At 64.0% G+C, this 54,403-nt stretch carries 63 protein-coding genes and 1 tRNA gene (2 of these 64 running past the window's edge); 15 read left to right on the forward strand and 49 right to left on the reverse strand.

Annotated features, from left to right (window positions below):
- Together ARADN35_RS0122650 and ARADN35_RS0122655 are read left to right on the forward strand one after the other, a co-directional pair.
- Positions 1–368, forward strand: the 3' portion of a protein-coding gene (locus ARADN35_RS0122650) for a VOC family protein (RefSeq protein ID WP_010466288.1). It extends 46 nt beyond the left edge of the window; the window shows 368 of its 414 coding nt (coding positions 47–414); its start codon lies beyond the left edge, outside the window; the stop codon is at positions 366–368.
- On the forward strand, positions 365–958 hold the full coding sequence (locus ARADN35_RS0122655) for a MarC family protein (RefSeq protein WP_010466290.1): 594 nt from the start codon (positions 365–367) through the stop codon (positions 956–958). The genes ARADN35_RS0122650 and ARADN35_RS0122655 overlap by 4 nt, the downstream gene beginning before the upstream one ends.
- Before the next feature lie 106 nt (positions 959–1,064).
- On the opposite strand, the gene ARADN35_RS0122660 is transcribed toward ARADN35_RS0122655, so the two are convergent.
- The gene (locus ARADN35_RS0122660; protein WP_029414311.1) at positions 1,065–1,610 is read right to left on the reverse strand and encodes an Rrf2 family transcriptional regulator; all 546 of its coding nucleotides are present in this window, start codon (positions 1,608–1,610) and stop codon (positions 1,065–1,067) included.
- 151 nt (positions 1,611–1,761) lie between these two features.
- On the opposite strand from ARADN35_RS0122660, the gene nhaR reads away from it, so the two are divergent.
- Complete coding sequence (gene nhaR / locus ARADN35_RS0122665; RefSeq protein ID WP_029414312.1) at positions 1,762–2,658, forward strand: transcriptional activator NhaR; 897 nt, start codon at positions 1,762–1,764, stop codon at positions 2,656–2,658.
- A gap of 314 nt (positions 2,659–2,972) precedes the next feature.
- On the opposite strand, the gene ARADN35_RS0122670 is transcribed toward nhaR, so the two are convergent.
- From ARADN35_RS0122670 to ARADN35_RS0122790, 25 genes are all read right to left on the reverse strand, one after another.
- Positions 2,973–3,049 (reverse strand) — tRNA-Met (locus tag ARADN35_RS0122670).
- A 22-nt stretch (positions 3,050–3,071) separates the two neighbouring features.
- Entirely contained in the window at positions 3,072–3,464 is a 393-nt protein-coding gene (rplQ, locus tag ARADN35_RS0122675; RefSeq protein ID WP_029414313.1) for a 50S ribosomal protein L17, read from the reverse strand.
- Between the two features lie 120 nt (positions 3,465–3,584).
- Positions 3,585–4,577, reverse strand: coding sequence for a DNA-directed RNA polymerase subunit alpha (locus ARADN35_RS0122680; protein WP_008906514.1), 993 nt, complete (start codon positions 4,575–4,577; stop codon positions 3,585–3,587).
- A gap of 112 nt (positions 4,578–4,689) precedes the next feature.
- Positions 4,690–5,313 carry a 30S ribosomal protein S4 gene (rpsD, locus tag ARADN35_RS0122685; RefSeq protein WP_010466299.1) on the reverse strand — a complete coding sequence of 208 codons (624 nt, stop codon included), beginning with the start codon at positions 5,311–5,313 and terminating at the stop codon, positions 4,690–4,692.
- Positions 5,314–5,403: 90 nt separating this feature from the next.
- Positions 5,404–5,808, reverse strand: coding sequence for a 30S ribosomal protein S11 (gene rpsK / locus ARADN35_RS0122690; protein WP_005793662.1), 405 nt, complete (start codon positions 5,806–5,808; stop codon positions 5,404–5,406).
- A 16-nt stretch (positions 5,809–5,824) separates the two neighbouring features.
- Positions 5,825–6,190 (reverse strand): 30S ribosomal protein S13, encoded by a 366-nt coding sequence (rpsM, locus tag ARADN35_RS0122695; RefSeq protein WP_008906516.1) that lies wholly within the window; start codon positions 6,188–6,190, stop codon positions 5,825–5,827.
- A gap of 23 nt (positions 6,191–6,213) precedes the next feature.
- Entirely contained in the window at positions 6,214–6,327 is a 114-nt protein-coding gene (rpmJ, locus tag ARADN35_RS0122700; RefSeq protein WP_005793651.1) for a 50S ribosomal protein L36, read from the reverse strand.
- 144 nt (positions 6,328–6,471) lie between these two features.
- Complete coding sequence (gene secY / locus ARADN35_RS0122705; protein WP_029414314.1) at positions 6,472–7,794, reverse strand: preprotein translocase subunit SecY; 1,323 nt, start codon at positions 7,792–7,794, stop codon at positions 6,472–6,474.
- Positions 7,795–7,818: 24 nt separating this feature from the next.
- Positions 7,819–8,250: a 50S ribosomal protein L15 gene (rplO, locus tag ARADN35_RS0122710; RefSeq protein WP_010466313.1), complete on the reverse strand. Its 432-nt coding sequence runs from the start codon at positions 8,248–8,250 to the stop codon at positions 7,819–7,821.
- Between the two features lie 10 nt (positions 8,251–8,260).
- Entirely contained in the window at positions 8,261–8,443 is a 183-nt protein-coding gene (rpmD, locus tag ARADN35_RS0122715) for a 50S ribosomal protein L30 (RefSeq protein ID WP_007861725.1), read from the reverse strand.
- Positions 8,444–8,456: 13 nt separating this feature from the next.
- A complete protein-coding gene (gene rpsE / locus ARADN35_RS0122720; RefSeq protein ID WP_010466320.1) occupies positions 8,457–8,975 on the reverse strand; it encodes a 30S ribosomal protein S5 in 519 nt (172 codons plus the stop codon).
- 17 nt (positions 8,976–8,992) lie between these two features.
- Entirely contained in the window at positions 8,993–9,358 is a 366-nt protein-coding gene (rplR, locus tag ARADN35_RS0122725; RefSeq protein WP_010466322.1) for a 50S ribosomal protein L18, read from the reverse strand.
- 11 nt (positions 9,359–9,369) lie between these two features.
- Positions 9,370–9,903, reverse strand: a complete 534-nt coding sequence (gene rplF / locus ARADN35_RS0122730) for a 50S ribosomal protein L6 (RefSeq protein ID WP_029414315.1) — start codon at positions 9,901–9,903, stop codon at positions 9,370–9,372.
- 25 nt (positions 9,904–9,928) lie between these two features.
- Positions 9,929–10,324 carry a 30S ribosomal protein S8 gene (gene rpsH / locus ARADN35_RS0122735; protein ID WP_008906523.1) on the reverse strand — a complete coding sequence of 132 codons (396 nt, stop codon included), beginning with the start codon at positions 10,322–10,324 and terminating at the stop codon, positions 9,929–9,931.
- 20 nt (positions 10,325–10,344) lie between these two features.
- A complete protein-coding gene (gene rpsN, locus ARADN35_RS0122740) occupies positions 10,345–10,650 on the reverse strand; it encodes a 30S ribosomal protein S14 (RefSeq protein ID WP_007861712.1) in 306 nt (101 codons plus the stop codon).
- A gap of 8 nt (positions 10,651–10,658) precedes the next feature.
- Positions 10,659–11,198: a 50S ribosomal protein L5 gene (gene rplE / locus ARADN35_RS0122745; RefSeq protein WP_010466330.1), complete on the reverse strand. Its 540-nt coding sequence runs from the start codon at positions 11,196–11,198 to the stop codon at positions 10,659–10,661.
- Between the two features lie 9 nt (positions 11,199–11,207).
- The gene (gene rplX, locus ARADN35_RS0122750) at positions 11,208–11,528 is read right to left on the reverse strand and encodes a 50S ribosomal protein L24 (protein WP_010466332.1); all 321 of its coding nucleotides are present in this window, start codon (positions 11,526–11,528) and stop codon (positions 11,208–11,210) included.
- A gap of 9 nt (positions 11,529–11,537) precedes the next feature.
- Positions 11,538–11,906, reverse strand: a complete 369-nt coding sequence (rplN, locus tag ARADN35_RS0122755) for a 50S ribosomal protein L14 (RefSeq protein ID WP_007861702.1) — start codon at positions 11,904–11,906, stop codon at positions 11,538–11,540.
- A gap of 195 nt (positions 11,907–12,101) precedes the next feature.
- On the reverse strand, positions 12,102–13,694 hold the full coding sequence (locus tag ARADN35_RS0122760; protein WP_010466335.1) for a glycerol-3-phosphate dehydrogenase/oxidase: 1,593 nt from the start codon (positions 13,692–13,694) through the stop codon (positions 12,102–12,104).
- 186 nt (positions 13,695–13,880) lie between these two features.
- A complete protein-coding gene (locus tag ARADN35_RS0122765) occupies positions 13,881–15,611 on the reverse strand; it encodes an ABC transporter substrate-binding protein (RefSeq protein ID WP_010466338.1) in 1,731 nt (576 codons plus the stop codon).
- A gap of 97 nt (positions 15,612–15,708) precedes the next feature.
- Entirely contained in the window at positions 15,709–16,017 is a 309-nt protein-coding gene (locus ARADN35_RS0122770; protein ID WP_010466340.1) for a DUF2160 domain-containing protein, read from the reverse strand.
- Positions 16,018–16,166: 149 nt separating this feature from the next.
- Positions 16,167–16,979: a carbohydrate ABC transporter permease gene (locus ARADN35_RS0122775; RefSeq protein ID WP_010466341.1), complete on the reverse strand. Its 813-nt coding sequence runs from the start codon at positions 16,977–16,979 to the stop codon at positions 16,167–16,169.
- A 63-nt stretch (positions 16,980–17,042) separates the two neighbouring features.
- Positions 17,043–17,933: a carbohydrate ABC transporter permease gene (locus tag ARADN35_RS0122780; RefSeq protein WP_010466344.1), complete on the reverse strand. Its 891-nt coding sequence runs from the start codon at positions 17,931–17,933 to the stop codon at positions 17,043–17,045.
- Positions 17,934–17,991: 58 nt separating this feature from the next.
- Positions 17,992–19,083 carry an ABC transporter ATP-binding protein gene (locus tag ARADN35_RS0122785; protein ID WP_029414316.1) on the reverse strand — a complete coding sequence of 364 codons (1,092 nt, stop codon included), beginning with the start codon at positions 19,081–19,083 and terminating at the stop codon, positions 17,992–17,994.
- 1 nt (position 19,084) lies between these two features.
- A complete protein-coding gene (locus ARADN35_RS0122790; protein WP_010466348.1) occupies positions 19,085–20,173 on the reverse strand; it encodes an ABC transporter ATP-binding protein in 1,089 nt (362 codons plus the stop codon).
- 191 nt (positions 20,174–20,364) lie between these two features.
- Between ARADN35_RS0122790 and ARADN35_RS0122795 the strand changes: the two genes are divergently transcribed.
- The 3 genes from ARADN35_RS0122795 (at position 20,365) to proC (ending at position 23,787) form a co-directional block, all read left to right on the forward strand.
- Positions 20,365–21,129 carry a DeoR/GlpR family DNA-binding transcription regulator gene (locus tag ARADN35_RS0122795; protein WP_010466350.1) on the forward strand — a complete coding sequence of 255 codons (765 nt, stop codon included), beginning with the start codon at positions 20,365–20,367 and terminating at the stop codon, positions 21,127–21,129.
- Between the two features lie 152 nt (positions 21,130–21,281).
- Positions 21,282–22,775, forward strand: a complete 1,494-nt coding sequence (gene glpK, locus ARADN35_RS0122800; protein ID WP_010466352.1) for a glycerol kinase GlpK — start codon at positions 21,282–21,284, stop codon at positions 22,773–22,775.
- Positions 22,776–22,941: 166 nt separating this feature from the next.
- Positions 22,942–23,787, forward strand: a complete 846-nt coding sequence (gene proC, locus ARADN35_RS0122805) for a pyrroline-5-carboxylate reductase (protein WP_029414317.1) — start codon at positions 22,942–22,944, stop codon at positions 23,785–23,787.
- Between the two features lie 100 nt (positions 23,788–23,887).
- On the opposite strand, the gene ARADN35_RS0122810 is transcribed toward proC, so the two are convergent.
- A complete protein-coding gene (locus ARADN35_RS0122810) occupies positions 23,888–24,838 on the reverse strand; it encodes a hypothetical protein (protein WP_010466355.1) in 951 nt (316 codons plus the stop codon).
- A gap of 166 nt (positions 24,839–25,004) precedes the next feature.
- Between ARADN35_RS0122810 and ARADN35_RS26750 the strand changes: the two genes are divergently transcribed.
- Positions 25,005–25,652, forward strand: coding sequence for an AraC family transcriptional regulator (locus ARADN35_RS26750; protein WP_139019232.1), 648 nt, complete (start codon positions 25,005–25,007; stop codon positions 25,650–25,652).
- On the opposite strand, the gene ARADN35_RS0122820 is transcribed toward ARADN35_RS26750, so the two are convergent.
- The 7 genes from ARADN35_RS0122820 to recG form a co-directional block, all read right to left on the reverse strand.
- A complete protein-coding gene (locus tag ARADN35_RS0122820; RefSeq protein ID WP_010466359.1) occupies positions 25,627–25,995 on the reverse strand; it encodes a DUF1801 domain-containing protein in 369 nt (122 codons plus the stop codon). The genes ARADN35_RS26750 and ARADN35_RS0122820 overlap by 26 nt on opposite strands.
- Before the next feature lie 140 nt (positions 25,996–26,135).
- On the reverse strand, positions 26,136–27,026 hold the full coding sequence (ubiA, locus tag ARADN35_RS0122825) for a 4-hydroxybenzoate octaprenyltransferase (RefSeq protein WP_010466361.1): 891 nt from the start codon (positions 27,024–27,026) through the stop codon (positions 26,136–26,138).
- Positions 27,027–27,136: 110 nt separating this feature from the next.
- A complete protein-coding gene (locus tag ARADN35_RS0122830) occupies positions 27,137–27,772 on the reverse strand; it encodes an SGNH/GDSL hydrolase family protein (RefSeq protein WP_010466364.1) in 636 nt (211 codons plus the stop codon).
- A 9-nt stretch (positions 27,773–27,781) separates the two neighbouring features.
- The gene (locus tag ARADN35_RS0122835) at positions 27,782–28,282 is read right to left on the reverse strand and encodes a Dps family protein (protein WP_010466365.1); all 501 of its coding nucleotides are present in this window, start codon (positions 28,280–28,282) and stop codon (positions 27,782–27,784) included.
- A gap of 121 nt (positions 28,283–28,403) precedes the next feature.
- On the reverse strand, positions 28,404–30,152 hold the full coding sequence (locus ARADN35_RS0122840; RefSeq protein WP_010466367.1) for a dipeptidase: 1,749 nt from the start codon (positions 30,150–30,152) through the stop codon (positions 28,404–28,406).
- 177 nt (positions 30,153–30,329) lie between these two features.
- Entirely contained in the window at positions 30,330–31,295 is a 966-nt protein-coding gene (locus ARADN35_RS0122845; protein WP_010466369.1) for a LysR substrate-binding domain-containing protein, read from the reverse strand.
- Positions 31,296–31,316: 21 nt separating this feature from the next.
- Entirely contained in the window at positions 31,317–33,473 is a 2,157-nt protein-coding gene (gene recG, locus ARADN35_RS0122850) for an ATP-dependent DNA helicase RecG (protein WP_010466371.1), read from the reverse strand.
- A 103-nt stretch (positions 33,474–33,576) separates the two neighbouring features.
- On the opposite strand from recG, the gene ARADN35_RS0122855 reads away from it, so the two are divergent.
- The 3 genes from ARADN35_RS0122855 (at position 33,577) to queA (ending at position 37,080) form a co-directional block, all read left to right on the forward strand.
- A complete protein-coding gene (locus ARADN35_RS0122855; RefSeq protein ID WP_010466372.1) occupies positions 33,577–34,857 on the forward strand; it encodes a cyclic di-GMP phosphodiesterase in 1,281 nt (426 codons plus the stop codon).
- A gap of 4 nt (positions 34,858–34,861) precedes the next feature.
- Complete coding sequence (locus ARADN35_RS0122860; protein ID WP_010466373.1) at positions 34,862–35,818, forward strand: 1-phosphofructokinase family hexose kinase; 957 nt, start codon at positions 34,862–34,864, stop codon at positions 35,816–35,818.
- Between the two features lie 101 nt (positions 35,819–35,919).
- Complete coding sequence (gene queA, locus ARADN35_RS0122865) at positions 35,920–37,080, forward strand: tRNA preQ1(34) S-adenosylmethionine ribosyltransferase-isomerase QueA (protein ID WP_010466374.1); 1,161 nt, start codon at positions 35,920–35,922, stop codon at positions 37,078–37,080.
- Between the two features lie 18 nt (positions 37,081–37,098).
- Here queA and ARADN35_RS0122870 read toward each other — a convergent pair whose 3' ends face one another.
- From ARADN35_RS0122870 to ARADN35_RS0122880, 3 genes are read right to left on the reverse strand one after another with little or no spacing between them, the layout of a single operon-like run.
- Entirely contained in the window at positions 37,099–37,815 is a 717-nt protein-coding gene (locus tag ARADN35_RS0122870; protein WP_139019233.1) for a hypothetical protein, read from the reverse strand.
- A 28-nt stretch (positions 37,816–37,843) separates the two neighbouring features.
- A complete protein-coding gene (locus ARADN35_RS0122875; protein WP_010466376.1) occupies positions 37,844–38,083 on the reverse strand; it encodes a helix-turn-helix domain-containing protein in 240 nt (79 codons plus the stop codon).
- 12 nt (positions 38,084–38,095) lie between these two features.
- A complete protein-coding gene (locus tag ARADN35_RS0122880) occupies positions 38,096–38,695 on the reverse strand; it encodes a DUF2975 domain-containing protein (RefSeq protein WP_081474698.1) in 600 nt (199 codons plus the stop codon).
- A gap of 114 nt (positions 38,696–38,809) precedes the next feature.
- Between ARADN35_RS0122880 and ARADN35_RS0122885 the strand changes: the two genes are divergently transcribed.
- Positions 38,810–39,400 carry a hypothetical protein gene (locus tag ARADN35_RS0122885; RefSeq protein WP_139019234.1) on the forward strand — a complete coding sequence of 197 codons (591 nt, stop codon included), beginning with the start codon at positions 38,810–38,812 and terminating at the stop codon, positions 39,398–39,400.
- A 13-nt stretch (positions 39,401–39,413) separates the two neighbouring features.
- On the opposite strand, the gene ARADN35_RS0122890 is transcribed toward ARADN35_RS0122885, so the two are convergent.
- The 9 genes from ARADN35_RS0122890 to trpE form a co-directional block, all read right to left on the reverse strand.
- Positions 39,414–40,130: a uracil-DNA glycosylase gene (locus ARADN35_RS0122890; RefSeq protein WP_029414320.1), complete on the reverse strand. Its 717-nt coding sequence runs from the start codon at positions 40,128–40,130 to the stop codon at positions 39,414–39,416.
- Between the two features lie 69 nt (positions 40,131–40,199).
- On the reverse strand, positions 40,200–41,000 hold the full coding sequence (gene trpC / locus ARADN35_RS0122895; protein WP_010466380.1) for an indole-3-glycerol phosphate synthase TrpC: 801 nt from the start codon (positions 40,998–41,000) through the stop codon (positions 40,200–40,202).
- Between the two features lie 68 nt (positions 41,001–41,068).
- Positions 41,069–41,695 carry a hypothetical protein gene (locus ARADN35_RS28110; RefSeq protein ID WP_010466381.1) on the reverse strand — a complete coding sequence of 209 codons (627 nt, stop codon included), beginning with the start codon at positions 41,693–41,695 and terminating at the stop codon, positions 41,069–41,071.
- Between the two features lie 115 nt (positions 41,696–41,810).
- A complete protein-coding gene (trpD, locus tag ARADN35_RS0122900) occupies positions 41,811–42,842 on the reverse strand; it encodes an anthranilate phosphoribosyltransferase (RefSeq protein WP_010466382.1) in 1,032 nt (343 codons plus the stop codon).
- A 17-nt stretch (positions 42,843–42,859) separates the two neighbouring features.
- The gene (locus ARADN35_RS0122905) at positions 42,860–43,525 is read right to left on the reverse strand and encodes a LysE family translocator (protein WP_029414321.1); all 666 of its coding nucleotides are present in this window, start codon (positions 43,523–43,525) and stop codon (positions 42,860–42,862) included.
- A gap of 8 nt (positions 43,526–43,533) precedes the next feature.
- A complete protein-coding gene (locus ARADN35_RS0122910; protein ID WP_010466384.1) occupies positions 43,534–44,040 on the reverse strand; it encodes a DinB family protein in 507 nt (168 codons plus the stop codon).
- A complete protein-coding gene (locus ARADN35_RS0122915) occupies positions 44,037–44,621 on the reverse strand; it encodes an anthranilate synthase component II (protein WP_010466385.1) in 585 nt (194 codons plus the stop codon). Before ARADN35_RS0122915 ends, ARADN35_RS0122910 begins: the two co-directional genes overlap by 4 nt.
- Positions 44,618–44,953, reverse strand: a complete 336-nt coding sequence (locus ARADN35_RS0122920; protein WP_010466386.1) for a chorismate mutase — start codon at positions 44,951–44,953, stop codon at positions 44,618–44,620. The genes ARADN35_RS0122915 and ARADN35_RS0122920 overlap by 4 nt, the downstream gene beginning before the upstream one ends.
- Positions 44,950–46,449, reverse strand: coding sequence for an anthranilate synthase component I (trpE, locus tag ARADN35_RS0122925; protein ID WP_010466387.1), 1,500 nt, complete (start codon positions 46,447–46,449; stop codon positions 44,950–44,952). The genes ARADN35_RS0122920 and trpE overlap by 4 nt, the downstream gene beginning before the upstream one ends.
- Before the next feature lie 366 nt (positions 46,450–46,815).
- On the opposite strand from trpE, the gene ARADN35_RS0122930 reads away from it, so the two are divergent.
- Both ARADN35_RS0122930 and ARADN35_RS0122935 read left to right on the forward strand, forming a co-directional pair.
- Positions 46,816–47,403, forward strand: a complete 588-nt coding sequence (locus ARADN35_RS0122930; RefSeq protein ID WP_010466388.1) for a chalcone isomerase family protein — start codon at positions 46,816–46,818, stop codon at positions 47,401–47,403.
- Between the two features lie 263 nt (positions 47,404–47,666).
- A complete protein-coding gene (locus ARADN35_RS0122935) occupies positions 47,667–49,316 on the forward strand; it encodes a methyl-accepting chemotaxis protein (protein WP_010466389.1) in 1,650 nt (549 codons plus the stop codon).
- A gap of 25 nt (positions 49,317–49,341) precedes the next feature.
- Here the strand turns inward: ARADN35_RS0122935 and gph are convergent, their stop codons facing one another.
- The 3 genes from gph to ARADN35_RS0122950 all read right to left on the reverse strand — a co-directional run bounded on the left by gph (position 49,342) and on the right by ARADN35_RS0122950 (position 53,060).
- On the reverse strand, positions 49,342–50,046 hold the full coding sequence (gph, locus tag ARADN35_RS0122940; protein ID WP_010466390.1) for a phosphoglycolate phosphatase: 705 nt from the start codon (positions 50,044–50,046) through the stop codon (positions 49,342–49,344).
- Positions 50,047–50,184: 138 nt separating this feature from the next.
- Positions 50,185–51,708 (reverse strand): hypothetical protein, encoded by a 1,524-nt coding sequence (locus ARADN35_RS0122945; RefSeq protein ID WP_010466391.1) that lies wholly within the window; start codon positions 51,706–51,708, stop codon positions 50,185–50,187.
- Between the two features lie 2 nt (positions 51,709–51,710).
- Complete coding sequence (locus ARADN35_RS0122950; RefSeq protein WP_010466392.1) at positions 51,711–53,060, reverse strand: SPFH domain-containing protein; 1,350 nt, start codon at positions 53,058–53,060, stop codon at positions 51,711–51,713.
- 228 nt (positions 53,061–53,288) lie between these two features.
- On the opposite strand from ARADN35_RS0122950, the gene ARADN35_RS0122955 reads away from it, so the two are divergent.
- Together ARADN35_RS0122955 and ARADN35_RS0122960 are read left to right on the forward strand one after the other, a co-directional pair.
- Positions 53,289–53,987 carry a response regulator transcription factor gene (locus ARADN35_RS0122955; RefSeq protein WP_010466393.1) on the forward strand — a complete coding sequence of 233 codons (699 nt, stop codon included), beginning with the start codon at positions 53,289–53,291 and terminating at the stop codon, positions 53,985–53,987.
- A 151-nt stretch (positions 53,988–54,138) separates the two neighbouring features.
- Positions 54,139–54,403 carry the 5' portion of a sensor histidine kinase gene (locus tag ARADN35_RS0122960; protein WP_029414323.1) on the forward strand. Its footprint extends 1,922 nt past the window's final position, so only the first 265 of its 2,187 coding nucleotides appear in the window; it begins with the start codon at positions 54,139–54,141; the stop codon falls past the right edge of the window.

Genomic DNA, 54,403 nt, shown 5'->3' on the forward strand with positions numbered 1-54,403 from the left:
CCGCCCGCCGCTTCTACGGCGGTGTGCTGGGCTGCCAGGAAGGCCGAAGCACCGACACCTGGGTGGATTTTGATTTCTTTGGCCACCAGATCTCGCTGCACCTGGGCACACCCTTTTCCAGCGCCCGCACGGGCCACGTCGGCAATCACCTGGTGCCCATGCCGCACTTCGGCGCCATCCTGGAATTGCCCGACTGGCATGCGCTGGCCGCACGCCTGAAAGCAGCTGGCACCGCCTTTGTCCTGGAGCCACAGGTGCGTTTTGAAGGCCAGCCCGGGGAACAGTGGACGATGTTCTTTCACGACCCGAGCGGTAATCCCATCGAGATCAAGGGCTTTCGCTCGCTGGACGCGGTGTACGCACCGTGAGCTACACCTTCGCATCGGCCACCATCCTGCTGTTGCTGATCACCGATCCGCTGGGCAACATCCCCATTTTTGCCAACGCACTGCGCGGCGTGGCGCCCGAACGGCGGGCGCGGGTGATCCTGCGGGAAGTGCTGATCGCGTTTGCGCTGCTGATGGTGTTCCTGTTCTTCGGCGCGGAGTTTCTGCGCGTGATGAACCTGAGCGATCTTTCGCTGCAGATAGCAGGCGCCGTCGTGCTATTTCTGATCGCACTGCGCATGATCTTTCCGCCCGAATCCGGGCCACAGGCCGAATTGCCTGGAGAGCCGCTGATCGTGCCACTGGCCATTCCGGCCTTGGCGGGCCCCTCGGCCCTGGCCACGGTGATGTTGCTGGTGGCCCAGGCCCCCGAGCGCCGTTGGGAATGGGTGGGCGCGCTGTGCGTGACCATGGCCGTGTGCGCCGTGGTGCTGTTGATGGCCGAACGCATCCAGCGCCTGGTGGGAGAACGCGTGGTGATGGCGTTTGAACGCCTGATGGGCTTGATCCTGGTCGCCATCTCGGTGGAGATGCTGATCCGGGGGATCAAGCAGCTCGCACAGCAGCTGTAGTCGCCGCTCGCCCCCAACAGCGAGGGAGGGGAACCGGGGATTCCACCTCCGCTCCGCCCTGAGGGCTGGCATGCCAGCAACTACAGTGCGCCGCCGGCGCGCAAGCTCAACGGCGTTGCAGCAACGGGATGGTGCCCAGTGCGAACACCGAGTTGGGCACCCCCACCCGCGCCATCAAAGGGCGTGGCTTGGCGTTCAGCTTGGGTCGGGGTGCGACAGGCGCCATCTCCTCAGCAACCACCCCCTTGGCATGCTGCTCGGCCACAAGGTCCTGCAAAGTCACTGACTGCAGGTACTCCATGACCCGCGCGTTGAAGGTGGACCAAAGTTCACCCGTCATCGACTTCACCTGGGCAGCCTGGCCGACATCCAGGCTTTGCAGATCGTCAGTCTTGAGGTTTTCGACGGCCAGGATGATCTCGGCAACCGAGATCTGGTCGGTGTTCCGGGCCAGGGTGTAGCCGCCGCCAGGGCCGCGTGTGCTGTCCACGAGCCCGGCACGCCGCAGGGCACTGAACAGCTGCTCCAGGTACGACAGCGAGGTGCCCTGCCGTGCGCTGATCGTCGACAGTGCTACCGGCCGCATCTTCTGGCGCAGTGCCAAATCCGTCATTGCCGATACCGCAAGTTGTCCTCGGGTGGTGATCCGCATCGTTGCTACTCCTTGTGAACGTTGACAGTTCCAGACCGCAGCGCGAACCGCTGCGGAAAGGGGCCAAGGGTTCAATGTAGGACGTTTGATACTTCGCGTATATTCGTTTTATTGGAGCAAATAATTCGCTTTTTCCGCAGTATCTACCCCCATGAACTTTAAACACCTCCGATATTTCTGGACAGTTGCCAAAGCCGGCGGCGTCATGCGGGCTGGTGAACAACTGCACACCACGCCCCAGACGCTGTCCGGCCAGATCAAGCAACTGGAGGAATGGCTGGGCCACGACCTGTTTCGCAAGCGCGGGCGCGGGCTTGAACTCACCAGCGAAGGCCGTGTCGCCCTGGGATACGCCGAACAGATCTTTGCGCTGGGTGACGAGTTGGAGAAATCCATCCGCCTCTCGCGTGGCCAGGCCAAGCCGCTGGAATTTCGTGTGGGGGTGGCCGACTCCATTGCCAAATCCGTGGCGTATCACCTTCTGGAGCCGGCGCTTGGAATGCCTGAGCAGGTGCACATGACCTGCCAGGAGGGGAAATTTCCAGAACTGATTGCACAACTGAGCCTGCACAAGCTCGATCTGGTGCTCGCGGACGAGCCGGTCTCCAAGAAGATCGGTGTCAAGGCGTTCAACCACCCTTTGGGAACCAGCGGCATGAGTTTTTTCAGCGCGCCTGGCCTGAGGGCGCAGCTGGACGGAACATTCCCCCAATGCCTCCAAGGAGCCCCCATGCTCATCCAGGGGCCCATGTCCTCTGTGCGCCAGCAGCTCGACCACTGGCTCAATAAACACCATCTTCAGCCCCGGATCGTGGGAGAGTTCGATGACAGCGCCCTCATGAACGCCTTCGGCCGCGAAGGCCGGGGAGTTTTTACCTCACCCACGGTTCTGGACGCGGAAACCACCACCCAGTTCGGTGTCGAGGTGATCGGTCGCACTACAGAGCTGGTCGAGGAGTTTTTTGCAATCTCCGTGGAGCGGCGCATCACGCACCCTTGCGTGGTGGCAATTACCAAGGCGGCAAAGGCCGATCTTTTTGGGAGATGAGAGACCTCCCAATGCGGGCAGGGAATTCCTCCCCTGTCACAGCCAAAGCGGCTTTGCTCTGGCTACAGAAAACCGGTGCTCAGCAATGGGGTCAGTTGGCGCAATAGCTGAACACAGCCACCACCTCCCTGAGCCACCAGGGTATTTGCCCCGTTGAGTACGCGCGACGGGCTAACGGAGGGCTGCCGCATCACTTGCCCCAGCAGGACACAGCAATTGCCTGACACGTGTGGACGCAGCGCCAGCCAAGGCCCACAAACGAAAACGCCCACTATAGAGTGGGCGTTTTGCTTAGCAGATGCCTGCTATTTTTTTGGTTGCGCGAGAAGGATTTGAACCTCCGACCTTTGGGTTATGAGCCCAACGAGCTACCAGACTGCTCCATCGCGCGGTAAGAAATAAATTATACCCTATTATTCAGCTGCTGCCGAATTATTTTCAGTTTCAGCTGCACGATCCACCAGTTCAACCAGGGCCATAGGGGCGTTGTCGCCCACGCGGAAGCCCATCTTCAGAATACGGGTGTAACCACCGGGACGCGCATTGAAGCGGGGACCCAGGTCGTTGAACAGCTTGGTGACGCTGTCACGATCACGCAGGCGGTTAAAAGCCAGGCGGCGATTGGCAACGGTGTCCACCTTGGCGAGGGTGATCATGGGTTCGATCACACGGCGCAGTTCCTTGGCCTTGGGGACGGTGGTCTTGATGACTTCGTGCTCGATGATCGAGTTCATCATGTTCTGCAGCATCGCAAGGCGGTGCGAGCTAGTGCGATTGAGTTTGCGGAGGCCGTGACCGTGACGCATGGTGCTTTTTCCTTATTTAAAATTAAATCAGGCAGCCGTATAAGGTACTGCCCGAGGCACTGTCCCCTTCAAGGGAACCAAAAACCGAGCCCTCCTATTCGGAGAGCCCAGAATTATAACTTAACGCTTGTCCAGACCGGCTGGTGGCCAGTTCTCCAATTTCATGCCCAGCGTGAGACCACGCGATGCGAGCACTTCCTTGATCTCGTTCAGCGACTTACGGCCCAGGTTAGGCGTCTTGAGCAACTCGTTCTCGGTGCGCTGGATCAGGTCACCGATGTAGTAGATGTTCTCAGCCTTCAGGCAGTTGGCCGAACGCACGGTCAGTTCAAGCTCGTCCACAGGACGCAGCAGGATCGGATCGAACGTGGCGTTGCCGCGTGGACCTGCAGGTGCATCGAACGCGGCCAGCTCGCCGCCTTCCAGCTGTGCAAACACAGCCAGTTGTTCCACCAGGATCTTGGCCGATGCACGCACTGCGTCTTCGGCAGTGATAGCACCATTGGTCTCGATCTCGACGACCAGCTTGTCCAGGTCGGTACGCTGCTCCACGCGGGCGCTTTCCACCGTGTAGCTCACGCGCTTCACAGGGGAGAACGATGCGTCCAGCACAATACGCCCAATCGACTTGGTCGATTCGTCTGCATAGCGGCGCAGGCTGCCAGGCACGTAGCCACGGCCCTTCTCAACCTTGATCTGCATGTCCAGCTTGCCGCCAGCCGACAGGTTGGCAATCACATGGTCAGGGTTGACGATTTCCACGTCATGAGGGGTCTGGATATCACGCGCCGTGACCACACCTTCACCATCCTTGCGCAGGCTCAACGTGACTTCGTCACGGTTGTGCAGCTTGAACACCACGCCCTTGAGGTTCAGCAGGATGTTGACCACATCTTCTTGAACGCCGTCAATGGACGAGTACTCATGCAGAACGCCTGCAATGGTGACTTCCGTCGCTGCGTAACCCACCATGGACGAGAGCAGGACGCGCCGAATGGCGTTGCCCAGCGTGTGGCCGTACCCACGCTCGAACGGCTCCAGTGCGACCTTGGCACGATTGTGGCCAAGCTGCTCGACATTGATCGCCTTGGGTTTCAGCAAATTGGTTTGCATTCAGACTTCCTCTCAATACCCCCAGCTCGTTACACCGGTAAGGCTGGTGAAGCGCCTAAACCGCGATGCCTCGCGGTTTAGGGACGGTTTTCTCGAAATACGTACCGAGCGATTAGCGCGAGTACAACTCAACGATCAGGGATTCGTTGATGTCGGCGCCAAACTCATCACGGTCTGGCACCTTCTTGAAGATGCCTTCAGCCTTTTCAGCATTCACTTCCACCCAAGCCGGCATGCCTACTTGAGCGGCGAGTTGCAGAGCTTCCACAACGCGGTTTTGTTTCTTCGACTTTTCACGCACTGCAACCACGTCACCCGTCTTCACGAGGTACGAAGCGATGTTCACGGACTTGCCGTTCACGGTGATCGCCTTGTGGGACACCAGCTGACGCGCTTCAGCGCGGGTCGAGCCGAAACCCATGCGGTACACCACATTGTCCAGACGCGATTCCAGCAGGAACAGCAGGTTGGCGCCGGTGTTGCCCTTTTTGCCGTCAGCGGCTTCGAAGTAGCGACGGAATTGCTTCTCCAGCACGCCGTACATGCGCTTGACCTTCTGCTTTTCACGCAGTTGCAGACCATAGTCAGAGGTACGGGCACCAGAGGTGCGGCCGTGCTGACCAGGCTTGGAGTCGAATTTGGACTTGTCGGCGATCGAGCGACGGGCGCTCTTCAGGAACAGGTCCGTGCCTTCACGGCGGGAGAGTTTGGCCTTGGGGCCGAGGTAACGTGCCACTTGAGCTTCCTTTGTGTCATCTACCGCAAACCATTGCGGGAGCCGCCTGAGGCGCTTGCGCGTTCACAGGCGGCGGTGGGCTTAGAGAGATTAGATACGACGACGCTTTTGAGGGCGGCAGCCGTTGTGGGGCACCGGGGTCACGTCAGAAATCGACGTGATGCGGATGCCCAGTGCGCCCAGTGCGCGCACCGAAGATTCACGGCCAGGACCAGGGCCCTTGATTTCAACGTCAAGGTTCTTGATACCTTGGTCGATGGCAGCGCGGCCAGCCACTTCCGAAGCCACTTGAGCTGCGAAAGGAGTGGACTTGCGTGAGCCCTTGAAACCTTGGCCACCGGACGAAGCCCACGACAAGGCATTGCCTTGGCGATCGGTGATCGTGATGATGGTGTTGTTGAACGAGGCGTGCACGTGTGCAATACCGTCCGAAACGTTCTTCCGGACCTTCTTGCGAACGCGCTGAGCTGCGTTATTGGCAGGAGACTTAGCCATGATGATCTTTCAATCTTTATTTCTTCAGTGCAGCTGCACCCTTGCGCGGACCCTTGCGAGTGCGTGCATTGGTACGGGTGCGCTGACCACGCATTGGCAGACCGCGGCGATGGCGGAAGCCACGATAGCAGCCGATGTCCATCAATCGCTTGATGTTCATGGTGGTTTCGCGGCGCAGGTCACCTTCAATGGTGAACTGCTCGATTTGCTCGCGAATTTTTTCCAGATCACCGTCCGTCAGATCCTTGATCTTCTTGGAGTAAGCGATACCAGTTGCTTCGCAAATCTTGCGAGCGCGGGTGCGACCAATGCCAAAAATGGCGGTCAAACCGATTTCCGCGTGCTTGTGCGGCGGAATGTTAATGCCAGCGATACGTGCCATATGCGTCCTCTAATACTTTCCAATCAACCTTGGCGCTGCTTGTGACGCAGATCCGTGCAGATCACGCGCACCACACCCTTGCGGCGGATGATCTTGCAGTTGCGGCAGATTTTTTTGACCGAAGCCGAAACTCTCATTGCATTCTCCTAAAACTTGTCCATCCGTCCCGGCTGTTTCGCACGGAACACAATTTGTGCCCGCGAAAAATCGTGGGGCGCCAACTCAACCGATATCCAGTTCTTGCAGGCGGTGTCGCGATGCGAACACTACCTTCCTCATCATCAACCGCCACCTGCATTGCCTTTGAAGTTGGCCTTCTTGAGCAGCGATTCGTACTGTTGCGACATCATGTAGTTTTGAACCTGGGCCATGAAGTCCATGGTCACAACCACAATGATCAGCAGCGAGGTTCCACCAAAGTAGAACGGAACGTTGTACTTCAAGATCAGGAACTCTGGCAACAAACACACAAAGGTGATGTAGACAGCGCCCGCCAGAGTCAGGCGAACCAGAATCTTGTCGATATAACGTGCCGTTTGCTCACCCGGGCGGATGCCTGGAATGAACGCACCGCTCTTCTTCAGGTTGTCTGCAGTTTCCCGGCTGTTGAAAACCAGGGCCGTGTAGAAAAAGCAGAAGAAGATGATTGCAGCGGCATAGAACATCACGTAGATCGGCTGACCTGGGGTCAGTGCGCCCGAAATGTCCTTCAACCAGCGCATCGATTCACCCGCGCTGAACCAATTCACTACGGTTGCCGGCAACAGGATGATCGACGAAGCAAAGATCGGGGGAATCACGCCTGCCATGTTGAGCTTCAAGGGCAAATGCGACGACTGACCGCCATAGACCTTGTTACCCACCTGCCGACGAGCGTAATTCACCAATATCTTGCGTTGGCCACGTTCCACGAACACCACGAAGTAGGTCACCAGACCAACCACGAGGACGATGAAGATAGCAGCCAGAATGCTCATGGCACCTGTACGAACCAATTCCAGAAGACCACCGATGGAACTTGGCAGGCCAGCAGCGATACCTGCAAAGATCAGGATCGAGATTCCGTTGCCCAAACCCCGCTCTGTGATCTGCTCACCCAGCCACATCAGAAACATCGTGCCAGCTGTCAGGCTGACAACAGCCGTCATGCGGAACCCGAAACCAGGACTGAGCACAAGACCTGCAGAACTTTCCAGCGCCACCGCAATACCCAACGACTGGAACAGAGCAAGACCCAAGGTGCCATACCGCGTGTACTGCGTGATTTTCCTGCGACCGGCTTCGCCTTCCTTCTTCAACTGCTCGAATGTGGGAACCACATAAGTCATCAGCTGCATGATGATCGATGCCGAGATGTACGGCATGATCCCCAGCGCGAAAACCGTGAAACGCGAAAGCGCGCCACCCGAGAACATGTTGAACAGATTCAGTATCCCGCCTTGCTGGCCACTGAAGAGCTGCTGGAGTTGGGCTGGATCGATACCGGGCACAGGGATATGAGCCCCGATGCGATACACGACCAGCGCAAGCAACAGAAAAACCAGACGACGGCGCAGGTCGCCGAACTTACCGGTCTTTGCAATTTGAGCTGCGCTAGTAGCCACAGATGCCTTCCTTCAGAGTCACACTCAGGCGACGCTGCCGCCAGCAGCTTCAATCGCTGCCTTGGCACCAGCCGTAGCGCCCACGCCATTCAGCTTGACAGCCTTGGTCAGGGAACCGCTCTTGATGACCTTCACCACCTTAGCCAGTTCACCGATCAGACCAGCTTGCTTCAGAGCCAGCACATCCACTTCGGCCAGGCCGAGTTGATCCAATGCCGTCAACGTCACTTCTGCGTTGAACTTGAGCAAGTGCGACTTGAAGCCACGCTTGGGCAAGCGGCGTTGCAAAGGCATTTGACCGCCTTCAAAACCAACCTTATGGTAACCACCGGCGCGAGACTTCTGACCCTTGTGACCACGGCCAGCGGTCTTGCCCAGGCCGGAGCCGATACCACGGCCTACGCGGCGCTTGGCATGCTTGGCGCCGTCTGCGGGCTTGATGCTATTGAGTTCCATGATCTATCTCTCAGAGGACTTTGACCAGATAGCTGATCTTGTTAATCATGCCGCGCACTTCGGGCGAGTCCTGCAGTTCGCTCACGCTATTGAGCTTGCGCAGACCCAGGCCACGAACGGTAGCGCGGTGCGATTCCTTGGTGCCAATCGGGCTGCGCACCAGTTGAATCTTGACGGTTTGTTGCGTAGTCATTTCCAGCTTCCTATCAGGCGAAGATGTCTTCGACCGTCTTGCCGCGCTTGGCTGCCACATTCGACGGGGTGGTCGAATTGACGAGCGCATCAAAGGTGGCACGGACCATGTTGTAGGGGTTCGACGAACCATGGCTCTTGGCCACGATGTCGGTGATGCCCACCACTTCGAAAACAGCGCGCATGGGGCCGCCAGCGATGATGCCGGTACCCTTGGGAGCTGGGTGGAGTTCCACCGAAGCCGCACCGTGGTGACCCTTCACCGAGTGGTGAATGGTGCCGCTCTTGAGCGAAACCTTGACCAGGTTGCGACGGCATTCTTCCATCGCTTTTTGCACAGCTGCAGGCACTTCCTTGGACTTGCCCTTGCCCATGCCGACGCGGCCGTCACCGTCGCCAACCACAGTCAGTGCAGCGAAACCGAGAATACGGCCGCCCTTCACGACTTTGGTCACGCGGTTGACCGCGATCATTTTTTCGCGCAGACCGTCGTCTTGACCTTCGGTCTGCACTTTGGGTTGAAATTTAGCCATTTTTTATTCCGCTCCGCTTAGAACTGCAGGCCGGCTTCACGGGCTGCGTCGGCCAGGGCCTTGACGCGACCGTGGTAGGCAAAGCCTGCGCGATCAAATGCAACCTTCTCGACGCCTGCAGCCTTTGCCTTTTCAGCAATGCGCTTGCCAATGGCCGTGGCGGCGGCGGCGTTGCCACCCTTGCCCGAACCACCGAGTTCCTTGCGCACGTCGGCTTCTGCAGTGGAGGCACTGGCCAACACCTTGCTGCCGTCGCCAGAAATCACGCTGGCATAGATATGGAGGTTCGTGCGGTTCACGGTGAGACGCGCCACGCCTTGCTGTGCAATGCGGATGCGTGTCTGGCGCGAACGACGAAGACGCTGCTCTTTCTTGGTCAACATGTTGCAGCTCCTTATTTCTTCTTGGTCTCTTTGATCGTGATCTTTTCGTCCGCGTAGCGGATACCCTTGCCCTTGTAAGGCTCGGGAGGACGAACAGCACGAATCTCAGCAGCGATTTGACCGACGCGTTGACGATCGGCACCCTTGACCACCACTTCAGTGGGGGTTGGGGTAGCCACCGTAATACCAGCGGGCATTTCGATATTGACCGGATGCGAATAACCAACAGCCAGGTTCAGCTTGGAACCCGAAGCAGCGGCCTTGTAACCCACGCCAACCAAGCTCAGTTTCTTTTCGAAACCTTTGCTGACGCCGACCACCATGTTGTTGACCAACTGACGAATCGTGCCGCTCATGGCATTGGCTTCGCGGGAGTCATTGACAGGCTCAAAGCTGAGCTTGCCTTCATTGCTCGACACCTTCACCAGCACATTTTGTGCAAGCGACAGGGCGCCGCCAGAACCCTTGACAGAGATCTGGTCATCTTTCACGGACACATCCACGCCAGCGGGGATGGTCACGGGCATTTTTCCTACTCGGGACATTTCAGTTTCTCCTCAATGCCGCGGGTTAGGCCACGTAGCAGAGCACTTCGCCACCGACACCGGTAGCACGCGCTTTGCGATCAGTCATCACGCCCTTGGGCGTCGTGACAATTGCCACACCCAGACCGTTCATGACTTGTGGAATGGAATCACGGCCTTTGTAGACACGCAGTCCGGGGCGGCTGACACGCTCGATGCGCTCAATCACGGGACGACCTGCGTAGTACTTCAGGGCAATTTCGAGTTCCGACTTGCCAGCTTCGGTTTTCACCTGGAAGCCGTCGATATAACCTTCGTCCTTCAGCACCTGGGCGATGGCAATCTTCACTTTGGAAGAAGGCACCAGAACCGTGGCCTTGGCGACCATCTGTGCATTACGGATGCGGGTCAGCAAGTCAGCGATGGGATCACTCATGCTCATGTTTAATCTCTCCTGCCTGCTTACCAGCTGGCCTTGGTGACACCGGGGATGTCGCCTGCAAAAGCCAGTTCGCGGATCTTGGCGCGAGCCAGACCGAATTGACGGAAGGTGCCACGTGGACGACCGGTGATTTCGCAACGGTTGCGCTGACGCGTGGGATTTGCATTGCGTGGGAGCTTTTGCAGACCCAAACGGGCTGCATCACGCTCTTCGTCGCTGCGCTTGGCATCGCCAGCAATTGCCTTCAGTTCCGCATACTTGGTTGCGTACTTGGCCGCCAGTTTTTCGCGCTTCAGTTCGCGCTGGATCAAAGCTACTTTAGCCATGCTTCGCCTCAGTTCTTGAACGGGAAACGGAAGCCAGCGAGAAGCGCCTTGGCTTCTTCATCGGTCTGGGCCGTCGTGGTGATGCTGATATTGAGACCGCGCAGGGCGTCGACCTTGTCGTACTCAATTTCAGGGAAAATGATCTGCTCTTTCACGCCGATGTTGTAGTTACCGCGGCCGTCAAAAGCACGACCGGAGATACCACGGAAGTCACGGACACGGGGCAGAGCCACGGTCACGAAACGGTCCAGGAACTCATACATCTGCACGCCACGCAGCGTGACCATGCAACCGATGGCCTGACCTTCGCGGATCTTGAAACCAGCGATAGCCTTCTTGGCCTTGGTCACCACAGGCTTTTGACCAGCAATCTTGGTCAGATCAGCCACAGCGTTGTCCATCACCTTCTTGTCCGAGACTGCCTCGCTCACGCCCATGTTCAGGGTGATCTTGGTCAGACGGGGAACCTGCATCGGCGAGGTGTAGCCGAACTGCTTGATCAGTTCGGGAGCGACTTTGTCGCGGTAAATTTCTTGCAGTCGTGCCATGTTTACCCCTTAGGCCGCCTTGATTTCAGCGCCGCTGGACTTGAACACGCGAATGCGCGAACCGTCGGCCTGCACCTTGATGCCCACGCGATCAGCCTTGCCAGTAGCGGCATTGAAGATGGCAATGTTGGACTGATGAATTGGCATGGACTTTTCAACGATGCCGCCCGTCGTACCCTTCATGGGGTTTGGCTTGGCGTGCTTCTTGACCATGTTGATGCCGTCGATGACCACGTAGGAGTCATCCTTGCGCAGCGACACTGTGCCGCGCTTGCCCTTATCGCGCCCTGTCAGCACGATGACTTCGTCGCCCTTGCGAATCTTGTTCATGGCGCGTCCTTAGAGAACTTCAGGAGCCAGGGACACGATCTTCATGAACTTCTCGGTACGCAGTTCACGCGTCACGGGTCCAAAGATGCGGGTGCCGATAGGCTCCAACTTTGCATTCAGCAACACTGCTGCGTTGCCGTCGAATTTGACGAGCGAGCCATCACCGCGGCGGATGCCCTTTGCGGTACGAACGACCACTGCGCTATAAACCTCGCCTTTTTTGACGCGGCCACGCGGAGCGGCTTCTTTGATACTCACCTTGATGATGTCGCCAACGCTTGCATAGCGACGCTTCGAGCCACCCAGCACCTTGATGCAAAGGACGGACTTGGCGCCGGTATTGTCGGCAACCTCTAACCGAGATTCTGTCTGGATCATTTCAATATTCCCAACTTGCACCAGAAGACCACGGCCCCAGAGAACTTCTCAAGGGCTGCAAATCAGCCAGTCAGTCTTGGGCCCGTCGTCCGCACCGCAAACCATTTGCAGCACTTCCCGCTGGGCAGAAACTTCACGTAGGAAACGCGAAGCCCTCGATTATTGCCAAAAGCTTTGGAGAAGTCAAGCGCCCTATCACACCGGCACGTGCAAATACTGTTGCGCCAGTGCCAGAAAGGCTTCGAGCTGCGGATCTGCCCCCAGTTCTTCGCGCAACAGCTCTGCGACAGAAGGCGCCAAAGCCATCGCCTTGCGGGCGTCCAAGAACAGCAACCGGGAACGGCGGGCAAGAACGTCTTCCACCGTACGGGCGTACTCAAAACGCGCGGCAAATCGCACCATGGCGACGGTCAATCCGCCTCCAAGCGCAGTCTGCGCACCGGGGAGCCCCAAAACGGCAGCCGCCTCCCCGCCATAGGAATGCAACCCCTGGGCATCGCTGATGCGGTGCTTGACAGCTTCTTTGGGCGTTCCGACCAAGGGCAAATGGTTCGTGACACCGGCTGGCTTTTCCGGAAGCAGTCCCGTGCTGAAGCATTTTTGCAACACATCTTCAGCCATCGCACGGTAAGTGGTCCATTTGCCGCCCGTCACGGTGATCAGGCCGCTGCGACTGGCCAGCACCGTGTGCTCCCGGCTGATCTTCTTGGTGTTGTCGCCATCATCGTCCTGCGGCTTGACCAGAGGGCGCAGACCGACCCAGATACTCCGGATGTCCTCCACCTTGGGGGCCCGGGTGAGATAGCGGGCCGACTCTTCCAGAATGAAACGGACCTCCTCCCCAAATGGCTCGGGCTCGCGCACGATGTCCTGGCGCGGACTGTCCGTAGTTCCCAGAATGAGCTTGCCCAGCCATGGCACCGCAAACAGGACCCGACCGTCGGCGGTCTTGGGCACCATCAAGGCGTGGTCGGACGGGAGAAACTCCCGGTCCACCACGATATGAACCCCCTGGCTTGGCGCCACGATGGGCTTGACGGGCCGCCCGATGGCCTCGCCATCCATCTGGCGCAAGGTGTCCACCCAAACTCCGGTGGCATTGACCACGGTGCGTGCGCGCACCGTGAATTGCTGCCCGCTGTCGGAGTCTTCACAAGTAAATCCAACCACCTTGCCAGCCTCATGCACCAAGGCACGCGCGGGACAGTAATTGACCAGCAAGGCACCCAGACTCGCCGCAGTCCGCGCCAGCGCCAGGGCAAGACGGGCATCGTCGAACTGGCCATCCCAGTACTTGACGCCACCCTTGAGCCCCTCGGCACGGGCTGTGGGCAGGCATTCAAGGGTGCGGGCACGGCCCAGAAATTGGGTCGCGCCAAGCCCGGCTTTTCCAGCCAGTGCGTCATACATCATGAGTCCGATGCCGTAGAAAGGCGTCTCCCAGAATCGGTACGACGGCATGACGAACGGAAGAGGCTGCGCCAGATGCGGCGCATTGTTTAGCAGCGTTGTGCGCTCGTGCAACGCTTCACGGACCAGAGCAATGTTTCCCTGCGCCAGATAACGAACCCCCCCGTGCACCAGCTTGGTGGCGCGGGAAGAGGTCCCCTTGGCAAAGTCGTGGGAATCCACCAAAACCACGCTGAAACCACGCGCCGCCGCATCCAGTGCGACACCAAGCCCTGTCGCCCCGCCGCCAATCACAGCGAGGTCGTATTGGTGCGGCTCGGCCAGACGGGCCAGCAGGTCGGCGCGTCGTGTGGGAAGGAGGGCTGTGGCAATGGTCATGGGGTGATTGTCCATGGGTGGAAGCAAAATTTAAGGGTTTACCCTTAAATTCTTGGCACTTCCAAAAGAGAAAATGCGCCTTCGGGCCAGAGACACCGAGGGCGATATGGAGCGAAAAAGGCAGCCAGAGACCTTGTGAGCCCTGGCTGCCGTCGGCGGGGTCGTCAGGAACGCGACCTCAGGAGATCAACGTGCCTTGCCGTCTTTCCATGCCTGCAACAGGGTGCCGTACGCAATCGTCTGACCCTTTGGCTTCTCATTGGCCAACTTGGCCCATGGCGCTTGCTTGTCGCTCAGCCACTTGGCGTTGTCGCTCTTTGGATTGAGCTTGGGAGCGCAATGCGCCATGCCAGCGCGCTCCAGGCGGGCCATCACCTGGTCCATTTCGTCGGCGAGCGTGTCCATGGCGCCCTGGGGCGTCTTCTCACCCGTCACAGCCTGGGCCACGTTCTTCCACCACAGCTGGGCCAGCTTGGGGTAGTCAGGCACGTTGGTACCGGTGGGCGACCATGCCACGCGGGCGGGGCTGCGGTAAAACTCCACCAGACCACCCAGTTTGGGTGCCAGGTCGGTCATGGCCTTGGACTGGATATCGCTTTCACGGATCGGGGTCAGGCCGACGATGGTCTTCTTGAGCGACGTGGTCTTGGCCGTCACGAACTGGGCATAGAGCCAGGCGGCGGCGGTCTTGTTCGCGTCGTGGTCCTTGAAGAAGGTCCAGCTGCCCACGTCCTGGTAGCCGTTCTGCATGCCCTGCTTCCAGTAGGGGCCGTTCGGGCCAGGGGCCATGCGCCACTTGGGCGTGCCATCGGCATTCACCACGGGCAGGCCGGGCTTGGTCATGTCGGCCGTGAAGGCGGTGTACCAGAAGATCTGCTGCGCGATCTGGCCCTGGGCGGGCACGGGGCCGGCTTCGCCGAAGGTCATGCCCGTGGCTTCCTTGGGCGCGTACTTCTTCATCCAGTCCACGTACTTGGTCAGCGCATAGACGGCTGCAGGCGAGTTGGTAGCACCACCACGGGCCACCGAGGCCCCCACAGGCGTGCACTTGTCGTCGGCCACGCGGATGCCCCATTCGTCGATCGGCAGGCCATTAGGCGCGCCGATGTCGGCCGTGCCGGCCATCGACAGCCAGGCATCGGTGAAGCGCCAGCCCAGCGACGGGTCCTTCTTGCCGTAATCCATGTGGCCATAGATGGGCTTGCCATCAATGTTCTTCACGTCGTTGGTGAAGAACTCGGCAATGTCCTCGTAGGCGCTCCAGTTGAGCGGCACGCCCAGGTCGTAGCCGTACTTGGCCTTGAACTTGTCCTTGATGTCCTTGCGGTCGAACAGGTCGGCGCGGAACCAGTACAGGTTGGCGAACTGCTGGTCAGGCAGCTGGTACATCTTTCCATCGGGGCCGGTCGTGAACTTGGTGCCGATGTAGTCCTTGAGGTCGATGCCGGGGTTCGTGAACTCCTTGCCCGCGCCGCCCATGTAGTCGGTCAGGCTCATGATCTTGCCGTAGCGGTAGTGCGTACCGATCAGGTCCGAGTCCGAGATCCAGCCGTCATAGATCGACTTGCCCGACTGCATCGAGGTCTGCAGCTTCTCGACCACGTCGCCTTCCTGGATCAGGTCGTGCTTGACCTTGATGCCAGTGATTTCCTCAAACGCCTTGGCCAGCGTCTTGGATTCGTATTCGTGGGTGGTGATGGTTTCAGACACCACCGAGATTTCCTTCACGCCCTTGGCTTGCAGCTTCTTGGCTGCTTCGATGAACCACTTCATCTCGGCCATCTGCTGGTCCTTGCTCAGCGTCGACGGCTGAAACTCGCTGTCGACCCACTTCTTGGCTTCCGCCTCGCCCGCCATGGCGGCCTGGCCCGTCATGACCGCAACTGCCAGTGCCAGCGCTGTGTACCGCGTCTTCATAGTGCCTGTCTCCTCATAGTCATCTCCCCTTTTGGATGCAAGGGCCGCGTGGCTCCGGGGAAGGATCGAGCCGCGCGACGGGAACCTTGGTGGCCGCTCAGCCTTTGCGCATGATCAGCGCGAGCAGCAGCATGGACAGCACGAAGCTGAACCAGATCGATGGGTCTTCGCCGAGGCTGAACCACTGCGCCAGCTTGCCGCTGATGCCCACAAAAATCAGATTCACATACGCGGCTGAGAGCAGGCCGATGAACAGGCGATCGCCGCGCGTGGTTTCCAGCGGCAGGAACCCCTTGCGCATCGCCGTGGGGGACTTGAGCTCCCACACCGTCATGCCCACCAGCATCAGCACGATGCATGTGAAGAACACTGCCACCGGCAGGGTCCAGGCCATCCACTCAAACATTTGTACCCCCCTGAGCGCCTGCGGCGCTTCCCCCCAGGGGGGCGCCGCTAGTGGTCGGGCGAAGCCCGTTCCACGGCTGCCGCTGGCGTCGGAAGGCCTGCGCACTCTGCAGCGAACTGGTGTAGTTCATGGTTCTGTCTCCCTTCACGCTAGACGCGGCCCATCGCGAAACCCTTCGCGATGTAGTGCCGCACAAACCAGATCACGATGGCGCCCGGCACGATGGTCAGCACGCCAGCGGCGGCCAGCGTCGCCCAGTCCATGCCACTGGCGCTCACCGTGCGCGTCATGGTGGCCACGATGGGCTTGGCGTTCACGCTGGTCAGCGTGCGGGCCAGCAGCAGCTCAACCCAGCTGAACATGAAGCAGAAGAACGCTGCCACGCCCACGCCCGCCTTGATCAGCGGCAGGAACACCGTCATGAAAAACCGCGGAAAGCTGTAGCCGTCGATGTACGCCGTCTCGTCGATCTCGCGCGGGATGCCGCTCATGAAGCCTTCCAGGATCCACACCGCCAGCGGCACGTTGAACAGCAAGTGCGCCAGCGCCACGGCAATGTGCGTGTCCATCAGCCCCACGGTGGTGTAGAGCTGAAAGAACGGCAGCAGGAACACGGCCGGTGGCGTCATGCGGTTGGTCAGCAGCCAGAAGAACACATGCTTGTCACCCAGGAACTGGTAGCGGCTGAACGCATACGCCGCCGGCAGCGCCACGGTGAGCGAGATCACCGTGTTGATGCCCACGTAGATCAGGCTGTTGATATAGCCCGAGTACCAGGACTCATCGGTGAAGATGGTCTTGTAGTTGTCCCAGGTGAAGTTCTGCGGGAAGAACGAGAACGTCGACAAGATCTCGGCGTTCGTCTTGAAGCTCATGTTGACCATCCAGTAGATGGGCAGCACCGCAAACACCAGGTACGCCAGCAGAAAGATCGTCCGCTTGCGGAATCTGCGCTCAGGCATGATTGATCCTATTTTTATAGCTATCAGCGCTTATCCAATAAGCGCTAACGGCATTTTTAATGCTCATTCCTGCACCTCGGGCTGCTGGGTGCCCACGCGCTGCATCCAGTTGTAGAGGATGAAGCACAGCAGCAGGATGATGAAGAAGTAGATCAGCGAAAACGCCGCCGCCGGCCCCAGGTCGAACTGGCCCACGGCCTTGGTCGTGAGGTACTGGCTGAGGAAGGTGGTCGCATTGCCCGGCCCGCCGCCCGTCAGCACAAACGGCTCGGTATAGATCATGAAACTGTCCATGAAGCGCAGCAGCACCGCGATCATCAGCACGCCGCGCATCTTGGGCAGCTGGATGTAGCGGAACACCGCAAACTTGCTGGCGCCGTCGATGCGCGCGGCCTGGTAGTAAGCGTCGGGGATCGAGCGCAGCCCGGCAAATGCCAGCAGCGCCACCAGCGGGGTCCAGTGCCATACGTCCATCAGCAGCACCGTCAGCCAGGCCTGTGTGGCGTTGCCGGTGTAGCTGTATTCAATGCCGATCTCTTGCAGCATGCGGCCCATGAGCCCGATGTCGGCCCGGCCATAGATCTGCCAGATGGTGCCCACGACGTTCCACGGGATCAGCAGCGACAGGGCCACCACCACCAGCACGGCGGACGACTTCCAACCCTGGGCGGGCATGGACAGGGCCAGCGCGATACCGAGCGGGATCTCCACCGCCAGCACCGACAGCGAGAACGTGATCTGCCGCCACAGCGCGGCATGCAGCTCCTCGTCACGCATCACGGCGGCAAACCATTCGGTGCCGACAAACACGCGCCGCTCGGGCGAGATGATGTCCTGCACCGAGTAGTTCACCACCGTCATCAACGGCAGGATGGCCGAGAAGGCCACGCAGATGATGACCGGCAGGATCAGGAACCAGGCCTTCTGGTTCACGGGCTTGGTCGTCGTGCTCATTGGAAACCTCCGTGCTGCGCACTGCGGTGCTGAGCGCCTTCGGGCGGCCGGGCGGCGCTCATGGGGTGACCTCCGCAGCCAGCAATTGTTCGTTTTGATAAAAGCAGGTGTGCTCGCCAAGTACCTGCAGCCACACCGCATCGCCCGCCGAGGGCAAGCGCGTCTCTGGCGTGAAGCGCGCCTTGAGCGTGTGCTCACCCACCTTGGCGGTCAGCATCAGGTAGGTGCCGATGTCCTGCACCTGCACCACGGTGCAGGGCAATGCGCCGGCCTGCTGCGGCTGGGCCAGGGCCAGGTACTCGGGCCGTATGCCCACTTGCAGCGCACCGCCCGGCAGCGCGCGGCCCCCAGGGCTGGCGAGGCGCTGCCCGGCCACTGTAAGTTGAGCACCCTCGCTGTGCGCCGGCAGAAAGTTCATGCCCGGCGAGCCAATGAAATGGCCCACGAAGGTGTGTGCAGGCCGCTCGAACAATGCATCGGCCGAGCCCACCTGCACCGCCTTGCCACGCGTCATCACCACCACCTGGTCGGCAAAGGTCAGTGCCTCGACCTGGTCATGCGTCACATAGATCAGCGTGAGCTTGAGCTCGTGGTGAATCTGCTTGAGCTTGCGGCGCAGCTGCCACTTGAGGTGCGGGTCGATCACCGTGAGCGGCTCGTCGAACAGCACCGCCGCCACGTCCGCGCGCACCAGGCCGCGGCCGAGCGAAATCTTCTGCTTGGCGTCGGCCGCCAGGCCCGCCGCGCGCTGGTTGAGCTGGCCGCTCATTTCCAGCATCTCGGCGATCACGCCCACGCGCTGCTTGATCTGGTCCTCGGGCACCTTGCGGTTGCGCAATGGGAACGCCAGGTTCTCGGCCACGGTCATGGTGTCGTAGATCACCGGGAACTGGAACACCTGGGCGATGTTGCGCTCCTGCGGGCTGGCACGGGTCACGTCACGCCCGTCGAACAGCACCTTGCCATGCGACGGCACGAGCAGGCCCGACATGATGTTGAGCATGGTGGTCTTGCCGCAGCCCGAGGGGCCGAGCAGCGCGTAGGCGCCGCCGTCCTCGAACTCCATTGTCAAAGGCATCAAAGCGTAGTCGCTGTCCTGCTGCGGATTCGGCTTGTACGAATGCGCGAGATCCAAACTGATGCGGGCCATCTCAACGCCCTCCTTGTACGGCGCGGTGTCGCGCGGGCGCCCAAACCAGGCGGCCGTCGGCGCCAAACACGTAGGCCTGCGACGGGTCCAGATGCAGCGTGATGGCCGCCCCCAATTCAAAGTAATGCACGCCGGTCAGCTGCGCGACCAGGTCACCCCACGGCGTGGATGCGTGCACGAAGGTGTCGGAACCCGAAATCTCGGCCAGTTCAACCGTGCCGTTCACGCCTGCGTCGCCGGGACGGGCGTGAACGCGCAGCGCACTGGCGCGCACGCCCACGGTGACGCCACCCGCCGTCGCACCCTGGGGCAGCGGGATCGACAGCACCGTGCCGCCTGGAAGCTGCACCCCCCGCGCGGCCACCGTGGCGGGCAGCAGATTCATCGGCGGATCGCTAAAGGCGCGCGCCACGCGCAGCGAGTTGGGCGCGTGGAAGACCTCGGCCGTGGGGCCGTACTGCAGCAGCTGCCCTTCGTCGAGCACCGCGGTGTAGCCGCCCAGCAGCAGGGCCTCGCCCGGCTCGGTCGTGGCATAGACCACCGTGGACTGCCCTGCGGCAAACAGTTGCGTGAGTTCTTCGCGCAGTTCTTCGCGCAGCTTGTAGTCCAGGTTCACCAGGGGCTCATCGAGCAGCATCAGCGGCGCGCCCTTGGCCAACGCACGGGCCAGCGCCACGCGCTGCTGCTGCCCGCCCGACAGCTCGGCCGGATAGCGGTCCAGGAACATGTCGATGTGCAGGCGGCTGGCGATCTCGCGCACCCGGGCATCGATGTTCTTTTCGCCGCGCAGCTTGAGCGGCGACGCAATGTTGGCCGCCACCTTCATCGAGGGGTAGTTGATGAACTGCTGGTACACCATGGCCACGTTGCGGTCGCGCACCGGCATGCCGGTCACATCCACGCCGTCGACTGTCACGCGGCCTGCCGTGGGGGTGTCCAGCCCGGCCATGATGCGCATCAGGCTGGTCTTGCCCGCCTGCGTGGCACCCAGCAGCACCGTAACGGCGCCGCTGTGCAGCGCCAGGCTCATGTCATGAAGCCAGGTCTGCGGTCCTACCTTTTTGCTGATGCTGTCCAGTGCCAGCTGCATCACGCAACCTTTCTAGTAGGCCCCTCCCGGGGCCGTAGGGATCTGGCGCCGACTGCGCACGCAGTCCAGCACCTCGTTTTCGATTGCGTTCATTTTTGTTCTTTTCTGATCGTATTGAATCAAGGTTTACCCTTAATTGGTTCCTTTTTGTTCGATTTAAAGTATCCGCACCCCATAGCCAATTAATACGCGTGAATACGAATCCTCGACAACTGCTGCTGCTGGAAGAAGTCCGCGCGCGCAAATCTGCCACGGTCGAGCAACTGGCCGATACCCTCGGCGTGACGCTGCAGACCGTGCGCCGCGACGTGCAGCGCCTGGCCGAATCCGGGCTGCTCACGCGTTTTCATGGCGGCGTGCGCGTGCCCAGCTCCACCGTGGAGAACCTGGCCCACACCCAGCGCGAAACGCTGCATGCCGAGGGCAAAGCGCGCATTGCCCGCGCCGTGGCGAGCCAGGTGCCCAATGACTGTTCGCTGATCCTGAACATCGGCACCACCACCGAAGCCATTGCCAAGGCCTTGCTGCACCACCGCGGCCTGCGCGTGATCACCAACAACCTCAATGTGGCCGCCATCCTGAGCGGCAACCCCGAGTGCGAAGTCATCGTGGCCGGCGGCGTGGTGCGCACCCGCGATCGCGGCATCGTGGGCGAGGCGGCGGTGGACTTCATCCGCCAGTTCAAGGTCGACATCGCGCTCATCGGCATCTCAGGCGTGGAGCCCGACGGCTCGCTGCGCGACTTCGACTACCGAGAGGTGAAGGTCGCACAAACCATCATCGAACAGTCGCGCGAGGTCTGGCTGGCGGCCGACCACAGCAAGTTCAACCGCCCGGCAATGGTGCAGCTGGCCACGCTGGCGCAGATCGACCGCCTGTTCACCGACGCGCCGCCACCGGAGCCCTTCCCCGCCCTTTTGCAGGACGCCGAAGTCATCTGTACCGTCGCCGCATAGGATGAGAAGCCCCCCTGAAGCGCTGCGCGCTTTCCCCCGAGGGGGGACGCCACCCCTGGCCCGGCAAAGCTGGTTCCACGGTAGCACTGGCATGTACGCGCCCGCCGCAGCGCAAGTGCACAACACATCAAACCCCTGATACCTTTCGCACCATGACCTACCTGCTCGCACTCGACCAAGGCACTTCCAGCTCCCGCAGCATCGTCTTTGACGAGCAGGGCCACATCGTGGCGCAGGCGCAGCTGGAGCTGCCGCAGATCTACCCCCAGCCCGGCTGGGTGGAACATGACCCGCTGGAGATCTGGCGCACCCAGCTGGCTACGGCGCGCGATGCGTTGGCCAAGGCCGGCATTGCCGCCAGTGCCGTGCGCGCCGTGGGCATCACCAACCAGCGCGAGACCACCGTGCTGTGGAACCGCAAGACTGGCCAACCCGTGCACCACGCCATCGTCTGGCAGGACCGGCGCGCGGAGCCCGCCTGCGCCCAGCTGCGCGAACAAGGCCACGCAGCCAACATCCAGGCCAAGACCGGGCTGCTGGTGGATGCGTATTTCTCGGGCACCAAGCTGCAGTGGCTGCTGGACCACGTGCCCGGCGCGCGCGATGCGGCCGAACGCGGCGAGCTGGCCTTTGGCACGGTGGACAGCTGGCTGATGTGGAAGCTCACCCACGGACAGGTGCATGTGACGGACGTGAGCAACGCCTCGCGCACCATGCTGTTCAACGTGCACACCAACCAGTGGGACGATGAGCTGCTGGCGCTGCTGCGCATCCCCAGATCGCTGATGCCCGAGGTACAGCCATCAAGCTCGCACTTTTGCGACATCGCCGCCGACCTGCTGGGCCACGCCGCGCCCGTGGGCGGTGTGGCAGGCGACCAGCAAAGCGCGCTGTTCGGCCAGGCCTGTTTTACCGCCGGCATGGCCAAGAACACCTATGGCACGGGCTGCTTCATGCTGATGCACACGGGCGGCAAGTTCCAGACATCGCACAACGGCCTGCTCACCACCAGTGCAGCGCAGACGGGCCGCCAGCCCGAGTTTGCGATGGAGGGCAGCGTCTTCGTCGGCGGCGCCGTGGTGCAGTGGCTGCGCGACGGTCTGCGCGCCATCTCGACCAGCAACGAGGTCGAATCGCTGGCGCAAAGCGTGCCGGATTCGGGCGGCGTGATGATGGTGCCGGCCTTCACCGGCCTGGGCGCCCCGTACTGGAAGCCCGACTCGCGCGGCACCATCACGGGCCTCACGCGCGGCACCACGCTGGGCCACATTGCCCGCGCCGCCCTGGAGAGCATTGCCTACCAAAGCGCCGCCCTGCTTTTGGCCATGAGCCGCGATGCCGTGGCCGCTGGCGGCGCACCGGTCAGCGAGCTGCGCGTGGACGGCGGTGCCTGCATCAACGACCTGCTCATGCAGTTCCAGGCCGACCTGCTGGGCATCCCTGTGGTGCGCCCTGCGGTCATCGAGACCACTGCGCTGGGCGCCGCCTACCTGGCAGGGCTTTCGAGCGGCGTGTACCGCAGCACCGACGAACTCTCGCAACTGTGGCGCGCCGATCGCCGCTTTGTGCCGACCCTGAGCAACGCGCGTGCCCAGGAGCTGATGGCGAACTGGGAGCATGCGGTGCGGCAAACGACAGCGGCGTGAGATAGGAACACGCCCCTGAGTCGCCTTCGGCGCCCCGGCACAGCCGCCAGGGGCGGCGGTTCTTCGGGCACGTCAATGGCACATGCCGGGCCCCGCCCCCAACGAGGGCGGCTTCGCACGGTTCGGCGCTACCATCGTGGCCCGTTCACATTCGCGCGACCGCCCCATGACCGCCCCCACTTCCGCAACCGCCAGCCCGCAACTCCCTACCATCGCCTTCATCGGCGGCGGCAACATGGCCAGCGCCATCATTGGCGGGCTGATCCACCAAGGCCACCCAGCCAGCCAGATCGAGGTGGTCGAACCCTGGGCCGAGGCGCGCGACGCGCTGCGCAAGAACTACGGCATTGAAGCCCAGCCTGAAGCCGGGCCCGCCTTGCAGCGCGCGCGCATCGTGGTCTGGGCCGTCAAGCCCCAGACCTTCAAGGACGCCGCTGCCCAGGCGAAGGCCCACACAACAAACGCCCTGCACCTCAGCGTGGCCGCCGGCATCCGCTCGGGCAGCATTGCCCAATGGCTGGGCACCGAGCGCATCGTGCGCACCATGCCCAATACACCGGCCCTGGTGGGCAAGGGCATGAGCGCGCTGTATGCCCGCCCTGCGGTGGACGCGACCGAGCGCGAGAGCGTGGAGGCCATCATGGCGTCCACCGGCGAGTTCCTGTGGGTGGACAGCGAACCCCAGCTCGACGCCGTCACCGCCCTGTCGGGCTCGGGCCCCGCCTATGTGTTCTATTTCCTCGAAGCCATGACACGCGCCGGCATGGGCATGGGCCTCTCCAACGCACAGGCACACCAGCTGGCCGTGGGGACCTTTGTGGGGGCGTCAGAACTGGCCCGCCGCTCCGAGGAGCCGCCGGCCGTGCTGCGCCAGCGCGTCACGTCCAAGGGCGGCACGACTTACGCAGCCTTGCAGTCCATGGAAGCGGATGGCGTGGGGGCCGCTTTCGAGCGCGCCATGGAAGCCGCGCGCAAGCGGGCCGATGAACTGGGGGATGAATTTGGGGCGTGAACGTTGGGGGGCGGAGAGGTTCGTTGCAGCCCCCTAGTCCCGGCACGCGGAGGGCCCTGGCCGCCAGGCGACGCAGCCTAGCGCCCGTTATCCGCGTGACTCAATAGCCAGCCCGTGCCTGCGGGCACTTCGCCTTGCTGGCAGGTTTGATCTCCACCACCTGCCAACTGGCATCCAGCATCCAGGCACTGGTCCGTTTGCGCGTGACCTGCTGGCCTTTGCCCAGGCTGCTGACATTGACCGCGATGGCCTTGTCAGATTTTCCGTAGCGGCATTCCACCTCAAACTCCAGGCCTTCCCTGGCGCTGACCGTTGGCAAGGGAACCTCCACCAGCTTCAACGGCGGTTTGGCCAATTCGGCGGGGGGCATGCTGTCGTAGGCGCTGCTGGCGTCCACCACAAACCCTGCGCGCGAAAAATGCTCCAGGCCACCGGCAGGCGCAGCGCCGCCGGATGAGCGCGCCCAGAACCCCGCGCTCTTGCCCGCCACGGTGTCCGACGACAGTGGCGCCCACTGCTGGCGCAATTCTCTGCGCGACGGCAGCGCTGCGCTGGCAGGTGCCAATGCCATTGCAGGGACAGCCGCCGGGGAAGGCGCCGCCGCAGCCATGGCTTTTGGGGCCGGTGCTGCCTTCGCTGCAGGCGCGGCGGCTTCCTCGCCCTGGAACTTGTACTTGCCGTCAAACGGCACATCCCCCCAGGCACTGGCACAGGCCTCGACATGCAACTGCATGCCCCCCGCTGCGCGCTTCAAGGTCATCGTGCAACGGCCTTCGCGAAAATCCCAGCCGCCAGGCGCATCGGCCAACTTGCCTTCGCCAGCGCCACTGCGCAATTGGCCCGGCTTGCCCATCTCGGACACCTCCAGCGTGAACTTGCCGTTGGATTTGACGGTGAGCAACCGCTCAAAACGGCTGTCGCTGGCCTCATAGACACCCGCTTTGGGGTAAGGGCTGTAGTCGGCCGCCAACACGGGCGCCGTCAGACACGACAGCACCACGCCCACGGACAAGAAACGCAGGGCACGCGCAGTGTTTGTTTTGTTTTTCATGCTGCCAGGGAGAAGGAGTTTTTATGATCAGGGACACACGCCGCACGCCCAACGCTGCGGCAGGCAGTGTCGCCCTGCGGCGGGCTTGCATTGCGCTGCCGTGCGGCGGCGCGATCTTACCGACCGGGGTGGGATCTTTGGGGCTCCTTGGCACAATCGCTCGGCCATGTCACAACTCTTACATCCCTTTGAAGCCTGGCACCACACTTCATGCGCTGCCGACAGCACCGTGGTGGTTCCGGATGGTTGCCGTGACCTGATCCTGCATGCCCTCCCCCACCAGCCGCCCACCTGGTTTGTGACCGACCTGGCGGACAGCACCTACACCGTGCCCGGCACGGTGGGCGAGTGCTACTGGGGGTTTCGCATGCAGCCGGGCACGCAGGTAGATGCAGAGCGCCTGCTGGCCCTGCTGCAGAGCCAAACCATGAACGAACCCCACAATGCCCTGCCGTTGCTGCACGACTGCATGGCGCTGGATACGCGGGTGGCCGATGCCCTGCAAAGCCTGGCGCGCCACAGCCAGGTGGCCCAGGCAGCGCGGCAACTGGGCGTGTCGGAACGCACCCTGCAACGGCTGGTGCAGGCCGCCACCGGCCGTGCGCCGGCCTATTGGAAGTGCCTGGCCCGCGTGCGCCGTGCTGCGCAGGCGTTGCCGGGGGCACCGTCGCTCGCGGAGTGCGCAGCGGACCATGGCTACACCGACCAGGCCCACATGACGCGCGAATTTGGTCGCTGGCTGGGCCGCACGCCCGCAGCGGTGGTGGCTTCGCCGCAGTGGCTGGCGGCTATTGGCGCTTCTGGCTATTGCTGATGGAGCACGCCAATCCCAGGTAGTGGGACACCTGCTTGGCAGCCAGGTCTTCTGGCGTGTGCAGTTTGATGTGCCTGCGCTGTTTGCCAGCGCCCTCCAGCACCTTGAATTCGTCCGCCAGCTGGGCGCCATCGCCGAACTCCAGCGACACATGCTGGGTGTACGCAAACAGGCCACAAAAAGGCGCTGGTGCCGAAAAGAGGATGCCGCCGTATTTGACCTCCTCGCGCACATCCGGCCCCAGGGCAAGAACAAGGGCACGCGCGCCCTGCAGCAAGCCGTGTTGCTCTGGATGATGCTGCTTAATGTCCAGCAGCAGTTGATGGACGCGGTCTTCGGCCATGGATGGAGAGGTGCGATAAGGGGTTTGAATGAAAGATGCCGACTGGCTGGAGGCTCTGAGGCAATGTAGCGAAGGGCGTGGAAACCGGCTTGTAAAAACCCGCCACCAAATCGCTGACCAGCACGGCCCGCACGCCGCAGTCAGCCCGTCACACCCAGCCACCGCAGCAGATAGCTGCCCGCAATGCCCGCAAACACCGTGGCACCCAGCCAGTGGTTCACGCGGAATGCCTTGAAACACCCTTCGCGCGAGCGCGTGCGGATCAGCGTGAAATGCCACAGCACCTGCGCCAAGGCTACGGTTAACGCTACATAAAAAATAGCGCCCAACGTATACCCATCAAGCGCCAGAACCCAAATTGACAAGAAAAGCAGGTAGAACACCACAATGGCGGCCACATCCAGACGGCCCAGGGTGATGGCCGAGGTCTTGATGCTGATCCGGAGGTCATCGTCGCGGTCCACCATCGCGTATTCGGTGTCATAGGCCAGCACCCAGAACAGGTTGCCCAGCCACATCCACCAAGCTACGGCTGGCACGCTGCCCTGCACGGCGGCAAACGCGATCACGATGCCGAAGTTGAACGCGATGCCCAGCACCGCCTGCGGCATGGCGATGATGCGTTTGGTAAAGGGATAGGCAATGGCCACCAGCACGGCGGGCACCGACCAGGCAATGGCGGCGGTGTTGGTGGTGAGCACCAGGCCAAACGCCAGCAGCGCCAGCACGGCCCCCAGGGCCAGCGCCTCCTTCACGCCCACTGCACCCGTGGTCACCGGGCGTTGTGCGGTGCGCTTGACGTGTTTGTCGAAGTCGCGGTCGGCCACGTCGTTCACGCAGCAGCCGGCGCTGCGCATGAGGATGGTGCCCAACACGAACACCACCAGCAAATGCCAGCCCGGGAATCCGTCGGCCGCGATCCACAGGGCGGAGAGCGTGGGCCACAGGCACACCAGCCAGCCGGCGGGACGGTCCCAGCGGATGAGATCAAGGTACAGGGCGAAGCGGCTGCGCGGGGTGACGGACGGCATGCGTTGGCGAGTGCGGAAGGGTTATAAAACCCGCCAAACGTGCGGGCGCACCGAATGTAGCAGCAGAGTCTCGCATGCCCACCCACCGGGCGGGCATGGCTTGGAAGCGGCTAAAGAAGGCGCGCGACCACCGGCGTCAACGCCTGCGCCAGCCGCGCATGCTGGTCTGCATCCAGGTGCACGCCGTCCACCGGGCTGGCCGTGACCACCTGGCCCGCATCCAGGAAATGGCAGTCCATCGTGCGGGCAACCTGTTCCAGGGCGGCTGCCGTGCCGACGCACCGCAGGTCGCCTCCCTCGAACTTGGGCGTGACCGGACCGTGCGCCACCGTGATGGGCGGCGGCGCCACCACCAGGATGGGCGGCACCGGCATGCCGGGCTCAATGGGCGCCTGCCGGATGGCCGCCACGATCGCGGCCAGCCCCTGCGACGAATGCCAGGCACTGTTCTGGTGGCTGGACTGGAAGTCGTTGGTGCCCAGCATGAGGACCACCAGCGCCAGCGGGGAGTGGATTTCGATGCGCTGCGCCAGGCCCTGAAGGCCATTGCGGCCGGGCTTGAACGGGTCGTCCCACACGGTGCGCCGACCGTTGAGGCAGTCTTCGATCACCCGCACCTCACGCCCCTGCTCAAGCAGGGCCAGCTCCATGGCACCGGGCCAGCGCTGCCCAAACGGCAGGCGCTGGCGGGTGCCCGGCACGATGCCCCACGACAGGGAGTCGGCGTACACCAATACGTGCTGCACCCCGGTGCCTCACTCTTCCAGCAGCGAGCGCAACATCCAGGCCGTCTGCTCGTGCACCGTGAGGCGCTGGGTCAGCAGGTCGGCGGTAGGCTCGTCGCTGGCCTTGTCGGCCAGCGGGAACAGGCTGCGGGCGGTGCGGGCCACGGCCTCATGGCCTTCGACCAGCACCCGCACCATGTCCAGCGCCTTCGGAGGCTTGGCCGGCGCGTCGGGCACCGTGGCCAGCTTGCCGAACTCGGCGTACGAGCCGGGGGCCACATGGCCCAGCGAGCGGATGCGCTCGGCGATCGGGTCCACCGCGTTCCATAGCTCGGTGTACTGCGCCATGAACATGGTGTGCAGCGTGTTGAACATCGGGCCCGTCACGTTCCAGTGGAAGTTGTGCGTGGTCAGGTACAGCGTGTACGTGTCGGCCAGCAGGCGCGACAGGCCCTGGGCGATGGCGGCGCGGTCTTTTTCGCTGATGCCGATGTTGATGGTGGGGGCGGTGGTCTTGGAGGCCTTGGCCATGGAAAGCTCCTTCGTTGGAATGGCGGTCAATCGATGGAATCCGCCGTGCGCTGCGGTCCGGAGGGCTCCGGACCGCAGCGCACGGCGGCTGGTGGTCACTGTAGCGCAGGCGCCAAAGCCATCACTGCATCTGGCTCAAATTCCCGATGCGCACCAGCATCTCGGTGAACATCTGCATGTCCGCGTCCAGGTCCACCACCTCCTTGAACTCCTTGGCGTTGTGGGCCGTGTACTTCTTGCCCGGCATGGCGGGGCCGAAGTTGATGGCGTTGGGCATGAGCTTGGCCGTGGTGCTGCCGGCCGTGGGCACGGGCTTGGCTTCCAGGCCCGTGGTGTCGCCAAAGGTGTTGAGCAGCGTGGAGAGCCAGGCGCCCTTGGGGTCGCGGGCCATCCAGTTGCCCTGTTGGTGGTCCACCTCCACCGCCACGCCGGCCTGGGTGCCCCAGGCCTTGATCTTGGCCGACGTGGCCTGCGCGAGCGCCTCGGGCGTGCTGCCGCGGGGCATGCGCACGTTCACCAGCACATCGACCTTGCCATCCTTCTCGCGCACGAGGTTGGGGGACATCGTCAGCGGGCCCATGAAGTCGTCGGCATACGCCAGGCCCAGCGTGCGGCCCAGGTAGTCGGTGCCGTACAGGTCGGTGAGGTAACGCACGGCCTGCGCGTAGCCGTTGGGGGCCAGCGCCACGCCCGACTCCTTGAGGAACAGCGCCAGGCGCGGCAGCGGGTTCACGCCTTCTTCAGGGCGTGAGCCGTGGGCCGATGCGCCAGTGACCTTGACCTGCACGGCGGCGCCGTCCTGCGTGACGTCGATGCTGAAGACCCCGCCCTGTGGCTTGTATTTCTCGACGAACGCAGCCTTGGCGGCGTTCAAGCGCGCAGCCACGTCGGCAGTGTTGCCGCCCTGCAGGCGGGCCGTGGCGGTCTGCGGCACGGCGTTGGTCGATGCGGCGCCGGCCATGGCGGTGATGGTGATGGCGGTGGCGCTGACGCTGGCCACCGATCCCAGCGCGAACGAGGCGCGCAGCGCGCCGGAGCCCTTCTCGGCCACCACGGCGGGGTACTTGCTGTCGAGCACGATGTTGTACTCAGGCAGCGTGGTCTTGGCGCGGTAGTACTTCATCGCGTCGCCGCCGGTTTCTTCCGTCGTCTCGATCATGAGGCGGATCGTGCGCGACAGCGGCAGGCCACTTTCCTTCACCGCCTTCATCGCGTAGAGCACGGTGGCGATCGATCCCTTGTCGTCGATCGAGCCCCGGCCGTACAGGTTGCCACCCACGCGCGTGAGCTTGAAGGGGTCCAGGCGCGTGCCATCGTCCAGCACCCATTCGTCGGCCACCACGGGCACCACGTCGGCGTGCGTGAGGATGCCGAACTCCTCGGTGCCGCTGCCGGGCAGCTTCACTTCAAAGACACGGTTGTCCACGTTGCGGAACTGCAGGCCAAAATCGCGGGCCATGCCCTCCACCAGCGCACCGAAGGCAATGATGGACTTGTCTTCGTGTGGCGGCACCTTCTCGGACCGGAACGTGGGGAGCGCCACCATCTTGGCGGTGGTGTCGATCACTGCCGCCTGGTTGTGCAGGCGGTTGTACAGACCGAGCAGACGGCTGATGTTGACCAGGTCGTCCCCCGCCAGCGGCTGCTTGGCCGCATAGGCCGAGACGCTGGCGCGCAGCATCGGGTTCTCGCGGGCGGCCTGGGCCAGGAACTCGCCGAAGCTGCCTTGTGCCGCAGCGGGCAGCGAAGCCACCAGGCGGTCCATGTCGGCCTTCTTGACCGTGCCCGCCACGGGGGCGTGCGAGGAGGGAATGCTGGAACACGCGGCCAGGCCCACGGCCAAGCCAGCGGCCATCAGGATCTTCTTCATTGATTGCTTTCCTTGGGTTGTGGAGTGCGCATGGCGCCCGCGGGTTGCATGTGGCGCAACCCCGCAGTGCGGGCGGCAGGTTGGTGCCACCCGTGGCGTTTTGTCCTCAGCGAGCTTCTACCGCGCCACACGCCATGCGGGCGAAAGTGTAGTCCCGCCAGGCAGACCCAGGACGGCTCAGGACAGACGTTTCACGCCCGGCAGTTCGCATGCGTACACCGCGTTGCGCAACGCCGCGATGGCCTCGTAGCGCGTGAAGCTGCGCCGCCATGCCAGCACCACGCGGCGCACTGGTGGCGGGCCGCCATCTTCCTCGCGGATGGGCAGATACCGGATGTAGGTCTCGTCGCTCTTGCGGCGGCGCGACACGGTGAGCAGCGCATCGCGCGGCACCGACAGGCGCGGCACCAGTGTCACGCCCATGCCCGCCGCCACCATGTGCTTGATGGTCTCCAGCGAAGAGCCTTCGAACGACTTGCGGATGCCCTCGGCATTGCTCGCAAAACGTGCGAATTCGGGGCAGACCTCGAGCACATGGTCGCGAAAGCAGTGGCCCGCGCCAAGCAGCAGCATGGTTTCGCTCTTGAGTTCAGCCGCCGTCACGGACTTCTTGGTCGCCAGCGGATGCGAGCTGGGCACCGCTGCCATGAAAGGCTCGTCATACAGCGGCGCCATGGCCAGCCCCGTGTCCGGGAAGGGCTCGGCCAGAATAGCGCAATCGATCTCGCCCGTGCGCAGCATCTCCAGCAGCTTCACCGTGAAGTTCTCTTGCAGCATCAGCGGCATCTGCGGGTTGCGCACGATCGACTGGCGCACCAGCTCGGGCAGCAGGTAAGGGCCGATGGTGTAGATCACGCCCAGTGTGAGCGGCCCCGCCAGCGGATCCTTGCCGCGTTTGGCGATCTCCTTGATGGCCGCCGCCTGCTCCAGCACGCTCTGCGCCTGGCGCACGATCTCTTCGCCCAGCGGCGTGACCGAGACCTCGCCCGCGCTGCGCTCGAACAGCTTCACATCGAGCTCTTCTTCCAGCTTCTTGATGGCCACCGACAGCGTGGGCTGCGATACATAACAGGCGTCGGCCGCATGACCGAAGTGTTTCTCCCGCGCCACGGCAACGATGTACTTGAGTTCGGTGAGGGTCATGGTGTGTTCCAGCAGGCCGTTTCATGCCTTGAGATAGTCGGATTTTCCACCCAACCAGTGCGCCACGTGCTTTGCGGCCAATTCCGGGTGGCGATCCAGCATCACCGGAGCCAGCTCACGCGCCCATTCCAGCAGGTGCGTGTCGGTGGCCAGGTCGGCAAAACGCAGCAGCGCGTCGCCCGACTGGCGTGCGCCCAGGAACTCGCCAGGGCCCCGTATTTCGAGGTCGCGCCGGGCGATTTCGAAGCCATCGTTGGTCTCGGCCATGGCGCGCAGGCGCTCCTTGGCGGTTTCGCCCACACGGCCACTGTCGTTGGTGGCATACAGCAGCACGCAGGCCGATGCGGCCGCACCGCGCCCCACGCGCCCGCGCAACTGGTGCAGCTGGGAGAGGCCAAAACGCTCGGCATGCTCGATGACCATGAGCGAGGCGTTGGGCACGTCCACGCCGACCTCGATCACGGTGGTGCTCACCAGCACGCCCATCTGGCCGCTGGTGAACAGCGCCATCACGGCCTTCTTCTCGGCCGTGGGCATGCGCGAATGCAACAGCCCGACCATGCAACCCGGCAGGGCTTCGCTCAGATCAGCATGGGTGGCCGTGGCGTTACTCAGATCCAACGCCTCGCTCTCTTCGATCAGCGGGCACACCCAGTACACCTGCCGCCCGGCCTCCACCTGCGCGCCGATGCGTGCAATCACCTCGTCCTTGCGGCTGTCAGCGATGAGCTTGGTGACGATGGGGGTGCGGCCCGGGGGCAGCTCGTCGATGACGGAGACATCCAGGTCGGCGTAGTAGCTCATGGCCAGCGTGCGCGGGATAGGGGTGGCACTCATCATGAGCATGTGCGGCTCCATGCCGTGGGCGGCCAGCTTCTGCCGCAGCGCCAGCCGCTGCGCCACGCCAAAGCGGTGCTGCTCGTCGATGATGGCCAGCGCCAGGTTCTTGAACTGCACCTGCTCCTGGATCACGGCGTGGGTGCCCACCACCAGCGCGGCCTCGCCGCTGGCCACCAGTGCGAGCATGGCGGTGCGGTCCTTCTTTTTCTGCCCCCCCACCAGCCAGGCCACCTTGCGGCCGCGCGCGGCCAGCAGGGGTTCGAGCCAGCCGATCATCTTGGCGAAATGTTGCTCGGCCAGGATTTCGGTGGGCGCCATCAGCGCGCACTGCCAGCCCGCGTCCATGGCCAGGCAGGCGGCCAGGGCCGAGACCACCGTTTTGCCCGACCCGACGTCGCCCTGCAGCAGCCGGTGCATGGGCACCTTGCGGGCCAGGTCGGCCGCAATCTCTTCGCCCACGCGGCGCTGCGCCGCCGTGAGGCTGAACGGCAGCACGGCCAGCAACTGCTCGTGCAGCGGCAAGGAACCGTCTGCGGCTTTTTGTGCGCGCAACACGGGCGCACGCAGCATGTCGCGCGCGCGGCGCGACTGCTGCTGCGACAGCTGCTGGGCCAGCAGCTCCTCAGCCTTGAGGCGCTGCCACGCGGGGTGGCTGTGGTCTTCCAGCGTGGACAGAGCCACATCGGGCGTGGGGTGGTGCAAAAAAGTGAGCGCCTCGCGCAAGCTGAACAAGCGCTGGAGGCCATTTTGGCCATAAACCCGAGTCACCGGCGGCTCGGCACCGGATGGCAAGGTGTCTGACAAGTCCACCCGCGTCAGCGCGCCGACCACGGCACGGCGCAGGTAGGGCTGTGGCAAACCGGCGGTGGTGGGGTAGACCGGCGTCAGCGCGGCGGGCAGTTCGCCACCCGCTGCGCGAAACGCGGGGTGCATCATTTGTCGCCCCCAGAAGCCGCCCTTGATTTCGCCCCGGATGCGCAGGCGCGCACCCACGGCCAGGGTCTTCTGGTGCGAAGGGTAGAAGCTGAAGAAACGCAGTTCGCACGCCCCGGTGTCGTCCTCCACCTGCACCAGCAACTGGCGGCGCGGGCGCAGCTGAATTTCGCTGGAGGTCACCGTGGCTTCGATCTGCACCATCTGCCCATCGCGCGCATTGGCCAGCGGGGTGATGCGGGTTTCATCTTCATAGCGCAGGGGCAGGTGCAGGGCCAGGTCGATGTCGCGCCGAAGTCCCAGCTTCTGCAGCGCCTTCTGCGCCACCGACGCGCCGCCCTTGACCACGGCAGGAGGTGCCGGAGCCTTGGCGTTGCGGGAAACTCTGGGGGCGGCGGCGGGCATGTAGCGGGTTCTACGAACGGCAGGGACTGGGCAAAAAGGCTACCATGGTTACCGTTGCTCACACCTGAAGGCGGGCGTTTTTTCCGAGCCCAGGGTTCTCGTCATGCTCAAGCGCATCCACATTCAACATCTCACCCTGGGCATGTATCTGCACGAGTTCTGCGGCTCGTGGATGGACCACCCCTTCTGGCGGGCCAAGTTCCTGCTCAAGGAACCCAAGGACCTGGCCCGCATCCAGGCCACGGCGATCCAGGAATGCTGGATTGACACCAGCAAGGGGCTGGACGTGGCGCCCGGCACCGTGTCGGTGTCGCGCGAAGAGGCCGACGCCCAGATTGACACCGACTTCAGCCGCCTGGAGGATCTGCCCCCCCTCAAGGTCACGCTGCCTCCTCCTCCACCGCCGCCGAAGCGGGACCGCAAGCCCACGGACATGGCCAGCGAACTCAAGATGGCCGCCGCCATCTGCGTGAAGTCCAAGCAGGCCGTGGTCTCGATGTTCAATGAGGCCCGCCTGGGCCGCGCGGTGGATTCGGCGGGCGCACAGAGCCTGGTGGAAGAGATTTCGGATTCCGTCACCCGCAACCCGGGCGCGCTCATCAGCCTGGCGCGCCTGAAGACGGCCGACGACTACACCTACATGCATTCGGTGGCCGTGTGCGCGCTCATGGTCGCCCTGGCGCAGCAGCTCAAGCTCAAGGAAGACCAGCAGCGGCTGGCCGGCATGGCGGGCCTGCTGCACGATCTGGGCAAGGCGGCCATTCCGCTGACCGTGCTCAACAAGCCCGGCAAGCTCACCGACCAGGAGTTCACCGTGGTGCGCAGCCACCCGGTGGAGGGTTTTCACATGCTCAAGGAAGGCGGCAACGTGCCCGACGCCGTGCTGGATGCCTGCCTGCACCACCATGAAAAGGTCGATGGGTCGGGCTACCCCAACAAGCTCCAGGGTGAGGGCATCAGCGTGATCGCCCGCATGACGGCCGTCTGCGACGTGTACGACGCCATCACCTCCGACCGGCCCTACAAGCGCGGCTGGGACCCCGCCGAGTCGCTGCGCCGCATGGCCGAGTGGACCACGGACCATTTCGACGCCCGCATCTTCCAGGCCTTTGTGAAAAGCATCGGCATCTACCCTGTGGGCTCGCTCGTGCGCCTGACCTCGGGGCGCATCGGCGTGGTCACCGAGCAATCGGCCGCCGCGCTCACCGCCCCCACGGTCAAGGTGTTCTTCTCGACCAAGTCCGACCTGCGCATCCCACCCGAAATGGTGGATCTGTCCGCGCCGCACTGCAACGAAAAAATCGTGGCGCGCGAAGACCCCGACAAGTGGCGTTTTCCGGACCTGAACGAGCTGTGGTCGGGCTTTGCCGAAAAAGTCTGGTAGCCCCATGCCCACGCTGATCACCCTCACGCTGAACCCCGCCCTCGACCTGGCCACCACCACCGGCCACGTTGCGCCCACCCACAAGCTGCGCTGCGGCCCGGTGCAGCGCTTCGCAGGGGGCGGCGGCATCAACGTGGCGCGCGTGCTGCACCGCCTGGGCGCCGATGTGCTGGCCTGGGCGCTGGCGGGCGGTGCAGCGGGCGCACAGGTACGGCAGTTGCTGGCCGACGAGGGCGTGCCCACGGTGCTGCAACCCATTGCAGGCGATACGCGCGACAACTTCTCGGTCGTCGAGACCACCACGGGCCAGGAGTTTCGTTTTGTGCTGCCCGGCCCCACGCTGCAAGCCGCCGAATGGCAGGCCTGCCTGGATGCGCTGACGGCACAACAGCCGCCGCCGCGCTGGCTGATCGCCAGCGGCAGCCTGCCGCCCGGCACACCCGAAAACTTCTACGACCAGCTGGCGCGGGCCCTGTCCACCCGGGGGGTGCGCGTGGCCATCGACACCTCGGGCCCGCCGCTGGCGGCTGCGCTGCAGGCCGGGGTGGCCCTGGTCAAGCCCAGCCTGCGCGAACTGCGCGAGGTGGTGCGGCAACCGCTGGAGCATGCGGCGGACTGGTGCGCCGCCGCCCAGTCGCTGGTGCACAGCGGCGCCGCCGGGATCGTGGCCCTGTCGGTGGGCGAACAAGGTGCCGTGCTGGCCACGCGCGAGGGCGTGTGGCAGGCGCCCGCCCTCAATGTGCCCGCCACCACGGGCACCACGGGCGCGGGCGACTGTTTCCTGGCGGCCCTGGTGTGGGCGCTGGACCGGGGCGACGCCCCTGCCGAGGCCCTGCGCTGGGGCTTGGCTGCGGGGGCCGCTGCCCTGCTGCACCCTGGCACGACACTGGCCCAGGCCGACGATGTGCAGCGGCTGGTGCACCGCGTGCCGGCACCGGTGGCGTTCGCCACGCAGCCATAGCGACAGCCATCGCCGCACCCGGCGGGCCTCACAGCCACATGGGACAATCGCGCCCTCCGTAATTTTTACCTTGGCACGGGCCCGTTCGGCCCTCAAGCACGATGACTGATCTCTCCCCCGGCGCATCCAGCGCACCGCTGGCCACCAGCGCGCCCCACGCCCCGCGCGTCTTCACCCTCAGCGACTTCGATTTCTCGCTGCCCCCCGAACTCATCGCCCAGCATCCGGCCCCCGAGCGCAGCGCCTCGCGCCTGCTCGACGGCCGTGCCATGCAGCCCGTGGACCGCATCTTTCGCGAGCTGCCCGGACTGCTGCGCGAAGGCGACCTGCTCGTCTTCAACGACACGCGCGTGGTCAAGGCGCGCATCTTTGGCGAGAAGGCCAGCGGCGGCAAGCTGGAACTCCTGATCGAGCGCGTGCTGCCCGCCGAGGCGGGCAACCCCGGCAACGAAGTCGTGGCCCACATGAAGGTCAGCAAGAAGCCCCTGCCCGGCAGCACCGTGCACATGGCCGGGGGCCGCAAGGCGGGTGGTTTTGACGCGATGCTGCTGGGCCGCTGGCCCACCGAGGACGGCCCCTTGTTCCGCTTCGCGCTGCACGGCCCTGCGGGCGAATCGCCCTGGGAGCTGATGGACCGCCACGGCCACCTTCCGCTTCCGCCCTACATCGAGCGCCAGCAGAACAACGACCACGACCCTGACGAGGCAGAGGACAGCCAGCGCTACCAGACCGTGTTTGCGCGCGCTCCCGGCGCCGTGGCCGCGCCCACCGCCGCGCTGCACTTTGACGAAGGCGTGCTGGCCGGCCTGGCCGCGCGTGGCATCGAACGCGCGAGTGTCACGCTGCATGTGGGCGCGGGCACCTTCCAGCCGTGCAAGACCGAAAATCTGGCCGAACACCAGATGCACAGCGAGTGGTACGAAGTGCCCCTGGCCACGCTGGCGGCGCTGGAACGTTGCCGCCAGCGCGGCGGGCGCGTGGTGGCCGTGGGCACGACCACCGTGCGCACGCTCGAATCCTGGGCCCGCTCGGGCCAGGCCACGGGCGACACAAACATCTTCATCACGCCGGGCTTTGCATTCCAGGTGGTGGATGTGCTGATCACCAATTTCCACCTGCCCAAGAGCACGCTGATGATGCTGGTGAGCGCGTTTGCAGGCTATGCCCACATCATGGGCCTGTACCGGCATGCGATGGCGCAGCAGTACCGCTTCTTCAGCTACGGCGACGCCATGCTGCTGGAGCGCAGCCCGCCGCGCTGACGCCGTTGCGGCACGGCGTCATGGGCAGGTGGTGACCGGCGCCAGCCGGGGCGCGGCTCCCAGCTCGGGCAGGCGGTTGGCCGACGGCACGCGCACGCAGTAGGTGCCAGCGGCGCCCTGGACCCGGGAGACACGGCCCCCATCCGCCCCCACCGACTCGCGCACCGACATTTCATGCCCCATGGGCAAACCGGGTGCAGGTGCCTCCCGCCGTACAGTCAGGGCATCCGGTGCAAGGGAGCCATGGCGCCGCTGCCAGGCCCGCTCCCGCTGCAGCGCACGTGCAATGCTGTCGGCCTCCCACGGTGCAGATGCAGCAGATGCTGGCAGGGGGCTGGATGGGGCGGTTTGAGAAGGCACCGCAGCCTGCGCCGGTGGAGCCGCCCGATCTGCGGCCCCATGGCGCTCGCCGTCCACACCGGCGCCCGCAATTCCCACTGCGGCACGCGCCGCAGGCGCAGGGTCCGTCGGCGCATGGGCAGAGCGGCCCGCCGCCACCGCCGGGTGCCCCAAGGCAGAGCGCGGCAGCACCTGTGCAGCCGCCACCTCAGCCTTCGGCGCACGTGGTGGGGGTGCTGCGGGTGGCGGGGCCATGACCGTCACCCACTGCATCGCGGCGGTGGCGGGCTGCCGCGCGCGTGGCTGGCGCACCTCTTTTTTCATCCACACCGTCAGCAGCGCCGCATGCAGAACCAGGGACAGCGCCACGGCCATCCCCAGGCGCCGGCGGCGCAAGCGACTCCCCAGGCCGAACCGCAACGGCTCAGGCCCCGCGCTGGCCGTCGGTTTCCTCCCCATCGTGCGGCACCCACACCAGCAGGTCGCCCGGCTGGCACTGCAGGTATTCGCAGATGGCCGAAAGCGTCTCGAAGCGCACACCCTTGACCTTGCCACTCTTGAGCAGGGAAAGATTGGCCTCGGTGATGCCCACGTGCGCCGCCAGATCGCGCGACTTCACCTTGCGGCGCACCAGCATTTCATCCAGGGTCACAACAATCGGCATGCGGCGCCCCGGTTATACGAACGCATCGGCTTCGGCCTGCAGGCGGCGGCCCTCGGCCAGCACATGGGCCAGCAGCAGCATCATGAGGCCCACCACCAGCACGCTCATCTCGAACGATCCGACGCCGAGCGCGATCATCCCGCCGTTCTGGCCCGACGCCAACCACGACAACAACGCCGTCACCCCCACCTGGTAGAGCAGCGACGTCACGAACATCGCCAGAAAACCCCAACCCACACCGCGAAACCCCCGCACGACCACAGCCCCGAACACCTCACCCGCCAAAAACGTGCGGCAGATGCGGTGCACACACAGCACCACATAAAACATGGCCACAGCGGGAATGCATTCCAAAGCCACCCCCACCCAACGCCACTGCAACTCCATGGACTGCGGCGGTGTCAGGCCCACCAGCAGGGCCTGCGCCGGCACGACCGTCAGTGGCATCCAGCCACCCCAGCCCGCCTCTTGCCCGATGGCCGCCCACCGTGCCAGCGAGAACCCCAGCGACACCAGGGCGCACGCCCAACTGGCCGCCAGCAACCCCCAGGCCAGGCGCCGAAACGAAGAACTTTGGACAGGAGAGACCTGAGAAGTGGCGTGAGAGGACATGATTTTTTCTCAAACTTTTCTGTAAAACAATAATAATATACCGTCATACAGAAATTTTTAAAAGCCATGGCCCACCAAAAAAACTCCCCATTCCACCGCCTCTCGCGTTTGTCCTTGTCTTTTGCCCTCGCGGCCTCCCTCTTGGCAGCCTGCGGCAGCGTCCCGGTGTCATCGCTGTGGAAGCTGCGCAGCTTGAACCTGGAAACGCTGGACCCCGCCGCGCTGCGCGCCGCAGTGGTGCACCAGCCTGGCTTGCAGATCCATGGCGATGCTCTGGTGTTGTCGGTCAGCGTGTCGCGCAAAGTGCGCCTGCCCAATGGCAGCACCACCACCGAACTGCTGGAGGAAAAACTGCCGCTCCAAGAACTGCGCAGCACCGCTGAGCGCAGCGCGCTGGCGGACTACGACCGCCCCCAGACGCAAACACAGGTCTGGCGCATCGACCCCGCAGCCCTGCCAAGGCTGCAGGCACTGCGCACGAAGGCGCTGGGATGGAAGGCCACGGACGACGGACACCGCGAGCTGGGCCTGGGGCTGGAACTGGCCGGTTGCCAAAAAGGCGGCGGCAAGACCCGGGCGGTGACCACGCTGATGCGCTTTACCGAACGGGGCGAATACATCCCCATCGTGCGCAACATGGATCTGGCCGAAACCATGCCTGCGGCTGAACTGAAAAAACGCTTTCCGGACTGCCCGGCAGACTAAGAACCTGCGGGTATCAACCCTGGTGCTGCTCGCGAAACGCGCGCGCCTTGCCAAAGTGCCCGTTGCCAATGAAAGGCACGGGCGGGCGCAGCGCCGACAGCGGTGACGGGTGGTTGGACGTGAGCACCAGGTGGCCCCGGTCCTGCGGAATCCAGGCGCGCTTTCCCTGGGCGTGTGAGCCCCAGAGCATGAACACCACCGGGCGCGGGCCTTCGGCCACGTGGCGGATGACGGCGTCGGTCAGTTCCTCCCAGCCCTTGCCCGCGTGGCTCGCGGCCTGGCCCTCTTCCACCGTGAGGCCGGTGTTGAGCAGCAACACGCCATTCTTGGCCCACTTCACCAGACTGCCTCCGGGCTCGGGCCACGCCGGGAACGCGGTGCCCAGGTCGCGCTGCATCTCCTTGAAGATGTTGCGCAGCGAGGGCGGCAACTGCACACCCGGTGCTACCGAGAACGCCAGCCCCTCGGCCTGGCCCCGGCCGTGGTACGGGTCCTGCCCCAGGATGACCACGCGCACCTGCTCGGGCGGTGTGAGGTCCAGCGCCCGCAACGGCTGGGGCGGAAAAATCGCCGCGCCCGCCTGCAGCCGCGCCTGCAAGAACGCGAGCAACGCCTGCCCCCGGGCTCCGGCAAAAAAGGCATCCACCAAAGGCTGCCAGCCCGGCGCCACGGGCCAGTCGGCGGGGTTGGCGCTTTGGAGCTGGGAGGGAGGCTGAACCGATGAATTCATGGCAAAAATGGCCACCAGCGCTTTATGGATAAGCGCAAATAGCTATCAAAATAATAGTATTCATTCCCATCAGGCAAACAGCTTGGCCAGCGCCAGGCCCGGGTCATCCGCCCGCATGAACGCCTCGCCCACCAGGAAGGCGTGTACGCCCGCATCGCGCATGCTCTTCACATCCTGGGGCTTGAGGATGCCCGATTCGGTGACCAGCAGCCGGTCCGATGGCACGTCCTTGAGCATGGCCAGCGTGGTGTCGAGCGTGACCTCGAACGTGCGCAGGTTGCGGTTGTTGATGCCCACCAGCGGGGTCTTGAGCTTCAAGGCGCGTTCCAGCTCGGGGCGGTCATGCACCTCCACCAGCACCGCCATGTCCAGGCTGCGGGCAATGGCCTCGAAGTCGGCCATCTGGGCGTCGTCCAGGCTGGCCGCAATCAGCAAGATGGCATCGGCGCCCATGGCGCGCGATTCGTAGATCTGGTACGCATCCACCATGAAATCCTTGCGCAGCACGGGAAGCAAGGTGCTGGCGCGGGCTTGTTTCAGGTAGTCGGGCTGGCCCTGGAAGAACTGGCGATCCGTCAGCACCGACAGGCAGGCCGCGCTGACCTTGCCATCGCCTTCCATATAGCTCTGGGCGATGTCGGCGGGCTCGAAATCGGCGCGCAGCACGCCCTTGCTGGGGCTGGCCTTCTTGATCTCGGCAATCACCGCCGCCTGGCCCTTGGCGATCTTGGCGCGCAAGGCGCCCTCAAAGTCGCGCGTGAGCACGCGGCTCTCGGCATCGGCGCGCATGGCGTCGAGGGGCTGGCGCTTTTTGGCGGCAGCCACTTCTTCGTGCTTGACGGCGACGATTTTGTTGAGGATGTCAGACATTGGTTGAACCTTCACGATATTTGCGGATGAAGTTGTCGGATAGGCGGAATCGCCCAAGCAGAACAATGCTAACGAGCACCATATGAAGCGCGCTTCGTCGCGGCTTTTTGCGCAAGAAGTGGTGCACCGGAGCGCCGAATGCCCAGTCGTTCCACTAAACGGTTCACACACCGGTTGAGTATCTCCACGTCCGCTGCATTGCCGCTCTGCAGCTGTACTACGGTGAGCGCCGCGATGGGTCCTTTGCGCGCATGGCGTAACTCCAGCTGGAACGAGAGACTTCGTTCTGAATCTCCGCCATTCAAGTAACACCCCAGGCTGTGCTCGGCCCCCAAATCAATGGCCTGCTGCTGAGCTAGGCCCACCGGCGTGAGCGTCCTTCGTTGAAAGTCAACCTCCCAACCACGCCTTCTGTCACGCTGCTGAGCTCTCCTGAATGACAAGGTTGCACCGGCAACGCAGCAGCATATTAATAGGCCACAGGCAAGCGCCACCATGCCGCGAAGATCAAGCAAGAATAACGCTTGCACCCACAGGACAACGCCCGCCATCGCAGTACCCCAAAACACCGACCACGCGCCCACCCCCTGCCCAAGTAGCTGCAACGGGAGCCACACCCGAGGTTGCTGCTCAATGGCAGAAGCCCAAGTTTTCAAGCTGCGCTGGCGCACCAGCGGGCGCACGGTCTCATTCATAGCGCGCCTTTAGGCAACGTATACCTACACACCATTGATCGCCAACGTGAAGCGCGTCGCAAAGGATGCCCACGGACCAACTCAGGGCTCTGCTTCAGCTTCATTGAGGCAGCGCTCAGACCGCCAGCGCGTGCGTGCGCGTGACCAATTGCTCCAGCTTGGCCAGCGCGGCACCCGAGGCAATCGCGGCGCGGGCCTTGGCCAGACCTGCGGGCACCGAATCGACCACATTGGCCGCATACAGCGCCACACCCGCGTTCAAGCAGACGATGTCCTGCGCGGCGCCGGGCTCGCCCTTGAGCACGCCGATCAACATGTCACGCGATTGCTCGGGCGTTTCGACCTTGAGGGCGCGGTTGCTGGCCATAGGCAGGCCGAAGTCCTCAGGGTGGATTTCGTATTCGGTGATCTGGCCGTTTTTCAGCTCGCCCACCAGTGTGGCGGCGCCCAGGCTGACTTCGTCCATGCCATCGCGGCCGTACACCACCAGCGCGTGCTCGGCGCCCAGGCGCTGCAGCGCACGCACCTGGATGCCGACGAGGTCGGGGTGGAACACGCCCATGAGGATGTTGGGCGCACCCGCCGGGTTGGTGAGCGGGCCCAGGATATTGAAGATGGTGCGCACGCCGAGCTCCTTGCGCACCGGGGCCACATTTTTCATGGCCGGGTGGTGGTTGGGCGCGAACATGAAACCAATGCCCACCTCGGCGATGCACTGGGCGATCTGCTCGGGCTTGAGGTTGATGTGGATGCCCAGGGCCTCCATTACGTCGGCGCTGCCGCTTTTGCTCGACACACCGCGCCCGCCATGTTTGCTGACCTTGGCGCCCGCTGCGGCGGCCACGAACATCGAGCAGGTGGAGATGTTGAAGGTGTTGGCGCCGTCGCCGCCCGTGCCCACGATGTCCACCATGTGGGTCGCGTCCTTGACGTGCACCTTGGTGCTGAACTCGCGCATCACCTGCGCGGCAGCGGTGATCTCGCCGATGGTTTCCTTCTTCACGCGCAGGCCGGTGATGATGGAAGCGGTCATGACCGGCGACAGCTCGCCGTTCATGATGAGGCGCATCAGGTGCAGCATCTCATCGTGGAAGATTTCGCGGTGCTCGATGGTGCGCTGCAGCGCTTCCTGGGGGGTAATGGGCATGGAATGTCTCCTGGTATTTATGCAGAGGGCTGGTCTGTGAAGGCCAGCTTGAGCCCGAAGCCGATGAACATGGCACCCGCCACGCGGTCCAGCCAGTGCATGCCACGCTGGATCAATGTGGCGCGCCGTGCCATCCACGAAGCGGCCAGCGCCCAGCCCACATTGACGGGGATGGCGTTTACGTTGAACAGCACGCCCAGCAGCACAAAGGCCAGCGCCTTGTTGTCGGTGCCCGGCGCAATGAACTGCGGCACAAAGGCCAGAAAGAAAATGGCGACCTTGGGATTGAGCACATTGGTCCAGAAGCCCCCCAGGAACACCTTGCGAAGCGGTGTGTGGTGTGCGGGGGCCGACTGCGCTGCCACCAGGGCGGCGCTGCTTCCGCCCTCTGCAGCTGCCTTGGCAAACAGCATGCGCACGCCCATCCACATCAGATAGGCGGCGCCCACCCACTTGAGCACAGTGAACGCCGTCGCCGACGTGGCCAGCAGCGCCCCCACACCCACCGCAGCCGCGAAGATGTGCACAAAACACCCAGCCGTGATGCCCAGCCCCGCCACGATGCCCGCGCGTGTGCCGGACTTGAGCGCGTTGGTGACGATGTAAAGCACATCAGGCCCGGGCGTGAGGTTGAGCAACCAGCCTGCGGCAATGAACATGAGCAGTTGATGGATTTCAGGCATGATGATGTCTACCAGCGGCGGCCGGGTTCCAGTCGGTGCAAGAAGGTCGTCAGCGAATCACGCGGAGGCTGCACCGCATGCGTGGCCAGAATACGGCCCGCAGCCCCCCGGTGGTAAGTGCCATGCACAACGACGTGGTTCAGGATCTCGCTGCGCGACATGCTGCCCGTGTCACCATCGGTGAAGCGAAACGCCACACGTTCGGCAAGCTGCGCATCGCCCAGCCCGCCCACGTACTGCAGATACCAGTCGTCCGACGCGCGGATGGCTTGGCGCAAGGCATCGATCGATGGCGTTTCTTCGGTATTGGTGGCCGCATAAGCGGTCTGCGGGCGACCCGCCAGATGCGCAGCGAAGATCTGGTCCACCACATAAGTGTGGTTAAGGATGCGCACAAACAACCGGTAGTCATCCGCAGGCAATGCGGTTTGCGAGGCCTCGCTAAGCGCCAGCAGCTCCTCATTGGCCCAGCGCTTGTACCCATAGAGCTGCGCGAGGGGGTTTGGCGCAGTCATGCGCGCTGCTCCAGAAAGTTCTTCAGCATGGCGTGGCCGTGCTCGGTCAGGATGCTTTCGGGGTGGAACTGCACGCCTTCGATGGCCAGCGTCTTGTGGCGCACGCCCATGATCTCGCCGTCCTCCGTCCAGGCCGTCACCTCCAGCACATCGGGGCAGGTGGAGCGCTCGATGGACAGCGAGTGGTAGCGGTTGACGGTGAATCGCTCCGGCAGGCCTGCAAACACGCCCTTTTGCGTGGTGGTGATGACGCTGGTCTTGCCATGCATCAGCTGCTGCGCGCGGACGATGGTGCCGCCAAAGGCCGCACCAATGGCCTGGTGTCCCAGGCACACACCCAGGATGGGCAGCTTGCCCGCGAAGTGCTGGATCGCGGCGACCGAGATACCCGCCTCTGCGGGTGAGCAGGGGCCGGGCGAGATGACCAGGCGGTCAAGCTGCCCTGCATTCAGGCGCGCCTCAATGTCGGCCACGGTGATCTCGTCGTTGCGGAACACCTCGACCTCGGCGCCCAGTTCACCAAAGTACTGGACGATGTTGTAGGTGAAGCTGTCGTAGTTATCGACCATCAAGAGTTTCATGCGGCGCTCCCGGCAAGGGCGGGCTCGCGCAGACGGGCGAACTCGCGGTGTTCATAGGCAATGCAGGCTTCCATGAGGCTGCGGTAGATGGCTTCCATCACGTCGGCGTCGCCGCCTTCGGCCAGAGCCTGCTCGCGCACGCGGGCGACGATGGCCTCGATACGGGCTTCGTCGCGCACCTGCTCGGCGCCCTGCTTGATGCGCGCCGCTTGGGTCATGTAGCCCACGCGCTCCACCAGCAGGGGCACCAGCACATCGTCCAGCGCGTTCACTTCGCGGCGCACATCCTGCATGGTGGTGCAGGCCTTCACTTTGGCAATGGCGCGGGTCATTCCAGGCCCTCCTCGACCAGTTCGGCCGCGCGCAGCAGGGCACGGGCCTTGTGTTCGGTTTCTTTCCACTCCAGCTCGGGCACCGAATCGGCCACCACACCGGCAGCGGCCTGCACATACAACGTGCCGTTCTTGATGATGCCGGTGCGGATGGCGATGGCCACGTCCATGTCGCCCGCGTAGCTCAGGTAACCACAGGCGCCGCCATACAGGCCGCGCTTGGTGGGTTCGAGCTGGTCGATGAGCTCCATGGCGTGCACCTTGGGTGCGCCAGTCAGCGTGCCCGCCGGGAAGGTGGCCTTGAGCACGTCGATGGCGGTCATGCCGTCGTTCAGGATGCCTTCGACGTTGCTCACGATGTGCATCACGTGGCTGTAGCGCTCCACCGCGAAGGCCTCGGTCACCTTCACGGTCCCGGTCTTGGCGATGCGGCCGATGTCGTTGCGCGCCAGGTCGATCAGCATCACGTGCTCGGCGCGCTCCTTGGGATCGTTGATGAGTTCGATCTCGGCGGCCTTGTCCTTCTCGGGCGTGGCACCGCGCGGGCGCGTACCGGCCAGCGGCCGGATGGTGATCTTCTGCCCGTCCGGCGTGCTCTCCTGGCGCACCAGGATCTCGGGGCTGGCGCCCACCACGTGGAAGTCGCCGAAGTCGTAGAAGTACATGTACGGCGACGGGTTCAGCGAACGCAACGCGCGGTACAGCGACAGGGGCGACTCGGTGTAGCGCTTGTGGATGCGCTGGCCCACCTGCACCTGCATGAAGTCACCGGCGGCGATCAGTTCCTTGGCCCGGTCCACGGCGGCCAGGTAGTCGGCCTTGGCGAAGTCGCGCTGGGCGGGGTGGCCCTCGGTGGGCTTGACCACCGGGGCACTCACCGAGTACTTAAGCTGCTCCTTGAGCTCGCGCAGGCGCTTCTTGGCCTTGGCGTACGCCTCGGGTGTGGCCGGGTCCGCGTAGACGATGAGGTAGAGCTTGCCCGAAAGGTTGTCGATGACCGCCAGTTCCTCGCACTGCAGCAGCAGGATGTCGGGGCAGCCCAGGGTGTCGGGTGGGCAGGTGGTCTCGAGCTTCTTCTCGATGTAGCGCACCGCGTCGTAGCCAAAGTAGCCGGCCAGACCGCCGCAAAAGCGCGGCAGGCCGGGCCGCAAAGCCACCTTGAAGCGCTTTTGGTAGGCCTCGATGAAGTCGAGCGGGTTGCCCTCGGCGGTCTCGACCACCTGGCCGTCGGTAACGACCTCGGTGCGCGCCGCAGCCCCGAAGCCGCTGGCGCGCAGCAACGTGCGCGCGGGCAGGCCGATGAAGCTATAGCGCCCGAAGCGCTCGCCACCCACCACGGATTCCAGCAGAAAGCTGTGCTTGCCGCCATCCTTGCTGTGCGCCAGCTTCAGATAGAGCGAGAGCGGGGTTTCCAGGTCCGCAAAGGCCTCGGCCATGAGCGGAATGCGGTTGTAGCCTTCGCTGGCCAGGCTTTTGAATTCAAGTTCTGTGATCACGGGGAGAGCTCCCAGCTGTGGCAGCGCGTGCCCCCTGTGCAATGAGTAAGGGGTAGCACTGCGGTCCATTCAATCGGCCCCACCGCACAGGGTGAGGGCCACGGGTGCACGCTGGGGCGGTTGCCCAGGTGCTATCAGGCGTTCAAAGAGGCAGGCCGACGCCAGGGCCAGGCTCCCCGGTCGCTGCAACCTGTGATGAACACGTGATGAATGAACATGGGCCAAAGTGTAGCAAAGCTTTTTTCCCCGCCCGGTTTGACCGCCCTCAACGCGAGATCACACAACCACTCGAAAACCCTGTTGCGGGGCATCGGGAGCGCTGCAACAATTGGAAACGAACGAGCGTTCTTTTTTTAGGAGTTGCGCATGAAGTTCCTTCAGCGATGCGCCGCAGCGGCAGTGGCATGCCTGTTGGCGGCCGGTGCCATTGCCCAGCCCATCACCGTGGCCGACGTCAAATATGAAGAGACAAGCAGCCTGAGCGGCAGCAGCCTTCAGCTCAACGGGGCAGGCGTTCGCTACAAGGCCGTGTTCAAGGTGTACACCGCAGGCCTGTACCTCGAAAAAAAGGCCAACACCCCGGCCGACATCATGGCCCAGAAGGGGCCCAAGCGCATGAGCATCACCATGCTGCGCGAGATCGACTCCACCGAGCTGGGCAAGCTGTTCTCGCGCGGCATGGAAGACAACATGGACCGCGCAGCGTTCTCCAAGCTCATCCCAGGCGTGCTGCGCATGAGCCAGATCTTCTCGGACCACAAGAAACTGCAAGCGGGCGACCAGTTCATGATCGATTGGATACCGGGCACCGGCACGGTGATAACGGTCAAGGGCAAGCCCCAGGGCGAGCCGTTCAAGGAGCCTGAATTCTTCAACGCGCTGCTGGGCATCTGGTTGGGCAACACCCCGGCCGACTGGAAGTTGAAGGACGCCCTGCTGGGCAAGCCCGCCTAAAAAAGCCTTGGGACAAACCCCGAAACAAAGTCCCCGGGGGCTGTCCCGCGTCCGACAGACGCACTCCCACCTCGGGAGTAGTCTTTGCATCAGGCAATCGCACCCGCACCAACCCGCCCCCACAACGGCACATCCCTGCGCGCAACCCGCAGCAACCGATGCCACGGCCTGAGCCACGCTTTTCGCGCTACCCGCGCCCCGCAGCGAGCCGTGTGTAACGCCACCTTTCTGCCTCCAGACACCTTTTTGCGCCAGCTACCACCATGAAACTCAGCAACCTTTCCGTCGGCCTGCGCCTGGGCTCGTCCTTTGGGGCCATCCTGCTCATCACGGCGCTGATTGCCGCCACCGGCATGTGGCGCATCGCCAGCCTGCAAGGCGCCAGCGAGCGCGTAGCCACCCAGGAGATCGAGCAGCAGACCCTGGTGGAAAACTGGGCTTCGGACATCCGCCTGAACTGGGTGCGCACCGAGGCGTTTCTCAAGGCCATCGACCGTGACTACATGGAGAAGCTGACGGCCGACACGCAGGCCACATCCACCGGCATCGAGACGAAGGTCAAACGCATCGAAGGCCTGGTACAGGGCGACAAGAACCGCGCGCAGCTGGCCACCATCGCCGCAGCCAGCAAGGCCTACACCGACAAGCTTGCCGAAATCCGCGAGCTGCACCGTGGTGGCGAACCCAATGTGCCTGCGCTGGTGGACAAAGACCTGCGCCCCCTGGCGGACAAGTACCTCAAATCCCTCGACGATCTGCGCACCGCCATGGCCGCACAGCTGGCCGACAGCCAGGGTGACACCAGCACGCTGGCCAAGGCCAGCCAGGTGCTGCTGGGCGTGGGCACACTGATCGCCGTGGCCCTGGGCGCACTGCTGGCCTTCACCGTCACGCGCTCCATCGTGCAACCCGTACAGCGGGGCAAGCAGGCGGCAGAAAACATTGCCGACGGCGACCTGACCCACCCCATCGAGGCCAATGGCAACGATGAGACCGGACAACTGCTTCAGGCTCTGGCCACCATGCAATCGCGCCTGGCCACCATCGTTGGCAATGTGCGCCACAGCGCCGAAGGCGTCGCCACCGCCAGCGCCGAAATCGCCTCGGGCAACAACGACTTGTCGGCCCGCACCGAGCAGCAAGCGTCGGCCCTGCAGCAGACCGCCGCGTCGATGGAAGAGCTGGGCTCCACCGTGCGCCAGAACGCCGACAACGCGCGCACGGCCAACCAACTGGCCATGAGCGCATCCACCGTGGCCCAACAGGGCGGCGACGCGGTGGCCGAAGTGGTCACGACCATGAAGGGCATCAACGACAGCAGCAAGAAGATCGCCGACATCATCAGCGTGATCGACAGCATCGCCTTCCAGACCAACATCCTGGCCCTGAATGCTGCCGTGGAGGCTGCGCGCGCAGGCGAGCAGGGGCGCGGCTTTGCGGTGGTGGCAGGCGAAGTGCGCAGCCTGGCTGGGCGCAGCGCGGAAGCCGCCAAGGAAATCAAGGGACTGATTGGTACCAGCGTGGAGCGCGTGGAACGCGGCACCGCCCTGGTGGACAAGGCTGGCGCCACGATGACCGAGGTGGTGGGGGCCATCCGGCGCGTGACCGACATCATGGGCGAGATCAGCGCCGCCAGCAGCGAGCAGAGCCAGGGTGTCTCCCAGGTGGGTGAAGCCATCACGCAGATGGACCAGGCCACCCAGCAGAACGCAGCATTGGTAGAGCAAAGCGCAGCGGCGGCCGACAGCCTCAAGACGCAGGCGGGACAGCTGGTGGATGCGGTGGCGGTCTTCCGACTCTCAGCCAGCGCCAGCCGCCACAGCGATGCAATGCCCGCCCCCGTGCGTGGCAACAGCGCCAGCGCCTCCCGGCTGGACTACCGCAGCGTGGCGCCGCGCCAGTTGCCCGCCTGAACACCCAAGCTCGACCGCGGCCAGCTCAGGCCAGCTGCGCCAGCGAATCCACAAACCCGTCGGCATCCACCGCCCGCACGGGCTGGCCGTGGTTATAGCCGTAGGTGACGAGCACCACGGGGCAGCCCGCCGCCCGTGCCGCCTGCGCATCGTTGCTGGAATCACCCAGCATCAGCGTACGCGCGGGGACGGTGCCCAGCGCTTCGCAGGTCTTGATGAGAGGCAGAGGGTCGGGCTTCTTGCGCTCAAACGCGTCACCGCCAAACACGTTCTTGAAGTACCCGTCGAGCCCCTTGGACTTCAGCAGCGGCAGCGCAAAGTCCGTGGGTTTATTGGTCAGACAGGCCAATTGCAGTCCCCGGGTGCGCAGCGCCTGCAACCCCACCTCCACGCCGTCGTACACCCCGGCAAACTGGCCATTGATTGCCAGATAGTGGCGCTGATAGCTGGCCCAGGCCGAAGGATAGATTGCTTCAATTTTTATAGCATCTTGCGCACCACCATCAAGCGCCAGCACATGTTTCAGCACTGAAAGCAGCAAATGCTCCGAGCCCTTGCCCACCATGTGTTCGATGTGCTGGGCCCCAATGGCCGGCAGGGCCAGCTCACGAAGCATGCGATTGATGGCCTCATTGAAGTCCCCCATGGTGTCCACCATGGTGCCATCCAGGTCCACGATGACAGCGTCCACGCGGGACAGGAGAGAGGCGAACGAGGCGGAGTCGGTCATGGAGAGGATCACGGGCAAAAGAGTACGGAGATCCCAAGTGTAAATACGCCATAGCTTAGGCAAAACAGGGGTCAGGCACGCGGCTCACCCCAAGGCGATACGGCTGCGGCATTCCGATTTGTGCAAGTCCCATACGCCTCATCGCAAGCTCAGCGTCTGCCGCTTCCAGGCCGGGTCTTGCCAGCGCTGGAACAAAGGCAGTGCCGCCACATCCCCCGTCACCCGCTCGGTGGCCAGTCCGTCGAGCCGTACCACCTCAAAGCTCCTGCGGTAGCGCCCCTGGCCGCGCGCTTCGCGCGCCACCAGCATCTGCTGTCCGCCGGGCACCCAGCCCGCCCACTCGGCCACGCCGGTTTCGGGCGTCGCGGCGGCAGGCGGCAGTACGTCCGCCAGCCAGCCGCCTTCGGTCTTGCGCAACACCCACAGCTCCCGCCAGCCTTCCAGGGGCTGCACCGCCAGGGCCACCGCCGTGCCTTCTCGGTTGGTGCTGGCCGATGCGGCCCAGACCACGCCGTAGGTGCAGCGGCGCAGCAGCGGGGCCTTGGCGCTGTGCTGCGCGTCCACCAGCAGCACGCAGGTTTCGCCGGGTGCGCCGGGTTCGGTCAACAGTGCGGGGCGGGCTCCGGCGGCGGTCGCGACAGGCGCCGCAGCAGGCACCAGCGCCCAGCGTACGGCGCTCACGCGCATGGCAGCGTCGTTGTAGGCGCTCTGGTCCTCGTCAGGCAGCTCGGCCTTGCTCACGCCGGTGAATTCCGTCAGGGCGCGTGCGGCGGCAGCGGCCACCGCCGGGTCGGCCGCGTTTTTGCGTGCTTGCTGGAAGGCTGCGGCGCCCCACACGCTGGCGCGCCGCATCTGCACGCGGTTGCGCAGGTAGCCAGGCAGGCCCGCCACGTCCACGCGCTCCAGTACCTCTGCCTGCCAGGTGGTGACCTTGGCGCGCTCGTGTGCGGGCAGGTCGGGGTTGATGCATTCGGGGCGGGTCAGCGCCAGGACGGCACGGGCGCGCTGCTCGGCATCGGCCACGGGCATGGCCAGGAGGCGGCGGAAGGCCTCGCCCTCGTAGCAAACCTGCATGCGGCCTTCGACCTCGTAGGTGGAAAAGCGCACGCCGTAGCCGTTGGCCACATCCAGGTGGGCCGACAACGCAGCGCCCGAGGCCTTGCCCGGCACGGCTACCGAGGCACGGCGCGCCAGCCGGTCGGCAAAGGTGCCCAGGGCATCGAAAGCCTGGGCACCCTCCACACCCGCCAAAGCCTTGGCGGGCGCGGCTTGCAGGTAAGCGGCGGTGAGGCCAATGCCCAGCGCCTCGGCACCCGGCGTGTCCTGCACAAAGCGCATCACGGCCAGCAGCGCGGGGCCTTCCGCCTCGGTCAGGGCCACGCGGCGCACATCGCTGGCGCGGATGAAGCCACCGCGCTCACGCTTGTGGTCCCACACCTGCAAGTAGTCGAGGCGCTCGCCACGCACCTCCAGCACCTCGCCCTGCCACAGGCTGGCCTGCTGCTGGGCACCGTCACGGGGGGAAGCGCGCAGGCTGGCCTGGTCCTGCACCACGATGGCGCTGCCCTGGGCGCTGGGCGATGGCTGGGGGGCGGCCTCGGCCGCCACGGTCACTGCAGCGCTGGCAACGGCTGCCAGCAAAGTTGCGAAGGTGGCGTTCATGTTCACTGCTCCACGGCTTGGGTGGTGGTGGCGTCGTCGGCCACGGCAGCAGCCTGTGCGGCCCCGGCCTGGGCGTTGCGGTTGCCGCCCAGCAGCGCGGCACCGATGAAGTCGCCATTGGTGGGCGGGGGCGCGATGATGACCTGGATCTTGTCCGAGAGCTTGTCGGCCAGCGTCTTCTGGATGAGCAGCGGGTGTTTGGTCACCAGTGCGCCTTCGCGGGCCATTTGCTCGGCATTGACCTTGCCCACGCGGTCCATGCGGTAGGCCTCGGCCTCTGCCAGCTTCTGGCGGGCGTCGGCTTCGCCGTTGGCTTCGATGCGGCGGGCCTGGGCGCTGCCTTCAGCGGCTTTGACGCGGGCCACGCGTTCGGCTTCGGCCTCCAGCTGGCGCTGTTCGATCTGCCGCTGCTTGAAGGGCAGCACATGCTTCATGGCCTCTTCCTGGGCCTTGGCGGCGATGACTTGCTCACGCGCAGCGGCTTCGGCGGCCACTTCGCGGCGCACCTTGTCAGCGTTGGCGTCCAGTTCGGTTTCACGCACGCGCTTGTCTTTCAGCTCCAGCGTGTAGCGCATTTTTTCGGACGCCAACTCTTCGGCCAGCAGGCTGTCCATGCCCCGGCGGTACTCCGCGGGCAGGTCCACCTTGCCGATCTGGAGGCTGCGCAGCGTCACGCCATCGGCAGCCAGGCGGGCACGCAGTTCGGTTTCGATGATTTGCGAAATCTCGGCGCGCTTGGACGAGAAGATTTCACGCACCGTGTAGCGGGCAAACACCTTGTAGACCAAGCCCTGCACCGCGGGCTCCACGATGTCGACACCCACGTTGTCGGGCAGATTTCCGGCCTTGACGGCGGGTGAGTTGGGGTCCAGGGCGTAGCGCACGCTCAGGTCCAGGCCCAGCGACAGGCCTTCCACCGACTGCAGCGGCGCGCTGCCCGTGGCCTGGCGCATGGCTTCGGGACGGTAGCTCTGGTCACGCAGTGAGAACACGCGCACCGTGTGCAGGCCAGGCACCACCCACACGCTGCCATCACGCCACAGGCTCACGGCACCGGTGAACTGGTTCAGGCGCACGCCCAGGTCGCCTTGTGCCAAGTGCTGCACCGGCGGGTTGCGGACCACCATCAGGCCTGCGGCGGCCACCACAGCGCCAGCGGTCAGCCAGCGCACGGTGCGGGCGGTGGGCAGCAGATAGGCCCAGTTCAGTCGAGGGCCATCGGCACCGCATGCATCGGCTGCCACAGGGCTTTGCGATTCAGCGTCCAGCACGGGCTCCGTGCCTGCTTCGGACAACGGGGTAGAGCGACGGACCTTCAGGGTCTGCACGATGCGGTTCCAGGTGGCTTTCATGGTGTTTCTCTCTCGGGTTGGTTCGGTGTTGTTGTCGTTTCTGAGCTGCCGCTGTGGCTTGCTCATTGAGGACCGATTGTTCGGATCTACCCCGGAAGCAACAATGCGGCGCAGCCCCCAATGCGCTCACGCCGCCCGCACGAACCTTCCGGCCCCGGAAGAAAAACTCACACCGGCCAGAACCGGCCACCGGGATAATCTGCCCACCCTCTACTGCCCGCCCTGCCCATGACCCGCATTGCCGTGATCGAAGACGACCTGCCCACCAGCAACCAATTGGCCGGGTGGATACGCAGTGCGAAGAGCGGCATCGTCATCGACCAGTGGTTCACCCGCGACGAGGCCGAGGCCGCGCTGGCCCGCGAGCACTACGACGCGGTGGTGCTGGACATCGAACTGGGCCGCGAGCGCCATGCGGGCGTGGCCCTCATCAACGCCATCAACAAGCTGCGCCAGGGCACGCCGGTGCTGGTGGTGTCGGCCATGCCTGCGGCCATTTACCGCAGCATCATGAAGGCGCTGGACGCGTGGGACTACCTGCAGAAAACCACGTTCGAAGAGGCCGATTTCATCGAGACCTTTCTCGACATCCTGCGTACCACACAGGCCCAGGCCCCAGCCAGCGCGCCCCCCGCCACCGTGGGTGATGCGCTGGTGCTGGACCCGCTGTGGCAGCGCACCCCCACCTGGCGCGGCGAGCGCATCAACCTGCCACTGACGGCCCAGCGCATCCTGGCCACGCTGCACCAGCGCAGTGGCGAGGTGGTGTCGTATGACGAACTGTTCGAGGTGGTGAAAAGCGGGCGCAACCGTGACAACGTGCGCAAGCATGTGAGCACCATCCGCGAGGCGCTGCGCGAAGTGGACCCCGGATTTGAAGGCATTGAGAACGTGCCCATGCGCGGGTTCCGCTGGACGGTAAAGTGAACACCCCCCTGAGGCCCTGCGGGCCTTCCCCCCGCTCTCGCATTGCTGCGCGATGCGGGCAGGGGGACGCCGCCAGCGCGGCGGGGCGGCCCTGGCCTGGGCCACGCCAGTTTGGCCGCCCTGCACGGCACTTTCACGCGAGAGGAATGGAGTGAAACGCCTACTGCACCCCGCACTTGAAATATCGCGTCTGGAAATGCCCCGGCTGGGCTTGCCCGCGTTCCGCCTGCGCATCCTCGTGCGCGGGGTGTTCGTGCTGCTGGCCCTGGCCACGGTGGCGCTGAGCGTGGTGGTGCTCAAGGACGAAAAAGAGCGCGCCTGGCAGGCTTACCAACATGGCTTTGTGCGCAGCCAGGCCGAGGTCATGGCGCGGCTGCGCCACCCCTCGGGCCAGTTGGCGCTGCTCAACGCCAGCC

Source organism: Acidovorax radicis N35, from assembly GCF_000204195.1.
In the GTDB taxonomy this organism is placed as follows: domain Bacteria; phylum Pseudomonadota; class Gammaproteobacteria; order Burkholderiales; family Burkholderiaceae_C; genus Acidovorax; species Acidovorax radicis.

Coding starts and splice junctions, on each gene's coding strand:
- ARADN35_RS28110 (WP_010466381.1), bottom strand. CDS start 41,695: ATGAATGAGACCGTGCGCCCGCTGGTGCGCCAGCGCAGCTTGAAAACT.
- trpC (WP_010466380.1), bottom strand. CDS start 41,000: ATGTCTGACATCCTCAACAAAATCGTCGCCGTCAAGCACGAAGAAGTG.
- recG (WP_010466371.1), bottom strand. CDS start 33,473: ATGCCCGCCGCCGCCCCCAGAGTTTCCCGCAACGCCAAGGCTCCGGCA.
- ARADN35_RS0122890 (WP_029414320.1), bottom strand. CDS start 40,130: ATGAATTCATCGGTTCAGCCTCCCTCCCAGCTCCAAAGCGCCAACCCC.
- ARADN35_RS0122765 (WP_010466338.1), bottom strand. CDS start 15,611: ATGAAGACGCGGTACACAGCGCTGGCACTGGCAGTTGCGGTCATGACG.
- queA (WP_010466374.1), top strand. CDS start 35,920: ATGACTGATCTCTCCCCCGGCGCATCCAGCGCACCGCTGGCCACCAGC.
- ARADN35_RS0122860 (WP_010466373.1), top strand. CDS start 34,862: ATGCCCACGCTGATCACCCTCACGCTGAACCCCGCCCTCGACCTGGCC.
- ARADN35_RS0122780 (WP_010466344.1), bottom strand. CDS start 17,933: ATGAGCACGACGACCAAGCCCGTGAACCAGAAGGCCTGGTTCCTGATC.
- ARADN35_RS0122775 (WP_010466341.1), bottom strand. CDS start 16,979: ATGCCTGAGCGCAGATTCCGCAAGCGGACGATCTTTCTGCTGGCGTAC.
- rpsE (WP_010466320.1), bottom strand. CDS start 8,975: ATGGCTAAATTTCAACCCAAAGTGCAGACCGAAGGTCAAGACGACGGT.
- ARADN35_RS0122950 (WP_010466392.1), bottom strand. CDS start 53,060: ATGAAAGCCACCTGGAACCGCATCGTGCAGACCCTGAAGGTCCGTCGC.
- ARADN35_RS0122790 (WP_010466348.1), bottom strand. CDS start 20,173: ATGCAGCTGGCACTGGACAGCATCAGCAAAAAGGTAGGACCGCAGACC.
- ARADN35_RS0122835 (WP_010466365.1), bottom strand. CDS start 28,282: ATGGCCAAGGCCTCCAAGACCACCGCCCCCACCATCAACATCGGCATC.
- rpmJ (WP_005793651.1), bottom strand. CDS start 6,327: ATGAGAGTTTCGGCTTCGGTCAAAAAAATCTGCCGCAACTGCAAGATC.
- rplQ (WP_029414313.1), bottom strand. CDS start 3,464: ATGCGTCACGGTCACGGCCTCCGCAAACTCAATCGCACTAGCTCGCAC.
- ARADN35_RS0122660 (WP_029414311.1), bottom strand. CDS start 1,610: ATGCGGATCACCACCCGAGGACAACTTGCGGTATCGGCAATGACGGAT.
- ARADN35_RS0122680 (WP_008906514.1), bottom strand. CDS start 4,577: ATGCAAACCAATTTGCTGAAACCCAAGGCGATCAATGTCGAGCAGCTT.
- ARADN35_RS0122920 (WP_010466386.1), bottom strand. CDS start 44,953: ATGACCCGCGCCATTGCCAAAGTGAAGGCCTGCACCACCATGCAGGAT.
- rpmD (WP_007861725.1), bottom strand. CDS start 8,443: ATGACTACGCAACAAACCGTCAAGATTCAACTGGTGCGCAGCCCGATT.
- ARADN35_RS0122810 (WP_010466355.1), bottom strand. CDS start 24,838: ATGAAAAACAAAACAAACACTGCGCGTGCCCTGCGTTTCTTGTCCGTG.
- rpsM (WP_008906516.1), bottom strand. CDS start 6,190: ATGGCACGTATCGCTGGCATTAACATTCCGCCGCACAAGCACGCGGAA.
- nhaR (WP_029414312.1), top strand. CDS start 1,762: ATGAACTTTAAACACCTCCGATATTTCTGGACAGTTGCCAAAGCCGGC.
- ARADN35_RS0122785 (WP_029414316.1), bottom strand. CDS start 19,083: ATGGCCCGCATCAGTTTGGATCTCGCGCATTCGTACAAGCCGAATCCG.
- rplR (WP_010466322.1), bottom strand. CDS start 9,358: ATGTTGACCAAGAAAGAGCAGCGTCTTCGTCGTTCGCGCCAGACACGC.
- gph (WP_010466390.1), bottom strand. CDS start 50,046: ATGACCGACTCCGCCTCGTTCGCCTCTCTCCTGTCCCGCGTGGACGCT.
- rpsH (WP_008906523.1), bottom strand. CDS start 10,324: ATGAGCATGAGTGATCCCATCGCTGACTTGCTGACCCGCATCCGTAAT.
- rpsN (WP_007861712.1), bottom strand. CDS start 10,650: ATGGCTAAAGTAGCTTTGATCCAGCGCGAACTGAAGCGCGAAAAACTG.
- ARADN35_RS0122955 (WP_010466393.1), top strand. CDS start 53,289: ATGACCCGCATTGCCGTGATCGAAGACGACCTGCCCACCAGCAACCAA.
- rpsK (WP_005793662.1), bottom strand. CDS start 5,808: ATGGCTAAGTCTCCTGCCAATAACGCAGCTCAGCGCGTTCGCAAGAAG.
- ARADN35_RS0122770 (WP_010466340.1), bottom strand. CDS start 16,017: ATGTTTGAGTGGATGGCCTGGACCCTGCCGGTGGCAGTGTTCTTCACA.
- rplO (WP_010466313.1), bottom strand. CDS start 8,250: ATGGAACTCAATAGCATCAAGCCCGCAGACGGCGCCAAGCATGCCAAG.
- ARADN35_RS0122760 (WP_010466335.1), bottom strand. CDS start 13,694: ATGACCATTGCCACAGCCCTCCTTCCCACACGACGCGCCGACCTGCTG.
- ARADN35_RS0122875 (WP_010466376.1), bottom strand. CDS start 38,083: ATGCCGATTGTTGTGACCCTGGATGAAATGCTGGTGCGCCGCAAGGTG.
- trpD (WP_010466382.1), bottom strand. CDS start 42,842: ATGCCCATTACCCCCCAGGAAGCGCTGCAGCGCACCATCGAGCACCGC.
- ARADN35_RS0122845 (WP_010466369.1), bottom strand. CDS start 31,295: ATGACCCTCACCGAACTCAAGTACATCGTTGCCGTGGCGCGGGAGAAA.
- rplF (WP_029414315.1), bottom strand. CDS start 9,903: ATGTCCCGAGTAGGAAAAATGCCCGTGACCATCCCCGCTGGCGTGGAT.
- ARADN35_RS0122905 (WP_029414321.1), bottom strand. CDS start 43,525: ATGCCTGAAATCCATCAACTGCTCATGTTCATTGCCGCAGGCTGGTTG.
- glpK (WP_010466352.1), top strand. CDS start 21,282: ATGACCTACCTGCTCGCACTCGACCAAGGCACTTCCAGCTCCCGCAGC.
- ARADN35_RS0122915 (WP_010466385.1), bottom strand. CDS start 44,621: ATGAAACTCTTGATGGTCGATAACTACGACAGCTTCACCTACAACATC.
- ARADN35_RS0122910 (WP_010466384.1), bottom strand. CDS start 44,040: ATGACTGCGCCAAACCCCCTCGCGCAGCTCTATGGGTACAAGCGCTGG.
- proC (WP_029414317.1), top strand. CDS start 22,942: ATGACCGCCCCCACTTCCGCAACCGCCAGCCCGCAACTCCCTACCATC.
- ARADN35_RS26750 (WP_139019232.1), top strand. CDS start 25,005: ATGTCACAACTCTTACATCCCTTTGAAGCCTGGCACCACACTTCATGC.
- rplE (WP_010466330.1), bottom strand. CDS start 11,198: ATGGCACGACTGCAAGAAATTTACCGCGACAAAGTCGCTCCCGAACTG.
- ARADN35_RS0122945 (WP_010466391.1), bottom strand. CDS start 51,708: ATGAACGCCACCTTCGCAACTTTGCTGGCAGCCGTTGCCAGCGCTGCA.
- rplX (WP_010466332.1), bottom strand. CDS start 11,528: ATGAACAAGATTCGCAAGGGCGACGAAGTCATCGTGCTGACAGGGCGC.
- ARADN35_RS0122930 (WP_010466388.1), top strand. CDS start 46,816: ATGAAGTTCCTTCAGCGATGCGCCGCAGCGGCAGTGGCATGCCTGTTG.
- ARADN35_RS0122855 (WP_010466372.1), top strand. CDS start 33,577: ATGCTCAAGCGCATCCACATTCAACATCTCACCCTGGGCATGTATCTG.
- ARADN35_RS0122880 (WP_081474698.1), bottom strand. CDS start 38,695: ATGTCCTCTCACGCCACTTCTCAGGTCTCTCCTGTCCAAAGTTCTTCG.
- ubiA (WP_010466361.1), bottom strand. CDS start 27,026: ATGCCGTCCGTCACCCCGCGCAGCCGCTTCGCCCTGTACCTTGATCTC.
- ARADN35_RS0122935 (WP_010466389.1), top strand. CDS start 47,667: ATGAAACTCAGCAACCTTTCCGTCGGCCTGCGCCTGGGCTCGTCCTTT.
- rplN (WP_007861702.1), bottom strand. CDS start 11,906: ATGATCCAGACAGAATCTCGGTTAGAGGTTGCCGACAATACCGGCGCC.
- ARADN35_RS0122840 (WP_010466367.1), bottom strand. CDS start 30,152: ATGAAGAAGATCCTGATGGCCGCTGGCTTGGCCGTGGGCCTGGCCGCG.
- ARADN35_RS0122820 (WP_010466359.1), bottom strand. CDS start 25,995: ATGGCCGAAGACCGCGTCCATCAACTGCTGCTGGACATTAAGCAGCAT.